This is a genomic window from Kitasatospora sp. GP82, assembly GCF_029892105.1.
Classification (GTDB): domain Bacteria; phylum Actinomycetota; class Actinomycetes; order Streptomycetales; family Streptomycetaceae; genus Kitasatospora.
In genome coordinates this window covers 168,658-226,328 of the sequence record NZ_JARZAJ010000003.1, presented here as the reverse complement: position 1 = coordinate 226,328, position 57,671 = coordinate 168,658, and the positions used below count along the sequence as shown (strand labels likewise).

Genomic DNA, 57,671 nt, shown 5'->3' with positions numbered 1-57,671 from the left:
CCCTGCCCGGCCCCCTCGCGCACCTTTGCGGCCTTCAGGATGCCGTGCGTGGGATCCGCTGCTCCCAGTCCCGTTCGAAGACCGCCGACCCGCCCTCCCACGCACTCAGGTGGCTGCGGGCCGTGAAGTGGGTCGCGTCGCAGGTGATCTCCGAGCGGGTGCGGACGGTGACGTCCCACCCCAGCTCGGGGCGCTCCAGGCGGATCGTCCAGTCGGAGCGGGTCTGGGCGCTCAGCGGGTCGTCGTCGAGGATCCGGTACGCCTCCACGGCCTGTTCGTCGCAGACCAGGCCGTCGGGGTAGGTGCGGGAGCCGCCGTACTCGGGGTCCACCTCAAGGCGCCACTCCCCGGTGGCGACATCGCGGATCACCTGCCGTTCGGGCCGCGCGGTGAGCGGTTCGGTGATCCGGACGTCCAGGCCGGCCGACTGCTCGGGCGGCTCGAAGGTGATCGCCGGGCTGCCCGCGTCGGCGGCCAGATGCCGTACCGGCAGCACCAGCACGCTGTGCCCGGGGTCCAGCTCGAAGCCGCCCACCCACGGCTGCGGCCACACCCACGGCCAGTAGGCCGAGGAGAGCGCGAGCCGGATCCGGTGCCCGGGCGGGAACGCGTGTGCGATGCCGACGAGATCGAACCCGACGTCCTCGACCTCCCCGGGCGTCCACTCCACCACCCGGTCGCGGCCCTGCCGCGCCGTGAGGTTGAGCACCCCGCGCGTGACGAGGGTGGACGACCCGTCGGGCGCCACATCGCAGAGCCGGGCGACGACCTGCCCGCGCCGGCCGTCGCACCGCAGCCGCAGCAGCACTCCCGCCCGCCCGAGGATCTCGACCGGTTCGGGCAACGGGTGAGAGTCGAAGCAGACCGAGCGCCCGTCCTCCTCGCGCTGGTCGGGCGGCAGGTCGGAGGCGTTGCCGAAGGGAAGGAACCGTCCGGCGTCGATGCCGGTGTGCTGCGGTGAGCGGACATGGACGAAGCGGTCGTCGGACGGCGTCCCGGCGGTCCGCAGCGCCTCGTCCAGCCCGTAGTGGACCTCCCGTACGTCCGGTGAGGGCCAGGACTCGTCGCCGACCCATCGCCCGGGCCGGTTGGCGTAGACCGTGGCGGGCGGCACCGACTCGTTCATCCAGCTGCGCAGCGCCGGTTCGCCCATCACCCCGGTGTCGATGTCCTTCAGCCAGTGGTCCCACCAGCGCAGCGTCTCCTGCAGGAAGCCGATGGCCGGTCCCGGCGGCAGGCCCCGGTCGGGGTACTGGTGCGACCAGGGGCCGATCAGGCCCCGTACCGGCGCCTCCAGGTGCTCGACCAGCCGCAGCACGGCGTCCCGGTAAGGGTCGGCCCAGCCGCCGACGGCCAGTACCGGAGCCGTGATCGCGCGGTAGTCCTCGCAGACGCTGCCGTGCCGCCAGTAGCCGTCCCGGCTCTGGTGGGTCAGCCAGGGGTGGATGAGCGGCTCGACGGCCGCCAGTCGCTCCAGCCACATCCGCCGCCAGTCGTCCCCGACGTACTTCGGGTCGGGCGGGCGGGCGGCGAGGGCCAGTATGGTGGCCGACCGGGCGTGCATGTCCACGGCAAGCAGCGAGCCGCCGATGTAGTGGACGTCGTTGTCGTAGCGGTCGTCCGTCGAGCAGACCGTGACCACGGCCTTCAGCGCCTCGGGGGCGAGCACCGCGACCTGCAGGGCGTTGCAGCCGCCCCAGGAGATCCCGAACATCCCCACCCGGCCGCTGCACCACGGCTGCGCCGCCAGCCACCGGACGACCGCGACGCCGTCGGTCAGCTCCTGCGTGGAGTACTCGTCTCCGGGAACTCCGCCCGAGTTGCCATGGCCCCGGATGTCCACCCGGACGCTGGCGTAGCCGTGCCCGGCGTACCAGGGGTGGCGCTGGGCGTCGCGCGGCGCGGTCCAGTCGGTGAGCCGGTAGGGCAGGTACTCCAGCAGTGCGGGCACCGGTTCCTCGGTCACGGGCCGCCAGACTCGCGCGTACAGCGCCACGCCGTCCGCGAGCGGGATGCGCAGGTCCTCGCGGATGGTCCGGTACGGGTACGAGGAGGGGTGCTGCATGGCTGCTCCCGGGCGATCGGTGGATCAGTGGACCCCGTGCACGGTGCGACGAATCCAGGGTAGGGCGGTGTGCAGCACGGGGCCGCCCAGGGCGCAGCGCCCCCGGACCCCGGCGCCGAAGAGGGGCAGCGGGCCCGGGGGACGCCCGGAGAACGACCGGTCGAGGCCGGTCGCCTCCGGTTGGTGGATATCGGCACTGTCGAGCAAGGGCTCGCCTCTCCGCGCTGTCCTGGACCGCCCTGGACCACCCCGGGCCGCCCTGGGCCGGCACCGAATGCCGGGGCGGCACCAGATCAGACAATAAGGACTTTCTGTCCTATTTCGCGACTGGTGGTGATCTTCAGGGCGGCCCGGGCGGGCGGGGGCGGGCCGTGGGCTCAGCTCGCCCTGGCCAGCCAGGCGGTCGCGTTCAGGGCGAGTGCGGCGTTGGTCCCGGCCGGGTCGGTCCAGCCGTTGTAGAGCCTCTTGCCGCTCTCGCCGGTGCCGTCGTCGATGGCCGAGCTGTCGCCCCAGACGGCTATCCGGCCGCTGCCGAAGATGCTGGTGACGAAGAACGCTCCGGAGTTGCCACTGGAGCCGGTGGTGTAGACCAGGCCCTTGACGGCGGGATTGTCGGCCGGCTTCAGGGTGAAGGTGGTGCCGTTGCGCAGGATGGATCCGGTGACGGTGCCGAAGGAGCCGTGCAGCACCGGGTCGGTGGCGTCGCTGATGGCGCGGGGGTTGTCGGTGACGATGTTCTTGAGGTCCACTGAGAAGCCGAAGGGGTCGTTGTTGTCGACTCCGTTGCTGATCAGCAGGTCGTTGATGATGGCGGGGGAGTCCCAGCCGTCGTTGTTCCGGTCGCTGCCCGTGTGGTCGGAGACGAGGAAGAGTCCGCCGCCGTTCTGCACGAACTTCATGATCGCCGACTTCTCCGCCGGGCTGAATCTGATGTTCGGCTCCGGGATCACGAAGGTGTCGAAGTTCGCCAGGTCCAGTGCCGCGCCCGTGCCGTAGCTGATGGTGGAACCTGCCGGGAGGGTCTTCAGGCTGTATGCGCCGGTCTTCTGGAGCGCGACTCCCCAGGAGGAGATGGCGCCGGTCCAGCTCTTCTCGGTGGTCGGGTTGGCGTTCTGCTTCAGCGGGTCGGGCTGGCTGGTGCTGATGATCCAGTCCGCGTTGCCCGCGGTCTCGGCCTTGCTGTTGTCGAACAGCACCCGGTGCGGGCTGGTGGCGGTCGCGGCCCTGGCCGGGCTCGCCGGAGCGGCCAGGCCGGTGAGGGCGGCCGCCAGGACGGCCGCGGCGGCCAGGGCCGCCTTGCTGCGAGGGATCCGAGTACGGGTCATCTTCACTTCCTCCCAGAGGAATTGATGCTTCGTCGGGTGGGGGTATCCGCGCGTAGAGCCGAGTATCCGCGCGTAGAAGAAGACGTGAAAGGGTTCGGGGGTTACAGAAATCCGTACGGCGAGTGACTGTTCGCGGACCGGAATCCCCGGAGGGCCGCAGGGGTGGGGGGAATTCGAGCAGCGGGTGTGCAGGGGGTGTGCGGGGAGCTCGTAGTTGCACATGGGTTGCAAATGCGAGCGATTAGGAGGAAAGATGTCCCAGCTCGACTGCGCTGTAACTCGGAGAGGACCCCTTCATGTCTGCGCAAAGCCGTCTCCGTGACCGGCTCACCCGGGACGAATGGCTCCGCCTCGCCGGTATGGGGGGTTTTGTCCTTGCACTGCACGTCGTCGGATGGTTCACCCTGCTCGCGATCATCGCGCCCAAGCACTACGACGTCGGAGGCCAGGTCTTCGGCGCCGGCATGGGCCTGACCGCCTACACCCTCGGCATGCGGCACGCCTTCGACGCCGACCACATCGCCGCCATCGACAACACCACCCGCAAGTTGATGGGTCAGGGCAAGCGGCCCCTCTCGGTCGGCTTCTGGTTCTCGCTCGGGCACTCCTCGATCGTCTTCGGCCTCTGCGCCCTGCTCGCCTTCGGCATCCGCTCGCTGGCCGGCCAGGTCGAGTCGGACGACTCCGCCCTGCACAGGACCACCGGCCTGATCGGCACCACCGTCTCCGGTGTCTTCCTGCTGCTGATCGGCCTGATCAACCTCGGTGCCTTCAACGGCATCCTCAAGGTCTTCCGCAAGATGCGCCAAGGCGAGTTCGACGAGGCCGAGTTGGAGCGTCAGCTCGACAAGCGCGGCTTCCTCAACCGGATCCTCGGCCGCGTCACCAAGGCCGTCACCAAGCCCTGGCACATGTACCCGGTCGGCCTGCTCTTCGGCCTCGGCTTCGACACCGCGACCGAGGTCTCGCTGCTGGTCCTGGCCGGTGGCGCGGCGGCCTTCTCGCTGCCCTGGTACGCGCTGCTGGTGCTGCCCGTCCTCTTCGCGGCCGGGATGAGCCTGCTCGACACCATCGACGGCTCCTTCATGAACTTCGCGTACGAGTGGGCCTTCTCCAAGCCCGTCCGCAAGATCTACTACAACCTGACCGTCACCGGCCTGTCGGTGCTGGTCGCCCTGGTGATCGGCCTCGTCGAACTGGTCGGTCTGCTCGCCGAGAAGCTCGACATCACCTCGGGGCCGATCGGCTGGATCGCCGCGCTCGACCTCAACATGGTCGGCTACGCCATCGTCGGCCTGTTCGTGGTGACCTGGGTGGGGGCGCTCGCGTTCTGGAAGTTCGGCAAGGTCGAGGAGAAGTGGTCGGCGGGCATTCGCGAGCCCGTCCCAGCCGAACGCGACTGAGCTGCGCGTCAGCGCACAAGGGGCGCGGGGCCCTGCTTGATCGACTGCGTGCAGTTGATCAGGGCAGAGCCCCGCACCCCTCTGGCGTTTACGCGCAGCCGAGCGTCGGGGTGGCCCAGTCGGCGTGGTCGTAGTCGATGCCGTCGCCGCCGTCGGTGACCACCAGGCGCAGCTCGTAACCACCGGTCAGGTCGGCGTCCAGGTGTACGGCCGGGTCCTTGCCGGTGCGTAGGCCGCTGTCGGCGACGAGGGTGGTGTCGCGGTAGATCCGGAAGTCCACCGAGCCGTTGCCGTTGGTCTCGTCGTCCACGCCCACGTCCACGCCGAGGTGTTGGCAGCCGCCGCCCAGGTAGTAGTCGACCTCGCTCTGGGCGTGGGTGCCCAGGCCCTTGGCGTAGGCTGCGCCCCGGATGCTGATGGTCCGTCCGTCGCCGGCCTGCTGCTCGCCGTTGCTGCGGTCGCGTTCGACCGGGCCCCAGCCGTTGACGGCGGAGGACCAGGGCAGGTCGCTGAGCCTGTTCATGCCGCTCGGCGGCGGGACGGGGCTGCCCGGGGTGACCCGCAGCATCACCGTGCCGTGCGGCGGGACGGTCGCGGTGAGCGATCCCGTGGTGCTGCTGGTGGTCTTCGACCACAGGTCCTTGACCGCGTACGAGGCCGCACCGCCGATGCCCAGGTCCTGCACGGTGGTGGAGACTGCGGCCGTACTCGCGCTCTCGTTGGTCAGTGTGACGGCCCGTCCGCCGTCCGCCAACGGTTTGCTCATCACCACCTGCCCGCCCGAGCCGGCCACCACCGTGCCCTGGCGGCCGAGCGGGTCCTGATCGACCGCGATGACGTCCGCGTTGGTCAGGATGTCCAGGGTGCCCTGCCCGGCCTTGCGCAGATCGGTGCCGATCAGCAGCGGGGCGGCCATCTCCGCCCAGAGGCTGAAGTGGGTGCGGTACTCGGTCTCCGTCATCCCGCCGTTGCCGACCTCCAGCATGTCGGGGTCGTTCCAGGCGCCGGTACGGGCGTAGGGGGCCAGCTGCTGGTTCTGGTGGGCGATGGTGATCATGCTGGACCAGCTGTCGCTGATGTCGCCCGTGCTGCGCCAGGAGTTGCCGACCGGCTGCGCCCAGGTCCACGGCCGGGTGGACCCCCATTCGCAGATGCTGAACAGGAGCGGCCGGCCGGTGGCCCTGAGCGCGTCGCGCATCGCGGTGTAGCGGCTCCGGGCGTCCACGCCCTGGTTGTTGCAGTTGTCGTACTTGAGATAGTCGACGCCCCAGGAGGCCCACAGCCGGGCGTCCTGCTGCTCATGGCCGAGGCCGCCGGGGAAGCCCTGGACGTCGCAGGTCCTGGTACCGGCGCTGGAGTAGAGGCCGAACTTGAGGCCCTTACTGTGGACGTAGTCGGCAACTGCCTTGATGCCATTGGGGAATCGGACCGGATCGGGGACGAGGTTGCCGGCCGCGTCGCGGTCGGGCAGCGCCCAGCAGTCGTCCAGGTTGACGTACTGGTAGCCCGCCGCCTTGAGGCCCTTCGCCACGAAGAGGTCGGCGATGCCCTTGACCATGGCCTCGTTGAAGTCGGCGCCGCAGTGGGTGGAGTTCCAGTTGTTGAAACCCATCTGCGGGGTGAGCGCCAGCCCGTTGTCCAGGGCCGACGCGGGTGGTGCGGAGGCCAGTTGGACGGCGGCGAGAGTGGTGGCGCCGGTGGCCAGCAGGGCGAGAGAGGTGAGCACGGCGGCCGAGCGGCGGCGCCAGGAAGTTCTGCGGGACAGCACGGGGCGGCTCCTGCAGGGCGAGGGGCGAAGGCTGGATGAAGGCAACTAAACCGAACGAGTTTCAACGGAACACGACATATGACAGCGGTGTTTCAGGTCCGCGTCAAGGTTCCTGACACTTGTTCGGATCGTTCTGGCCGAGTCGGTGGCGCAGCGCGGTCCGTGTTGGAAAATGTTGATGATCCATCGGATCGGGATGCGATCCGCATCCACGACATCCAGGGCCGCACCCGTGTCTCGCCCAGCCTCGGCAGGACCGTCACGGCTGTCCCCGGCATCGTCACCGGCGTGCGCGCATACGGCTCCAAGGGCTTCTGGATCCAGGACCCCGACCCCGACGCCGACCCGGTCACCAGCGAGGGCATCTTCGTCTACACCGGCAGCGCCGCCCTGACGGTGAAGACCGGCGACTCGGTCCTGGTCACCGGTATGTGATGTCAAGCACATCCATGGCCAGAGATTGTCGGTGTTTGTCATGCATGGTCACGATGCAGGATGTGGACCGTGCACGATTCCATCTTTGTTTGATCTCATTGAATGTTGACTAACCGTCAAGCCGTCACAAAACTCCGCGTTCACAACCGTAAATTCTTCATAAGGCTCAGGTGTGCAGTGGTCAATGTGAGATCGGGGTGGGGGTGGTCCGCGCGCAGATGGCTGGCGGTGGTCCTCGCCGCCGGAACGTTGGCCGGAGCGGGAACGGTGCCGAGCATGGCGCAGACCCCGATGGCCGGTGCGGCGACAGGCGGTAGCGGCTCCATGTCCGAGCCTCCGGGGGATTCGCCGGAGAGTGCGGCAGTCGCGGAGGCGAAGCGGACGGGTAAGCCGGTCGCGGTCGAGGCCATGCGGACGGAGACGGGCGACGTGTTCGCACAGCCGGACGGGAAGCTGGTCGCCACGGAGTACCTGCAGCCGCAGCGAACCCGCAGGAACGGTGCCTGGGTGGACATTGATCCGATGCTGCACACCCTGCCGAGCGGCGCGGTGGCGCCGGGAGCGACAGCGTCCGAGATCGAGTTCTCCGGAGGCGGGAGCGGGCAGCCCCTCGTGCGGATGGCGCGGGCCGGCCGGGAGTTGAAGCTCTCGTGGCCCAAGGCACTGCCCAAGCCGGTGCTGGACGGATCCACGGCCGAGTACCGGTCGATTCTGCCGGACGTGGATCTCAGGCTGACGGCGACCAGGACCGGCTTCAGCCAGGTCGTCGTCGTGCGCACGGCCGAGGCCGCCAAGGCCCCGGAGCTCGACCAGTTGCGCCTGGGCCTCCAAGGGGACGGGCTGACGATCAGGGCTGAGGCGAACGGTTCGCTGTCGGCGGTCGACAAGGGCGCCGGCGGCACGGTCTTCGAGGCTCTGAAGCCGTTGATGTGGGACTCCTCCAAACCGGCTGCGGCGCCGGTGGCGGCGTCGCGTTCGGCCGCGCGTCCCGCTGCCGCTCCGGTGTCGGGTGAGGGCTCACGGGTGGCGCCGGTGGGGGTGGAGGTCACGCCCTCGCAGGAGACGCTGGTGCTGACGCCTAACCAGGCGATGCTGGATGACCCTTCAACGGTCTTCCCGGTGATGATCGACCCGTCCTGGGACGCTCCACGCCCCGCGGAGTGGGCAGGTGTGTCGCAGTACTACGACTCCCAGGCGTACTGGCACTTCTCCTACAACAGCGACTATGTCGGGGAGTTCGGGGTCGGTTACTGCGGCGACACGTCCCGGTGCGCGCCGCGGGATCGCCAGCGGGTTCTCTACCGCATGCCGACGGCTCAGTTCGCGGGCAAGCGCATCCTGTCGGCAAGCTTCAACGTGACCGAGACACACTCCTACTCGTGCGACGCGCGTCCGGTGCAGCTGTGGTGGACCAGCGGATTCGACCAGGGTACGAACTGGAACTCGACCCAGGAGTCCGGGTTCTGGCAGCAGCATCTTCAGACGGTCGACACTGCCAGGGGCTATGACGGCTGCGCCGGCGATTGGCTCGAATTCGGTGCCGGCGGTGTGAAGAGCATCGTCCAGACGGTCGCGGACAACGGCTGGGACTACCTGAACCTGGGTCTGCGGGCCGAGGACGAGTCCGACCTGTACGGGTGGAAGAGGTTCAGTGCCGACGCCTACCTGAAGGTCCAGTACAACCTGCCGCCGCGTCAGACGTCGATGAGCGATCTGTCGATGCAGCCCGGTTCGGTGTGCCAGGCCACGACGGTACGGGTCAACAAGATCCCGCAGGTGACGGCGAAGGCGTCCGATCCGGACGGTGACCCGGTCGCGGTCCAGTTCAGTGCCGCGTGGGACAGCGGGGACGGGGGCGGCTGGAAGCGTCGCTGGTGGTCGACCGACAACAACGCCGGTGAAGCCCCGACCGACTTCAAGGCCTCGGGCTCGCTGTTCAGCTACACCCTGCCTTCCTCACTGCCCCTGAACACCAGGATCGCCTGGGACATGCGCGTGTGGGACGGTGCCCAGTGGGGTCCGACCTCCTCTGCCGGGGACGGCGCCAGCGGCTGCTACGTCCTGGTCGACACCACCGCACCTGACGGCCCCACCGTCAACGCCTCCGACTACCCCGTCACCAGCAGCCCGAGCGGCGACCTGGCCTGGGTCGACGGCGTCGGACGCTACGCGCCTTCACCATCAGCTCAGCCTCCAAAGACACCGTCAAGTACCAGTGGGGCCTGGACGCGGGCCCCTCCGCCGCCAACGAGATAGCCACCACCGGGGGCGCGGCGCGCACCATCAGCGTCCTGCCGGACAAACCCGGCGTGCACTGGATCTCCCTGCGCTCGATCGACGGCGCCGGCAACTCGTCCGAGGACGAGACCTACTACTTTGCCGTCCGCACCGGCCAGCCCCAACGGGCGGGCTGGGCCATGGACGGCAAGGCCGGGTCCACGACGCTGGCCGGGAGTGCAGGCGGCTTCGAGGCCACCCTCGGTACCGGTGTCAAGAGCTCCACTGCCGGCCACAAGGGCAATGCACTGCAGTTCGACGGCACCGCCAACAGCTACGCCCACGCCCAGTCCGGCGTGCTGGACACCAGCGGCAGCTACACCGTCTCGGCGTGGGTCAACCCCGCCGACGCGAGCAGCACCCGGACCGCCGTCAGCCAGGGCGGCCAGTACATCGGCGCGTTCAGCCTCGGTATCCGCAGCGGCCAGTGGGCCCTTCAGACCACCACCGAGGACGGCGCAGGCTACGCCTGGCAGGTTGCCGCCTCCGCAGCTCCTGTTGCTGTGAACCAGTGGACCCACCTGGCAGGCGTCTACGACGCGAAGGCCAAGACCCTCACCCTCTATGTGAACGGCACACCCACCACTCCCGTCGCGGCCCCTGCGGCGTGGTCGGCACGCAGCACCTTCGACCTCGGCCGCTCCAGCTACCGCGGTGGCTACACCGCTCCCTGGTCCGGACTCATCGACGAGGTCAAGCTCTGGGACCGGGCCCTGACCGCCACCGAGGCAGCCATCGTCGCGGGCGGCGCCATGCCCGCCACTGGCACCGGAGCCAAGGCCGTATGGGAACTGGACGAGACGGGCACCACCGTCACCGGCGCCCCTGAGACCTCCGCGCTCACCATCTTCGGCGGCGCCGATACCAGCACCACCGGCGTCACCGGCCAGGCCCTCCACTTCGACGGCACCACCGGCTACGCCCGTACCTCCCGGCCGCAGGTGGAGGGCACCAAGAGCTTCTCTGTCTCCACCTGGGTCAAGCTCCCCAAGATCGCCGACGGCGACACCAAGGCCCGGATGGCCATCACCCAGATCGGAGAACACAACAACGAGTTCTCCCTCTACTACTCCGCCTACTACAAGAAGTGGATCTTCGGTCGCTACAGGGAGGACACTGGCGTCGACACCCTGGTACGCACCACGCAGCCGGACTGCACCCCAGGTAGCACCGTCAACGGAGCCCCGTGCTTCGGACCCAACGACGGCCAGTGGATCCACCTGGTGGGCGTCTCCGACGCCACCGCCAAAAAGCTGCGCCTCTACATCAACGGGTACCTGGTCGGCGAGTCCGATTACACCCAGACGACCCCGTGGGCCAAGCCCGGACCGCTCCAACTGGGCGCCGTCAACCGCGAAGGCGCCAATGGCGAGTTCTTCGGCGGTGACATCGACGACGTCCGAATCTTCGACCGCGTCCTGACTGCCACCGAGGCCAAGGACATGGTCCGTCAGCGCCCCCAGCTCGCGGGCCGTTGGAAGCTGAACACCGCCACCTCCAAGGTCTCCCCGGACGAGAGTCCCTTTGCCGCGGGTGCAACCCTCGGCGGAACCGCAACGATCAACGCCGCAGGAGGCGTCTTCGGCGGCGCTCTCAACCTCGACGGCATCAGTGGCTACGCGGAAGCACGGGATGTTCCGCTCCGCACGAGCGAGAGCTTCACGCTCGCCGGCTGGGTGCTGCCTGCCGCCACGCCGACGCGGGACATGACCGTGCTCTCCCTCGCGGGGGCGAATGGCAACAGCGCCGTTGTGGTGCGCTGGAACGCTGTGGCCAACCGCTGGCAGGTGGAACTCAGCGATGCCGACAGCACCAAGCCGACCAGGACCTCGGCGTTCCACACCCAGCCGTCGCCCTCTTCTGGATGGACCCACCTCGCGATCGTCTACGACGCCTTCGCCTACCGGGTCTCGCTGTACGTCAACGGTGTGCTGGAGAACAACGTCTGCGCGGATGGCGCCGCCTCCTGCACTGATCGGGTGTCCACCGCGACCGCTGTCCGCCCGTTCGAGTCCTTTGCGGCCAAGCCGCACGCCTACTCGGGGCTCCAGTTCGGCCGCAGGACGTCCGGAGCGGCTTGGGGCGAGTTCTTCTCCGGGCAGCTGGACGATGTCTGGGCCCACCAGGGCGTACTGAGTGGAGCTCAGATCACAAGCCTTGCCTACAAGGGAGCGGAAACCCCTACTCAGCCTGGCCCCTGAGCAGCACGGCTGGGCCGGTCGCGCTGTGGTCGGCCCACCCGACTTATTCCTCCAACGCCTCATCACCTCGAGGGGCCAAAACCTCGGCACCTCGTGTTCCATTCCCAGACAAGGAAGACACGTGAGTACAAGTAGTTCCCGGAAACGACGGCCAAGGACCAGAGTTGCCTCCGTCATGGCGGCGGCACTGGTCGGCTCGCTTCTTCCCACGATCCCTGCTGCAATCAGCGCGGCAGCGGCGGCGTCCTACAGCAAGCCGCGGGTGCCGTCGTCGGAGAAGCCGGTCAAGGGCTCAGCAGCCAAGGCCAAAGAGCTCAAGGCCGACACTACTGTCAGCGACCCGAAGAAGGCGAGGACGTCCTGGCCGCAGCCGGGAAGCGCGATCGTCGCACTTCCCGGGAGCAGTGCCGAGTCGGCGGCGGGGAAGGGCCTGCCGATAGCCCTGGCCGCACCTGAGGCCACGAAGGCAGCAACAACGCGGAATGCCCTCGGCGCGCGGGATGCCGAAGCACCGGTGCGGGAGGCGAGAGTCACCGTCCTGGACCAGGAAAAGGCCCGCAAGGCCGGGGTGAACGGCGTCCTGTTCACCCTGGCTGGTACTGAATCGGCCGGTTCGGCGAAGGTCAGCGTCGACTACAGCACCTTCGCCCAGGCCGGCGGCGGCGCATTCGGCTCGCGGCTGCGTCTGGTGCAACTGCCCGACTGTGCGCTGACCACCCCGGACAGGCCGGAGTGCCGTACCCAGACCCCGCTGGCAGGCACCAACAACACCGAGACGCAGACCGTGACCGCCGATGCGGTCACGGTCGGGGCCACCGCGCCCGCGTCGCTACGGGCACCTTCCGTGAGGTCGGCTGCCGCGGGAGTGACACTGCTGGCCGCCGCCGCGACGACGGCGGGGCCATCAGGTGACTACAAGGTGACGCCGCTGTCCGCAGCCTCGACCTGGTCGACCGCTCTCAACACCGGCTCTTTCACCTGGTCGTACGACATGCCGATGCCGGCCATGCCTGGCGGGCTTTCACCCAAGCTCGGGCTGTCGTACAACTCTGCCGGAGTCGACGGGCGGACAGCCAACAGCAACAACCAGGCGTCCTGGGTCGGTGACGGCTTCGACCTCAGCCCCGGCTTCATCGAGCGCTCGTACAAGCCGTGTGCCGATGAGGGGGTGAAGACCAACGGTACCGAGCCGGGGGATCTTTGCTGGGCGTACGACAACGCCACGATCAGCTTCGCCGGGCACTCGGGCGAGCTGATCCCGGTCGGTGCGAACGAGTGGCGGATCAAGGGCGACGACAACACCAAGGTCACCCGCGGCCGTGATGTGAACCGGGGCAACGGAGACGACGACGGCGAGTACTTCCGCGCCGTCACCCCGGACGGAACCCGCTACTACTTCGGCTACAACCGGCTCTCCAACTGGACCGCCGGCAAGCCCGAGACCAAGTCGGTCTACACCGTCCCGGTCTACGGCAACAACGCCGGAGAGCCCTGCAACAAGGCCGACTTCGCCTCCTCCTGGTGCCAGCAGGGCTGGCGGTGGAATCTCGACCTGGTGATCGACGCCAAGGGCAACGACATCACCTACTGGTACCACCCCGAGACCAACAACTACGGCCGCAACCTCAAGGCATCCGACCACACCCAGTACGTGCGCGGCGGCTACCTGGAGCGCATCGACTACGGCCAGCAGCAGTCCGACATCTACTCCACAACCGTCAAACCGATGGCCCAGGTCACCTTCAAGACAGCCGAACGCTGCCTGGAGACGACCGCAGGTCGCTGCGACGGCTCGAAGATCGACGCCAACCGCCAGTACTGGTACGACACGCCGTGGGACCAGACCTGCAAGGACAACACCGACTGCGACACCGTACTGGCCCCATCCTTCTTCACCCGTACCCGCCTGACCGGCATCGCCGTCGGCACACTCCAGGCTGACGGGACCTACCAGACCACCGATACCTGGAACCTCACCCACAGGTGGGGCACCGCAGACTTCGACTACCAACTCCTGCTCGACTCCGTCGAACACGTCGGAGGCGACAAGCAGACCATCACGCTGCCGAAGACGACCTTCGCCTACACCCAGCTCGTCAACCGTCTCGACAAGGTCGGTGACGGACGCGCGGCGTTCATCAAGCAGCGGCTCAGCACCGTCACCGACGAACTCGGTGGCCAGGTCGATGTCAACTACAGCGCCGCACCCTGCACCTGGAGCAGCCTGCCCATCCCGCAGGACAACAGGACCCTCTGCTTTCCGCAGATGTACCAGCCCTCACTCAAGGAGCCGGTAACCACCGAGTGGTTCAACAAGTACGTCGTCAACACGGTCATCACCACCGACCGCACCGGCGGCGCACCCGACATGCTCACCCGCTACACGTACCTCGGTGACCCGGCGTGGCACTACGACGACGACCAGGGCATCACCAAGGAGAAGCTCAAGACCTGGTCCCAGTGGCGCGGCTACGCCCAGACCCGCGTGCAGACCGGCGGCACCAGCGCCATGTCCACCCAGGCGGACCACTTCTTCCTGCGCGGCATGGACGGAGACCGGACCGATCCTGCGGACAAGACCAGGAAGCGCAGCGTCACCACCAGCGACGGTGAGGGCAACAGCATCGTCGACGACGCTGCCTGGGCCGGGTACGAGTACCGGACCGAGCAGTTCGACAAGCCCGCCGGCAAGGTCCTCGCCAAGACGGTGAGGACTCCGTGGAAGAAGGAGACCGCCAAGCGGGAGATGGACTGGGGCACCAGCACCGCCAACCTCACCGGTACCAGCAGCCTCCGCTCACTCACCTCCCTGGATGACGGCGCCGGCGTCAAGTGGCGCGAGACCCGCACCAACAACACCTACGACAACTACGGCCGTTCCGTTCAGGTCGAGAGCCTCGGCGACGGCACGGACACGGCCGACGACAAGTGCACAGCCATTACATACGCGGACAACACCACCGCGTGGATCCTCACCGGCGCCATCCATGCCGAGACCGTCGCCGTGAAGTGCTCCGTGACCGTCAACAGGGACACTCGGACCGATGGCACCTCAGCTGTGCTGTCCGATGTGCGCACCCGCTATGACGGTCAGGCGTACGGTGCGGCACCGACCAAGGGCCTGCCGACCCTCACCCACACCCTGAAGGCGCGCACAGGTACGAGCGCCACCTATCTCGACAACACGGCCACCTACGACAAGTACGGCCGCGCGGTCAGTGCGACGGGCCTGGCCTCCACCACGGTGTTCGACACCACCGACGCCACTGCACCGGTGACCACGGCCTCCCCGAACGCCCGTACCAGCTCGACGGTATACACCCCGGCTGTCGGCCGACCTGTCACCTCGGTCGTCACCGGGCCGCCCGCCACTGCGGGCAATCCGAGCACGTCCCAGAGCACGACCACCGAGTTCGACCTCGCGCGCGGTCTGCCTGTCGCCACGATCGACACCAACAACCGGCGCACCGATGTGCTCTACGACCCTCTCGGGCGCACTCTCAAGATCTGGCTCCCCGACCGCTCCAAGGCGAACGGCGACAACCCCAACAGCGAGTTCCAGTACCTCCTCGCCAGCGGCAAGATCACTGCGGTGACCACCAAGAGTCTGAACGCCGACGGCTCCCAGGACACCTCGTACACGCTCTACGACGGCCTCGGCCGAGCCCGCCAGACCCAGGCGCCGGGGGACAGCGGCGGGCGCATCCTCACCGATGTCTTCTACGACGCACGCGGCCAGGCTGCTCTCACCTACGCCCCCTACTACTCCACCGGTGCACCCACCACGACCCTGCTGAAGGTCGAGGACGCCACCGGCGTCGAAACCCAGACCGCCACCACCTATGACGGCCTCGGCCGAGCCAACGGAACCACGGTGCTCGCGGGCAACGGTGTCGGCAAACCGCTGGCCAGCACCCTCACCACCTATGGCGGCGACCGCGTCACTGTCACCCCGCCCGACGGCGGCACCCCGACCACCACCATCATCGACGCGGCCGGCCGTACCACCGAACTGCGTCAGTACAAGGACAAGACGCTCACCGGCTACGACGCCACCACCTACGCCTATGACCCGGCCGGACACCTCACCAAGCTGACCGACCCCAGCGGCACCACCTGGACCTGGCTGTACGACCAGTTGGGCCGTCAGACCAAGGCCGTCGACCCCGACTCCGGAACCACCTCCAAGACCTACAACGACCGAAGCGAAGCGACCACCGTCACCGACGGGCGCGGCAAGACCGTCGCCACCGTGTACGACAACATCGGCCGGGTTCTCGAAACCCGGGACACCTCGGCCACCGGAACCCTGCTGACCTCGCGCGACTGGGACCCTGCCGGTAACAAGGGCCTGCTCAACTCCTCCACCCGCTACGTCACTCTCTCCGGTACCACCTACCAGTACAAGACCAGCTACTCCTTCTACGACCAACTCGGCAGGCCCGAGCGCACCACTGTCACCGTCCCGTCCGTTCCGGGGCAGGAGGCCCTCGCCGGGGACTACATCAGCGCCACCAGCTACCGCTTCGACGGCCTGCCCACAGGAATGAGCCTCACACCGGCGGGTGGACTCGCCACGGAGGCAGTCGTGTTCACCTACGACAACCTCCATCGCGTGACTGCCGCGACAGGCAGTGGCCAGATCCCCTACCTGACCGACCAGAAGTACAGCCTGACCGGCAAGCCCCTGCAGGCCACGTTCTCCAACGGCACTGCAGGCAAGGACATCTACGTCACCAACGACTATGAGTGGGGCACTCAGCGCCTCGCCTCCAGCCGCACCGACCAGTACGGCATCTCCACCCCGGCTCGTGCCGCCGTCTACACCTACGACCAGGTCGGCAACGTCACCTCACTGACCGACACATCCGGCACCGGCACCGACCGGCAGTGCTACCAGTACGACTACCTCACCCGTCTCGCCGAGGCGTTCACCCCCAAGGGCTTGTCCTGCCCCACCGCCCCTGACGGTGCGTCGCTTGGTGGACCCGCCCCTTACTGGAGCAGCTACACCTACAACACCAACGGCACCCGGGCCACCGAGACCCAGCACGACCCCATCGGCAACGCTGCCCTGGACGCCAGGACCACCTACACCTACCCAGTCGCCACGGCCGCGCGCCCGCACTCCCTGGCCAGCACCAGCAAGGTCACCGGAGCACTCGGAACGCCGGTCGTCCAGTCGTACTCCTACGACACCTCCGGCAACACCACGGCCCGTCACCTCCAGCCCACCGCCGCCCAGTCCAGCGACCAAGTCCTGACCTGGAACTCCGAGGGGCGCCTGGCAAAGGTCGCGGACACCGTCAAGACGACCACCGGCACGAGCATCACGACTACCAGCAAGACCACCGACAACCTCTACGACGCAGACGGCAACCGCCTCATCACCCACGCCCTCGACACCGCCAACCCGGCGACCGAGAGTTGGACGCTCTACCTCGGCAACACCGAAGTCAAGCTCCTCAAGGGCGCCGGCAAGGCATCGGCCACCCGCTACATCCCCCTCGGACTTGCCACCGCAGTCCGCACCGACGACAACAAGGTCACCTTCCAGGTCGCCGACCACCACGGCACCGCCGAACTCGACATCGACGCCACGACCGGCACCCTCAACCAACGCCGCACCACCCCGTTCGGCGACACCCGCGGCAAGGCACCGTCCACCTGGTCCGGAAACCGGGGCTTCCTCGGTGGCACCAGCGAACCCACCGGCCTTACCCACCTGGGAGCCCGCGACTACGATCCCACCACCGGACGCTTCATCAGCGTCGACCCCATCCTGGCGGCGACAGACCCGCAATCCCTCACCGGATACACCTACAGCAACAACAACCCTCTCACCCTCAGCGACCCGAGTGGCCAGCGCCCTGACGGCGCCTGCGGAGGATTTGCCGATTCCTGCCGGACGCCGGACGGCGAAATCATGAGAGAAAGCTGGATCCCGCACGGAGACGGAGACTGGGAGGTTGTCATCCAGAAATCCGACGATGCGGTTCTCCCCGGCGGGGTGGTAATCCCCAAGTCAACGTACTCAGAGCAGCTTCTCAAGAAGACTGATGACAATCTCCGGCTCCTCCAGAAGAACCATACGGTCTTTGGGTACGATCCTCGCGAGGATTACCATCAGTATATTGCGGCCTCACTCAACGCGTGCTGGGCGATAAGCTCATGCAGTAATTCCGAGGCGTACAAGATCCTTGCGGATCAGCTGTTCGACTACAACTTCGAGAACTATGCCTTCGCAGGTGTCGGCGACGGCTCGTTCCAGAACTCCGTCGTCGGCCGTGCAATGGCGAAGGAAGGCAAGCTCAAGCCAAGGAACAACTCTGTCCAGTCCAAGGCAGGCGGAGCCTGCAACAGCTTTCCGGCGGGCACGCGCGTGCTGCTTTCGGATGGAAGCAGCAAGAGGATCGAAGAGCTCAAGGTGGGCGACGAGGTCGTCGCGGCTGATCCAAGCAGCGGCGAATCCGGGGCGCGCGCGGTCGACGCCACGATCGTCACGCCGGACGACGCCGCATTCACCACTCTCACGCTTTCGGACGGGCTTGGCCAGATAACTTCCACAGATCACCACCCGTTCTGGTCGCCGAGCGAGGACAGGTGGGTCGACGCCAGCGACCTCGAACCGGGCATGACCCTGCTTGATGCAGGTGGCGGGGTGGTGCGGGTTTCAGCTGCCCAGCACTTCGGCAAGGTCCAGGCGGCGTACAACCTGACCATCCGCGGCCTCCACACGTACTATGTGCTGGCGGGCAACACGCCGGTGCTCGTTCACAACACTGGGCCTGGGTGTGGCCTAGGCGGTTTCAAGGTTGGCGTGACCCCGGATGAAATCACTGGGATCAACCGTGGATTTGGCGGAGAAACGCTCTTGAGTGGCTCCCCCGAGAATACGATGATTAACGCAAGTAGGTACGACAGCTTCTGGGACAAGTCTGCGGTTGTTATCCGCGATATTGCGGGAAGCCACATGTTCAACAATGGGAACAAGCGAACCGCACAGGCGGTCGTGGAGCAGTTGATGGAGCGCAACGGGGTTACGAGTGGTCCGACCTCGGAAGACTTGCGGAGCGTCATCGACAGGGTCGGGAAGGGTCAGCTACACGACATCGGTGACATCTCGTCAGCCTTGAGGGGCTACTAGCAGGAGTGTAAGCAATGAATATCGAGCAGCTTATGGAAAAGCTCGGCCGCTCTGGCGTCACCGTAATCCTCAAGGTGGATGATGAGAGGATGACAGAAAGCGGTGAGCCATGGACGGTAGTCATGTCGGGAAGAGGTCTTGGGGAGCAGGGATTTATCCGGGCTGAATCCTCAAGTCTTGATGATTGCCTGGAGCAGGCGCTCGACCGGCTGCGGGCCCGTCCGGGCGACTGGGAATGGCTGGCAGAGATTTCCTGATTAATGCCGAGAGGCCCCACCGGAAGTTGGTTCGGTGGGGCCTCTCGGCGTCTTGGCGGCAACGCTGACGGCAACGCCAGCGGACGGGTTCTGCACTTGGCGGGCCGTTAGGGCTCTTGGGTGCTCGGAGCGCATCGCCGAGGGTGTCGATGGCTTGGCGCTGGAGGCGGAGTCGGACGTGGGCGTACACGGTGGCGGTCACGCCGATATGGGCGTGGCCGAGGAGTTCTTTGATGACGACGAGTTCAATTCCCTGTTCGAGAAGGAGGGTCGCCGCCGAGTGACGGAGGTCGTGGAAGCGGATGCGGCGGAGCGTGGCCCGGAGCAGGGCGGTGAAGTGCCGGGTGAGCGTGGCTCCTTCGATTGGGGCACCGTTGGGTCGGGTGAAGACGTAGCCCCTGTCTTGCCAGCTTTCGCCTGCCGTCTCGCGTTCCCGGCGCTGCTGGTCGCGGTGCCGTGCGAGTGAGCGCAGGCAAGGGGTCGGCAGGGCGATGCGGCGCTCGGAGCTCTGGGTCTTCGTCGGGAGGGCGACCAGGCCGCCGGTGTTGGTGCGCTGGAGGGTGCGGCGGATGCTGGCGGTGCCGCCGGTCAGGTCGAGGTTTTCCCAACGCAGGCCGAGGAGTTCGCCCTTGCGGAACCCGGTGTGCAGGGCGAGCTCGAACAGCGCGTGCAGTCGGCAACCGCTGGTGGCGGCGAGGAACTGGCGGGCCTTGTTGGCGATGGGGAATTCGAATCGGCGGGGACGGGGTGTGCCCATGCGGACGTTGCGCGGGATCTCCTCCTCGCGGACGGCGTGCTCCAGGGCGGACTTCAGGGCGGAGTGAACGTAGGCGAGTGTCAGTGCGGAGGGTCGCGCCGAAGCACTTCACGATCGCGCAGTGGCGAGGCCGATCGGCCGGCCTCCGGGGCGTTCGGGTGGCGATCGGCGTAGAGGCCGCGTGCGCAGCACTGGCAGCGGGTGTGGAGCTGGTCGAGCCAGGTGCGGACGTTCTTGGCGGTGAGCTTGGCGAGCTTCTTCCGTCCCAGGCCAGGTATCAAGTAAAGCTGGACGCAGGCGGTGCAGCGGATGTGGGTGCTCTCACAAGGCGACGGTCGCCAGGCAATACGTCAGGTAGGAGCCGACGGCGCCTGGGGTCGAGGGGCGGGAACGCCGCGTCATGGGGCTGGCCCGGGAAGCCGGGATCGGTCGGCATCCGATCCGCGTCTCTGGGTAGGCGCTGATCGGGAATGTTGGGGGATCGCATCAGGAAGGGCGATTCAGGGCCAATGTTCCTGGTGGGGCTGCGTGTTCTGGCGTGGGTCGGTCGGCAGCCTTGCGTCACCGCACTCGGGGCCTGACGACCGCCCGCAGCAAATCAGACAATGAAGAGCCGGAGCTTGACGCCGATGGAGTCGGCGAGGTGGGTCAGGTCGTCGGGGTCACCGGTGACCACGGCGGCTTGGTGCTGGACGGCGGTGGCGACGACGATCGCGTCGACCACGTCCGAGGTTCCGGCGGCGCCGCAGGCGATGCCGGCGGCGCGGCCGGTGCGCTGGTCGTCGGCCAGGATGTTGCAGCCCTTGAGCACACGGGAGAGCTGGTGCTGCGGTCCGCCGCGCCACGCTTGGGCAAGTACGACGACAGGCACGACGGGGCGGATGTGCGCGGCGGTCAGCTCGTCGTGCAGGGCGAGGAAGTCAGGGTCGCGGCGCTCGGCGGCCAGCAGGGCGCCGGTGTCATAGACGATCGTGCGCACTACCCGACCGCCGACCACGGCTCGTCGTCCAGCAGCCCGGCTTCCATGAGGAACTGGCGGGCGCGCTGCCTCGACTCCGCCGGCAGTCTGCCGTGCTCGCTCTCGTACTCTGCCACCAGCTCACGCGCGGCGGCGCGGCCCTGGGCGTGCAGGGCAGCGATCTGAGCCTTCTCGACAGCGGCCTCGGCCAGCCAGGCGGACACGGGCTTGCCTTCTTCGGCCGCAGCCGCCTTGATCGTCTCCTCGACCTCCGGCGGCACCGAGATCGACAGTTTCCGTGCAGTCATGCATCCACGGTAGCGGATGGTAGGAAGGCATTCCTACCGCATTCGCGCGGAGTTTCACCATGCACCCGTCCGGCCAGTGGGTCTAGGCCGCCTACCTGCGAAAACGTAGCCAGGAACTGGTGGATCGGCTCTTTTGCGGGAGGCGTGGATCGATGCGCATAGCGTTCACCTCGTGCTCCAGGGCCCCGTTGCCACACGACTGAACGACGGTCCTGCGCCGGGTGCGCGCCTCGGTCTCCGCTGGGGCGCGCACCCTCTGGTCGGGTCGAGGCCGGGAGGGCTGTTCCGAGCTCGGCCCACGAAGTAGAGGCCGCTGTCCTCCGGTGGTGCTCGGTGCGGCCTGACGCGCGAGGTCGGCCGCACCGAACGTACCGACGGCAGGTCAGCGGCCGAGGGCGGTGAGGACGGTATCCGCCATCACGCGCTCGCCGGTTGCGTTGGGGTGGAAGGGGACGGCGGGGGAGCCGGGGAGGGCGCCTTCGATCCAGCGGTCGTCGGAGCAGGCGTCATGGCCCTTGGTGGGGGTGAAGGTGTCGACGTAGGTGGCGTCGTTGGCGGCGGCGGTGGTGGCGAGCATGGTGTTGAGCTGCCCGAGGATGCCGTGCAGGTAGGCGACGTCGCCGGTGGTGACGGGCTGGCGGCCGAGGCAGTTGCGCGCGTTCTCGGGGAGGACGGAGGGGTAACCCACCAGCAGGACCTTGGCGTTGGGGGCCTTGGCGTGGATCTTCTGCAGGGCGTCGGCGAGTTGCGGGGCGGCGGCGTTGATCCGGCCGACCAGGGTGTCGTCGCCGTACTGCCAGGACCAGGTGGCCAAGTCCCAGTGTCCGTGGGCGTAGTGGTCGTGGCACGGGGTGCCGAACGGGTTGACGACGGCGCCGGCGATGCAGGTCGCGATGACGTCGCCGATGCCGGCGTCGGAGGTGCCGAGTTCGTTGCCGCCCATCCCGAGGGTGACCAGGTCGGTGTCGGCGTTGACGGCGTCGAGCTGCGGGTCGTTGACCCGGATGAAGAGGTCGTACTGGGGCGAGGTAATCGCCTTGATCTTGGCGGCCGCGCAGGTCACGTCCGTGTAGCTGCTGCTGCCGAGTGTGGCGGCGACCAGGTGTCCGTAGTTGTGGTCGGATCGCAGGCAGAGCCCGGCCGACTGGCCGGGCACACCGGCTCCGGCCGCGTAGGAGTCGCCCAGGGCGACGTAGTTGCCGGTTATGCCGCTGCCGGCGGAATCCGCATGGGCGGCGGGGGCGCTGAAAGCGGTGAGAGCGGCGGCTGCGAGCAGGCCGCTGACCAGGGTGGATGTGCGCTTCAGGGCATGGCGGAGCACGGGTTCCTCCTGGGGGAGAGAAACAGCGGATGGGTGGGGGTGGCCTGGGCCGCGGCCGTTTCGAGCTACTGCAAAGTAAGTTACTGACGCGTTAACTGGTTGTCCAGATATTTCGAGCGCAAATCCTGAGCATGCGTCAGATATCCCTGGAATTACGCTCCGGGACGGAGCGAATTGTTAATTCGGATACGTGGTGGAGCGAAAGGTTCGGAGTACTTGTTACCGGCCGGTTGACCAGTGGCGGTCCAGGGCGCAGGATCGGACCACCTCGCCCCACCCGCCTGCTCAGCCCCGCCGACCTCCGGAGGATCGCCGTATGGCACTGGACGCCGACGTCATCGTCATCGGAGCCGGTCTGGCCGGCCTGGTGGCCACGGCCGAACTCGCCGACGCCGGACGGAAGGTGATCCTGCTCGACCAGGAGCCGAGAGCCTCGTTCGGCGGTCAGGCGCACTGGTCCTTCGGCGGACTCTTCCTGGTGGACTCGCCCGAGCAGCGCCGGATGCGGATCCGCGACTCGCACCAACTGGCCTGGCAGGACTGGCTCGGTACGGCCGGCTTCGACCGTGCCGAGGACCACTGGCCACGTCGCTGGGCCGAGGCGTACGTCGACTTCGCGGCGGGCGAGAAGCGCAACTGGCTGCGCGCGCAGGGGATCCGGTTCTTCCCGGTGGTCGGCTGGGCCGAGCGCGGCGGGCTGCTGGCCAGCGGTCCCGGCAACTCGGTGCCCCGCTTCCACATCACCTGGGGGACGGGCCCGGGCGTCGTGGAGCCGTTCGCCGGACGGGTGTTGGCGGCGGCGGCCCGGGGCCGGGTGGATCTGCGCTTCCGCCACCGGGTCACCGGCCTCTCGGCGACCGCCGGGGTGACCGACACCGTCAGCGGTGAGCTGCTGGTGCCGAGCAACGTCGCTCGCGGGGAGGGGAGTTCACGCGAGGTTGCGGGCTCCTTCGAACTGCGTGCGCAGGCGGTGATCGTCGCCTCCGGCGGTATCGGCGGCAACCACGATCTCGTGCGCAAGGCCTGGCCCGCCCGGCTCGGCACGCCGCCGCGGCGGATGCTCTCGGGCGTGCCGGCACATGTGGACGGCCTGATGCTGGAGGTCGCGGGCGCGGCCGGAGGCCACCTGATCAACGGCGACCGGATGTGGCACTACACCGAGGGCATAGCGAACTGGAACCCGATCTGGCGGGACCACGCCATCCGCATCCTGCCGGGACCGTCCTCGCTCTGGCTGGACGCCCGCGGACGGCGGCTGCCCGTACCGCTGTTCCCGGGCTTCGACACACTCGGCACCCTGGAACACATCATGACGACGGGCCATGACCACACCTGGTTCGTACTGACCCAGAAGATCATCGAGAAGGAGTTCGCCCTCTCCGGCTCCGAGCAGAACCCCGACCTGACGGGCAAGAGCATCAGGGACGTGCTGGGCCGGGCGCGGTCGGGTGCCCCGGGACCGGTCGAGGCGTTCAAGCGGAACGGCGCGGACTTCGTGGTCGCCGACACCCTGCCCGGGCTGGTCCGGGGCATGAACGCGCTGGTCGACACCGCCGGGGCCGGCGAACCGCTCATCGACGAGGCCGAGTTGCGCCGCGAGATCGAGGCCCGTGACCGCGAGATGGCCAACCCGTTCAGCAAGGACCTCCAGGTGACGGCCATCCACGGCGCCCGCCGCTACCTCGGCGACAGGCTGATCCGCACCGCGGCGCCGCACCGTCTGCTCGACCCGAAGGCGGGTCCGCTGATCGCCGTCCGGCTCAACATCCTCACCCGCAAGTCGCTCGGCGGCCTCGAAACCGACCTCTCCGCCCGGGTGCTGCGCGCGGACGGCTCGGTGCTGGACGGCGTGTACGCGGCCGGGGAGGCGTCGGGGTTCGGCGGCGGCGGGGTGCACGGCTACCGCTCGCTGGAGGGGACGTTCCTCGGTGGCTGCCTGTTCTCGGGCCGCATCGCCGGCCGCGCGGCGGCACGGGCCACGGCATAGGGACGGGCCAGTACCGGGCCGATACCAGGACTCCGCAAGGCGAGCTGCAAGAGGCGCCGAAGGAAGCGGGACCACGCTCAGGGGCGCCACCCGACGGAAGGGTTCGGGTGGCGCCCCCGGCGTGGTGGACGGGCTCAGCGCTTGGCGTAGACGCCGTCCATGAAGTCGGCGATCATCTGGTCGGTCACGCCCTTGCCCATCATGTGGCCATTGGCGAGGTCGGCCTCACTGATCATGCCGACCAGCTTCTCCCCGTCGATCACCAGGATCCGGCGGATCTGGTGCTGCTTCATCTTCTTGAGCACCGTGTCCATGCTGTCCTCGGACCGGACGCAGTGCGGGTGCCCGGCCAGCTCCATGGCCTTCATCGACGCCGGGTCCTTGCGCTTGGCGATACATCGGATGACGATGTCGCGGTCGGTGATGATGCCCTTGAGCTTCTGGTCGCTGCCGCAGATCGGCAGTGCTCCGACGCCAAGCTTCGCCATCATCTCGGCGGCCTCCTGCAGCGTCTGGTCCTCGTTGATGCACTGGGCCTTGGCGTGCATGACGTCACGTGCTGTGATCACGGTCAATCCTCCTTGGTCGCTCCGCTCTGGCGGCAGCGCCGTTCGCAGCCGCTCTGGGCGGGCGGAGTGACGATGTGGTCACCATAAGCAGCGGTGGGGCAGGCCGCTCGGCGAACGGAGGAAGGGTGGCGGCAGGGGCTCAGGCCGGTTCGTCGGTGAGGCCGAGGCGCAGGTGGTCCACGTGGTAGACCGCCTGGTCGAGGAGTTCGGCCACGTGGTGGTCGTGCAGTGAGTACACGACCGAGCGCCCGCGCCGTTCGCCGATGACCAGTCCGAGGTTGCGCAGCAGGCGCAGCTGGTGGGAGCAGGCGGACTGCTCCATGCCCACGGCCTCGGCCAGCTCGGTCGCGGCCCGGGGGCCTTCGCGCAGCTGAGCGAGTATCAGCAGCCTGGACGGGGTGGCCAGGGCCTGGAGCGTGTTGGCGACCTTGGCCGCGTTCGAGGCGTCCAGGCGCATGCGCGGTACGGCGTTCGCGGCGGCTCCATGTCCCATGGCTGCATCCTACGGGGCACGCTCGCGCGGTTCGGGAGGCGGCGGCCGACAGGTTCGACCTGAATGAATGAAAAGCTGTTCATGTATTCCTGTATGGTGGATGGCTGTCCGCCCCGCCATGCCCTGAGGGCCCAGAGGATTCCGAGGACCCCGCCATGTCCACCACCCTCACCACCCCGGTCGGCCCGGCTGCGCGGCCGACCGCGCCACCGGTCCGCCGCACCCGCAGCCTCGCCCTCCCGGAGGCCCGCTGGGCGGCCGCCGCCACGTTCGCCTTCCTGCTGGCACTGCTCACCCAGGTGCTCGGCGCGCCGGGTTGGGCGTACGGGGCGCTGTACGCCGTCGCCTACGCGACCGGAGGCTGGGAACCCGCCTGGGCGGGACTCCGGGCGCTGCGCGAGCGGACGCTGGACGTCGATCTGCTGATGATCGTCGCGGCGCTGGGCGCGGCGGCCATCGGCCAGGTGCTGGACGGCGCGCTGCTGATCGTCATCTTCGCCACCTCCGGGGCCCTGGAGGCGCTGGCCACCGCCCGTACCGCCGACTCCGTTCGCGGCCTGCTCGACCTCGCGCCGGCCACCGCCTGCCGTGTCACGGCGGACGGGAGCGAGGAGACCGTCCCGGCCGCCGTGCTGGCGGTCGGCGACACCGTGCTGGTCCGCCCCGGTGAGCGGGTCGGCGCGGACGGACGCGTACTCGACGGCCTCAGCGAGGTCGACCAGTCCACCATCACGGGCGAGCCGCTGCCGGTGGCCAAGGCGGCCGGGGACGAGGTCTTCGCCGGAACGCTGAACGGTGCCGGAGCCCTGCGGATCGCCGTCGAGCGGGACTCCTCCGACACGGTGATCGCCCGGATCGTCGCCATGGTCGAGGAGGCCAGCAGCACCAAGGCGCCCACCCAGCTCTTCATCGAGAAGGTCGAACAGCGCTATGCGATCGGTCTTGTCGTCGCCACCCTGGCGCTGTTCGCGCTGCCGCTGGCCTTCGGCGGCCCGCTGACCCAGACCCTGCTGCGGGCCATGACCTTCATGATCGTGGCCTCGCCGTGCGCGGTGGTGCTGGCCACCATGCCGCCGCTGCTCTCCGCCATCGCCACCGCCGGGCGGCACGGCGTCCTGGTGAAGTCGGCCGTGGTCATGGAGCGGCTGGGGCAGGTCACCGCCGTCGCCGTGGACAAGACCGGCACCCTCACCGCGGGCACCCCGCAGCTCGTGGACATCAGGACCGCCACGACCGGTGACCTCCTGGCCGGCGGCTCCACCTCCGGCGGCGTCATCGGCGAACTGCTCGCCGTGGCCGCCGCGGCCGAGGTGCGCAGCGAGCACCCGCTGGGCCGGGCCGTGGTCGCCGCCGCGCACGAGCGGGCACTGCCGCTGCCCGCGTCGACCGGCTTCGCGTCCACACCGGGGACGGGCGTCCGCGCGGTGGTGGACGGCCGGGTGGTCGAGGTCGGCAATCCGGCCCGGTTCTCGCTGCCGCCGGAGACGGCGGCCGTGGTGGCCGAGCTGGAGTCGGCCGGGCGGACGGCCGTGGTGGTGCTGCGCGACGGGCTGCCGCTGGGTGTGCTCGGCCTCGCCGACCGTCCGCGCGAGCTGGCCGCCGAGGCCGTCCGACGGCTGGGTGCCCTGACGGCGCGGCTGCCGGTGCTGCTCACCGGTGACAATCCGCGTGCCGCCGCCGCGCTTGCGGCCGACCTCGGTCTCCCGCAGGTCAGGGCCGGGCTGCTGCCGCAGCAGAAGGTGGCGGCCGTAAGGGAGTTGGAGGCGCAGGGGGAGCGGGTCCTGATGCTCGGAGACGGGGTCAACGACGCACCGTCGCTGGCCGCCGCACACTGCGGCGTGGCGATGGGCCGGGCCGGGTCCGACCTGGCGCTGGAGACCGCGGATGCGGTGGTGGTCAGGGACGAACTCCTCGCCGTACCGGCCGTGGTGGCCCTGTCGCGGCGCGCGCGGCGGCTGGTGGTGCAGAATCTGGTGATCGCGGGGGTGTTCATCGCCACCCTGGTGACCTGGGACCTGGCCGGCGCACTGCCGCTGCCGCTCGGCGTCGCCGGGCACGAGGGCTCCACCGTGATCGTCGGTCTCAACGGCCTGCGGCTGCTGCGCGACTCGGCGTGGCGGCGGGCCCTGTCGGAAGGAAACTGATGGCTCGTCGTCGCAGCAAGGAGACCGCAGGACCGGCGGCGTCAGGTGCCGGTTCCGGCTGCACGGTCACGGTCTGCCGAGGCTGCTGCTGCGGCACGACGGCCAAGCACCCGGAGGTGGACCACGGCGCCCAGCTGGAACGGCTGCGCCAGGGCGTCGGCGACGCGGGCCGGGTGAGGGCGGTGCAGTGCCTGGACGCCTGCGACCACTCCAACGTGGTCGTGGTCAGCCCCTCGGCACAGGGCCGGCTCGCGGGCGGGCGCCCGGTCTGGCTGGGATGGGTGCTGGCCGACGACATGCTCGACGAGATATCCGAGTGGGTACGGGCCGGCGGCCCCGGCATCGCCGAGCCGCCCGGCACCCTGGACCTCCAGGAGTTCGCCGTCTCGCGCCGCGTCCGTGAGGGCCTGCCCGGCTGACGGCGCAGCCCCGCGCCCCTGAAAGCAGTGCACGGGTTCGCGGCTTGGGGTGAGGCCGCGCCACCCGGCCTGCAATGCTTGGACCCATGGCAGACCAGGGCGAGAGCGGTGGGACGGCGGGGACCGGCGCGGCGGCGCCGAGCGGCTGCGGTAGGGCGGAGCTGAACGGCAGACCGGTGAGCGAGGCGGAGCTCAGGGCTCTGGCGCTCACCGGCTACGGCCACTTCACCACCATGTGCGTGGAGGACGGCCGGGTGCGCGGCCTCCAGCTGCACCTGGACCGGCTGGTCCGCGACTGCCGCACGGTCTTCGGGACCGAGTTGGACGTCGAACGGGTACGGGCGTACGCGCGCCGGGTGGTGCCGACGGCCGGGGCGATGGTGGTCCGGGTGACCGTCTTCGACCCGGCGCTGGACATCGGGACGATCGGCTCGCCCGCCGAGCCGCAGCTGCTGGTGACCACCCGCCCCGCGAGCGGTACCTCGCCCCTGCGGCCCGTACCGCCGCTGCGGGTGCGCTCGGTGGCGTACCGGCGCGAGCTGCCCGCTGTGAAGAGCGTCGGCCTGTTCGGCGCGCTCTGGCAGCGGCGGGAGGCGCAGCGGGCGGGTTTCGACGACGCGCTGTTCGTGGACGGGGAGCGGGGGATCTCCGAGGGCGGCACCTGGAACATCGGCTTCGTCCGGGGCCGGGAGGTGGTCTGGCCGAACGCCGAACATCTGCCGGGCACCACAATGGAGTTGCTGCGCGGCCTGTACCCGGGCCGGACGGAGCGGGTCACCGTGGCGGAGGCCGCCGGCTTCGAGGCGGCGTTCGCGACCAACGCGGCCATCGGCGTACGGGCGGTCGGCGGACTGGACTCGCTGGCCTTCCCGCCCGGACATCCCGTGATCGAGGAACTCCGTTCACGTTACGTCGCACTGACTGGTGATCAGCTCTGAGCGAAAACGGTCGTTTTCGCTCAGCCGTGGGCGAAGTGACGGTTCGGCACAGCCGGGTTCGGCGAGGATCGCCGGTATGGAGACGGTGGAGATTCTTCCGGAGCTGTACCTGCTGGGTTTCGAGGTCGGGCATGCGTATCTGTGGCGCGACCCGGACGGCCTGACGCTGATCGACACGGGGGTGGTCGGCTCCGGCGCGCTGATCGCGGAGGCGATCCGCTCGCTGGGTCACGGGACGGACGAGCTGCGGCGCATCGTACTGACGCACTGTCATCAGGACCACGTCGGTTCGACGGCCGAGATCACCGCCTGGGGCAGCGGGGGCGGTGTCGAGGTAATGGCGCACCGGCTCGACGCGCCCGTGATCCGGGGCGAACGGCCGATGCCGCCGCCGGTCTTCGACGACGCCCCGGTGTGGGAGCGTGAGCTCTGGGAGGGGATGACCCGGCCGCCGGCGGCGCCGCCCGCGCGGGTGGACGTCGAGGTCGAGGACGGCGACGTCCTGGACTTCGGCGGCGGGGCGCAGGTCGTGGCGGTCCCCGGTCACACCGACGGGAGCATCGCACTCCATCTGCCGGGGCCCGGGGTGCTGTTCACGGGGGACGCGGTGGCCGGCGTCGGCGGGCAGCCCATCCTCGGAGTCTTCAACCTGGACCGGGCCCGGGCGATCGAGTCCTTCCGCCGCCTGGCCGAACTCGACGCGGCGGTGGCGGTCTTCGGCCACGGTGAGCCGATCACGAGCGGTACCGCCGCAGCGATGCGGGCTGCGGCGGCGACCGCCCGCTGACCTCGGCCCCTGTCCGACGGGATCGGCCGGACGGGATCGGCCGGACGGCATCGGACGCGATCGGCCTGACAGGAGCCGGCGGTCAGGAGGTGTTCTCGGCCTGGGCCATCCAGGAGTACTTCTCCAAGTCGGCGGTGAGGCCGATCAGGATGTCCTGGCTGACCGGGTCGGGGGCGGCGGTGGCGGCGATGCGCTCGCGCATCCGGGTGATCACCGCACCGAGGGCCGCGACCAGGGTGCCGACCGTGGCGGAGTCGGTGACGGCTCCCTCGGGCGCGGCGGCGATACCGCTGCTCGCGGAGACCGTCCTGGCCCGGCCGTCCGGCGAGAAGCCGACCGCGGCGGCCCGCTCGGCCACGGTGTCGGCGTGCCGGCGTGCCAGGCCGACCACCTCGTCCAGCTGGAGGTGGACGGACCGGAAGCGCGGCCCGACCACGTTCCAGTGCAACTGCTTCGCCATCAGCGACAGGTCGATCAGATCGACCAGTGCGCCCTGGAGTGCCTCCCCGACCACCTTGCGGTCGGCATCCGGCAGGGGGCTCTTGATTCCGTACATCGGCTCTGCTCCTTACGGTGCGGCTTCGGCTCGGGTTCGCCGGTCAGCCTCTCACAGAGTCACCCAAAACAGTCATATCGCCCGATGCTCCGGGGTGTGTTCCTGACGGCACGGCAGATGGCAGTCCGTCAGCCCACACCATGGTGGGCCGATCAGCGGTTCTTTGCGAACACTTGGTCGAAACTTGCGGTCCGGCACACCGACACGACGACGGCCGTTCACCGGATGTCCGTGTGCACGCAATCGGCCACTGCGAATCTCCACGCCATGGATATCCCACGTATGGGCGTGCCCGAGAAGCTGGCCGGGCGCATGAGCATGGCCGAGCAGCACGAGTACCTGCGCAGCAGGTTCTCCCGTCGCAAGGCGCTTCGGGCCGGCGCCATCACGGTCGGCGCGATCGCCGTCGGTGGTGCCCTGGGCAGCGGCACCGCCTCCGCCGCCCCGGCGGCCCCGGGTCTGCTCACGGCCGGTACCGCGGACGGAATCAACGGCTCGCTGGTCGCCCCGATCGGCCGTCACCTCGCCTTCGGTGCCGAGCCGGACACCCAGCTTCGGATCTCCTGGCAGGTCCCGGCCCCGGTCAAGCGGCCGTTCCTGCGGTTCGGCAAGCACCCGTGGTCGCTCAGCCACAAGATCCAGGCCGAGGTCCGTGCCCTGCACACCCCGGCGCTCACCCCGACCGGCACCCCGGTCGACCAGTACTACCTGCATGTCTCGCTGGACGACCTCGACCCCGACACCACCTACTACTACGGTGTCGGCCACGACGGCTTCGACCCCGCCTCGCAGCAGGCCGTCTCCACCCTCAGCACCTTCCGCACCGCCCCCGCCCGCGACTGGCGCTGGGGTACGCCGTACGCGCCGTTCACCTTCACCGCCTTCGGCGACCAGGGCGTGAGCGCGCACGCGGCCGGGAACGACCACATCATCCTGGCCCAGAAGCCGTCCTTCCACCTGCATGCGGGCGACATCTGCTACGCCGACCCGATGGGCCAGGGCCAGGACACCGACAAGTCCGCCTACAACGCCAAGACCTGGGACGCCTTCCTGGCCCAGACCGAGACCGTCGCCTCGAAGATCCCGTGGATGGTCTCCTACGGCAACCACGACATGGAGGCCTGGTACTCGCACAACGGGTACGGCGGCGAGGACGCCCGCTTCTTCCTCCCGGACAACGGCCCTGACCCGCGCAAGGCCCCCGGCGTCTACGCCTTCAAGTACGGCAACGTCGGTGTCGTCTCGCTGGACGCCAATGACGTCTCGTACGAGATCCCGGTCAACCTCGGCCTCACGGCCGGCAAGCAGACCAAGTGGCTGGACCGGCAGCTGCGCGAGCTGCGCGACGACGAGAGCGTCGACTTCATCGTCGTCTTCTTCCACCACTGCGCCTTCTCCACCACCCACCAGCACGCCTCCGAGGGCGGTGTCCGCGAGGCCTGGGTGCCGCTGTTCGAGAAGTACCGTGTGGACCTGGTGATCAACGGTCACAACCACGTCTACGAGCGCACCGACGCGATCCTCGGCAACAAGGTCTCCAAGGCCGTGCCGAGCGGCGAGACCATCGAGACCGCCAAGGACGGCATCGTCTACGTCACCGCCGGTGCCGCCGGTCGCAGTCTCTACAGCTTCGACTACCCCGACACGTACGAGGGCCACGAGCACCGCGTCGACTCGGTCGACACCTTCCACTTCGCCAAGGGCGGCGTGAAGGTCACCGAGACCGTCGAGTGGTCCCGGGTCCGCTACACCGGCTACTCCTTCATCAAGGTGGACGTCACCCCGGCCCACCCCGGCCGCAAGTCCTCGATGAAGGTCACCGCCCTGGCGGAGGACGGCACCCAGATCGACCACTACACCATCCTGCGCACGGCCGGTGAGAGCTGGGACGACGGAGACGACGACGGCGACAACGGCGACTGGCCCTGGCTGCGCCGCTGACGTACGACCACGGCAAGGGCCCGCGCTCCGATCGAGCGCGAGCCCTTGCCCATGCGCAGCCTCCCGACTGCCGGAGGGTCTCAGCCGCGCAGGGCGGCCAGCTGCTCGGCGAGGGTGTCGCTGTGCTGGAAGGTCAGGCCCGCGAGCCCCACGTGCTTCCAGCGCACCACGCCGGCCTCGTCCAGGATGAACACCGACCGCCGCAGCCCGAGCCCGGGCACCGCGATCCCGTACGCCCTGATCACCGCCCGCCCGGGATCCGCCAGCAGCGGGAAGCCGAGGCTGTGCTTGCGGGCGAACCCCTCATGGCTGTCCAGATCCTGCGGGCTGACACCCCAGACCTCCGCGCCCAGCCCCTTGAAGCGCTCCAACTCCGAGGTGTACGAGCAGAGTTGCTTGGTGCACACCGGAGTGTCGTCCCCCGGGTAGAACACCAGCACCAAGGGTCGCCCCTCGGCCTCGGCCAACCGGTACTCCCGCCGCTCCACCACCCCGTCGGTGAGCAGCACACCGGGCAGAACGAACGCGGGAGCCTGGCTCCCGACCTCGGGCGACTTGGTCATCGAGCTCACTCCTGGGGAAGGGGGTCGTTGCGGTAGTACGGTGGCACACCGGCGGTGCTTCTGCCGGCAGAAGCGCGCGCCCCGCCGGTCGACCACCGGGGGTGGCGCCGGGGCGGGCGGGTCACATCGTAAGCTCGCTGGTCATGACCGTCGCTCGTTCCGCCCTGTTGTTCATTCTCGCCGCGATCCTCGAAATCGGGGGTGCGTGGATGGTGTGGCAGGGGGTGCGCGAGCACCGGGGCCTGGCCTGGGTGGGCGCGGGTGTGGTCACCCTCGGTGCGTACGGGTTTGTGGCGACGTTGCAGGCCGACAGTCACTTCGGGCGGGTCCTGGCCGCGTACGGCGGGGTGTTCGTGGCCGGTTCGCTGCTCTGGGGCGCGGTGATGGACGGCTACCGGCCGGACCGGGTGGATGTGATCGGAGCTCTGATCTGCCTGGCCGGTGTCGCCGTCATCATGTACGGACCGAGGGGGAGCTGAACCGCCTCGGATCGACCGGCGACAGGGCCCGCGGCGTCCGCGCTCCCTGTCGCCGGTCGGTCCTACTGCCGGTAGGTGGCGAGGAAGCGGCCGATGCGGCTGATGGCGGTCTCCAGGTCGTCGGCCCGGGGCAGGGTGACGAAGCGGAAGTGGTCGGGCCGGGGCCAGTTGAAGCCGGTGCCCTGGACGATGTGGATCTTCTCGCGGAGGAGGAGGTCCAGGACGAACTGCTCGTCGTCCACGATCTTGTGCACCGCCGGGTCCAGCTTGGCAAAGGCGTACAGGGCGCCCTTGGGCTTGACGCAGCTGACACCGGGCAGTTCGTTGAGCGCTCGCCAGGCGACGTCGCGCTGCTCGGTGAGACGGCCGTTGGGCAGGGTGAGGTCGTGGATGGACTGGTGGCCGCCGAGGGCCGCCTGGACGGCGAACTGGGCCGGGACGTTGGGGCACAGCCGCATCCCGGCGAGCATGGTGAGCCCCTCCAGGTAGTCCCTGGCGTGCTGCTTGGGGCCGGAGACCACTAGCCAGCCGCTGCGGAAACCCGCCACCCGGTACGCCTTGGAGAGGCCGTTGAAGGTGAGCGTGAGCACATCGTCGGAGAGCGCGGCCAGGCAGTGGTGCTCGGTGCCGTCGTAGAGGATCTTGTCGTAGATCTCGTCGGCGAAGACCATGAGCCCGTGCCGGCGGGCGAGTTCGAGGATGCCCTCCAGGAGCTCCTTCGAGTAGACCGCGCCGGTCGGGTTGTTGGGGTTGATGACGACGATGGCCTTGGTGCGGTGGGTGATCTTGGCGGCGATGTCGTCGAGGTCGGGGTACCAGTCCGCCTCCTCGTCGCACAGATAGTGCACCGCCTTGCCCCCGGCGAACCGTACGACCGCCGTCCACAGCGGGTAGTCGGGCATCGGGACGAGCACCTCGTCACCGTCGTCCACCAGCGCTTGCACGCTCATCTGGATCAGCTCGGAGGCGCCGTTGCCGAGGTAGACGTCGTCCACCGTGACGCCCGGGACGCCGCGCTGCTGGTAGTACTGCACCACGGCCCGGCGGGCGGGCAGGATGCCGCGCGAGTCGCTGTAGCCGTGCGCGTTGGGGAGGTTGCGGATGATGTCCTGGAGGATCTCCTCCGGGGCCTCGAAGCCGAACGGGGCCGGGTTGCCGGTGTTCAGGCGCAGCACGCTGTGCCCGGCCTCCTCCAGGGCGTTCGCCTGGTCGACCACCGGGCCGCGGATCTCGTAGCACACGTCCTTCAGCTTGCTGGACTGCCGAAACTCCATCAGCGGTCTCCCGATCCGTCCGTCACCGCACCGTCAGTCTGGTCGCTTTGTTCTACCAAGTATCCACTTGGAAAGTCCAACCTTTTGGCTATGCTGATCCACATGTCACGCCGAAGCTACGACCAGTACTGCGCCGTCGCCCGCGCCCTGGACGCCGTGGGCGAGCGCTGGAGTCTCCTGATCGTCCGTGAACTCCTCGACGGCCCACGCCGCTACACCGACCTGCACGCGGACCTGCCCGGCGTCTCCACCGACATCCTGGCAACCCGTCTCAAGCAGCTGGAGAGCGAGGGCCTGGCCGTCCGCCGCAAGCTGGAACGGCCGGCCAGCGCGACGGTGTACCAACTGACGGAACGCGGCCTGGCCCTCCGTCAGGTCATCGGCGCCCTCGGCGCCTGGGGCCTGGACGCCCTCGGTGAACCCCGCCCCACCGACGCCGTCCGCGAGCACTGGATGACGGGGGAGAACACCTAGCCGTCGGCGGCCGGGCGTTCGGCGATGAGGGCGGTGCCGACCCGGCGGAAGCCGAGGCGGGCGTAGATGCGGGCGACGTTCTCGTCCCCGGCCGAGAGGAAGACGGTCCGCACGCCGTTGGCGCGGGCGTCGGCCACCAGCGCGGCGGTGACCGCATGGGCCAGGCCCCGGCGGCGGGCGGTGGGGAGCGTGCCGACGCCGACGATCTCGCTGACCTCGCCGACCGGTTGGTGCTGGCCCGCGCAGAGTGCGGTGCCGTCCGCGATCGCGACGGCGACGCTGGTCAGCCCACTGCGGATGCGGGCGGCGATGCGCTCGACGGAGCCGTCCCCGGTGGTCGCGAGGATGGCTTCGGCGAGCTCGGCCGGGCCGGCGGCGCCCAGCTCGGTACCGGGTTCGGTGAACGCCAGGTAGGGCACCGCCAGCGCGCCCGCCAGGGCCGGATCCTCGGGGCCGAGGATCCGTACGGTGACCCCGGAGCCGGACACGGCCTGCGGGGTCGAAGCGGCCGGGTCGAGTGCCATCAGCGGGTGCTCGTGCACGGCGAGTCCGGACGCCTCGACGGCGGCGCGCAGTGAGGGTGCGGTCTCGGCGACCCACTCGAAGGCCTCCGGCGCGCCCAACTCCCGCTGCCGGGCCCGGACTCGCGCCACGTCGGTCACGTCCACCGGACCGGCGGCGGCGCCCAGCGCCGGACGGGCGTAGAAGGGCCAGCCCGCGCCCTCGCGGACGAAGAGCGAGAGCGGGCCGAAGTCCTCGACTCGGGCGCCGCTTCTCGGCACGGCGTCGTAGTACCGCTCGAGGAGGTCCAGTACGGGGGCGGACGGGGGCTGCTGATGGTCGGATGAGCTCACGCGCTGCATCAAAGCAGTCGCCTCCGGCACTGTCACGGAGTTTTGCCGAAGGTGGACCCCCGGGGAGTCTCTGCGCCCGCCGAACTCGCCGACGTACCGAACTCGCCGACGTACCGATCCGGGCTGCGAACGGCGAAGGCCGGGGGCTGCACTCCCGGCCGGCGGATGCTGCGCGTACGATCGCTGTCGCCATGAACAACACCACCACGTCTGCCACTTCCGCTGCTTCCACCGAGCCCGCTGTCGGTGGCGCCCACCGCAGCTTTGCCGGATATGTCGCCGTCGGGGACTCCTTCACCGAGGGCATGTGCGACGAGCTGCTCCCCGACGGCCAGTTCCGGGGGTGGGCCGACCGGGTCGCCGCCGCGCTGGCCGCCGAACGGCCGGGGGAGGAGTTCCGCTACGCCAACCTCGCCGTACGCGGCAAGCTCATCGGCCAGATCTGCGCCGAGCAGGTCGACCGGGCCGCCGCCATGCGGGCCGACCTGGTCACCCTGGCGGGCGGGCTCAACGACGTGCTGCGGCCCGGTTGCGACATCGCCGAGGTCGAGCGGCTGCTGGGCCGTGCCGCCACCGGACTGCTCGACGGCAACGCGGACGGCAACGCGGACGGCAAGGCGGACGGCGGTCCCGGCGCCGGCTGCGGCGACGGCCCGACCGTGGTGATGTTCACCAGCACCGATCCCACCCGCCGCCTGGCCGGGAGCGCCCGACTGCTCCCGGCCATCCTGGAGATGAAGTCCTTCGTCGAAGGACTCGCCAGGAGGTATCCGAACGTACTGGTGGTGGACCTCTTCTCGGCGCCGTGCTTCGACGACCGCCGCATGTGGGCCGAGGACCGGCTGCACCTCTCCCCGGAGGGCCACCGCCGGGTCGCCGCCGCCGTCCTGGAAGCTCTCGGACGCCCGGCCGGTTTCGACTGGCGCGCGCCGCTTCCTCCGGCCGAGCCGCGCAGCCGCGGGGAACGGCTCGGCTCCGACCTGCGCTGGCTGCGCATCCACCTCGGCCCGTGGATCGGCCGCCGTCTCACGGGCAGGTCCTCCGGCGACAACCGCCCGCCCAAGCGAGCCGAACTCCTGCCGTACGAGGGCTGAGGGCGACCGGCCGGCCCTTCGGGAGGCGCGGTGGAAGCCCGGCCAGGGACTCCGGTGGCCGGGCTGTGAGTGCTTCTGGTGTCGGCGCCTACTGCTGGTCGGTGGGCGGCTGGTTGCCGATCTGTTCGTCCAGCTTCTTCTGAACGGTGTCGGTCTGGCTCTGGTACTTGTTCCCCGTCCTTGCATCGAAGGCGTCGCCGGCCTTCTCGACTCCTTGTCGGGCGGTGTCCTCGTGCCCCTTGATCATGGACTTGAGCTTGTCGAGCATGGACATGGGTGGTCCTCCTCACGGGATGCCTGACGCTCCCAGCATCTCTGATGCGGCCGATGTCCACACCCGGAGCGGCCCGCCGTCGGACCGGAGCTAGTTGGCCCAGGGCGGGGTGAGCGCCGAGCCGTCGGCCAGGGTGGCCCGCAGGCCGGTGCGGGCGGTCACCCAGGCGTGGGCGGGCTGGTCGCCCGGGTTGTCGACCTTCAGCCGGGTGCCTGCCGGGGCGATCGCGGTGTCGCCGGGGGCGAGGGGAGTCCGGTGGCCGTCGAGGGTGACGACCGGTGACCCGGACAGCACGTGCAGGATCTCCTCGTGGCTGATGGTGTGCTCGACTCCCGGGGTTCCGGGGGCGATCTCCAGCCGCCAGGCGCAGAGATCGGAGCTGCCGGAGGCCGGGGTGGCGTAGGAGAGGAAGCGGGCGCCGTGGATCTCGTGAACGGTGGCCTGGCCGGTGCGGATGACGGGCATGGTGGGCCCTTTCTGGATAAATGGAACCAATGGGCAAGCTGCTTGACTATATGGTCAAGCAGCTTGCCCATATAGTCAAGAAGATTGTCCATTTGCGGGATTGGGCTGGCAGAATCCCAGGCATGACCGAAGCCGAGTCCGCCATCCAGGAGACCGTCGCCCTGAGCCTCCCGCCGCTGCTCCTCGGGCTGGCCGCCGATCTGGTCCGGGCGATCGACGCAGGCGTGCGCGAACGTGGCTTCGACGACGTGCGCCCGGCGCACGGCTTCGCCTTCGCGCGGCTCGTCCCGGACGGTGCCAGTGTCGGCGAGCTGGCCGAGCACCTGGGCGTGACCAAGCAGGCGGCGAGCCAGCTGGTCGAGGAACTCGTCCGCAAGGGCTACGTCGAGCGGCAGCCGCATCCCGCCGACGCGCGCGCCCGGCTGATCGTGCTCACCGAACGCGGCTGGGCCTGCACCCGCGCGGCCGACGAGGCGGCGGCCGAGGCCGTCCGGCCCTGGACGGCGACCCTGGGCGAGCAGGGGCTGCGCGGACTCCGGGACGACCTGGCCAGGCTTGCCCCCACGGGCCGGCTGCGACCGATCTGGTGACGGATCGTCGAACGGTCCCGTGGGTGTCGCCGGCCCGGGACGCGGCAGACGTCCAGGGCGATATGAGGATCAGTCGGTCAGGGTGATGCGAATGGCGATGCTGCCCGCCTCGCCCCGGCGCAGTCGGCTGCCGAGCAGCAGTAGGCGCCCGATCAGGCCGTACTTGCGCTTGAGCAGCGGCCGGTAGCGGCGGGCCGTGGCCAGGTCGCAGATCTCGGCGGTGGCGGGCACCTGGGGGCCGGCCGGGTTGCCACGGACGTCGCAGGGGCCCACCAGGACGTCCGCGCGGTTGCGGATCCGCTTGACCTTCCAGCTGTCGGCGGCCGTCCAGACCCCCAGTGCCCCGCCGTCGGGGACCACCCAGACCGGGGTGGGGACGCCGGTGCCGTCCTTCTTGAACGTGGTGACCAGCAGGTACTTTCCGGCGGCGAGCTGCTTCAGCAGCGTCTCATCCATGTCCGGAGTCTAGGCGTCCGGAGTCTAGGCTCGGCCATGGGGAGCACCTCCGAGACTCGGCGCGCGTCGCCTCGCCGCACGGGCGGGCCGGGAAGCCCGGGCGGGACGGGCCGAGGCGGGCGCCCCCAACAGCCGGTGGGAGCGCCCGCCCCGAACTCGCCGAAGACGTAAGGGCGTTACTCCGTGCGCAGGCCGTCCGCGCGCATCATCCGCCACAGTGAAGGCAGGCTGGCCGCGGTGACCAGCAGCACCACCCCGCCACCGACCGGGCAGAATCCGGCGATCGAGGCCCAGTCGAGGCTCTGCGGCTGTCCGGTCATCGCCAGCAGGGCCGAGCCGAGGCCGACCCCTGCGAGCGCGGCCAGGACCAGGCCAGGGCCGACGGTCGCCTTCGGGTCTGCGGGCTCAGGCCACCCGGATCGGGCCGCGCCGGACCTGGGGAGCCTGCTGGAGTGCGGCGGCGGGCGAGACCGAGGCCCGCCAGAGCCGGGCGGCGGACCAGAGGGAGGCGACCAGCAGCAGACCGTTGCGCAGCACGATGACCGCGGTGCCCTTCCAGCCGCCGTGGATCAGCGAGTCGAAGAAGAGCGGGTAGTCGATGGTGGTGACGGCCGTGGCGAGCAGCAGCAGCAGGGCGACCGGCCGCTGGCAGGAGCCCCGTACCGTCAGGCAGACCGCCGAGAGTCCGATCAGCCAGATCAGATACTGCGGGCTGATCACCCGGCTGGTCACGGTGAACAGCAGCACGGCCGTCAGCGCCGCGTCGTAGGGGGTGGCGGCGTTCCAGCGGCGGGCGCGGAAGCGCCAGAGCAGCAGCCAGCCGAAGGCGAGCGCGGTCAGCAGCAGGGAGGCGCGGGCGATCGCGTGCACATGAGGGCCGAGGAACTCCAGCGAGCCGTAGTGCTGGTCCACATCGCCCGGCCAGCCGAGCTCCCTGGCCACCTGGAGCACGCTGCCGCCCAGCGACTCGATCTCCACGCCGCGCCCCTGCTGGCCCTTCAGGAAGTCGAAGGCCCCGTGGAAGAGGGTGGCCAGCACCAGCAGCAGCGCGGTGGCCGAGGCGCACATCGCCGACCACGCCTGCCTGGTGCCGCGTCCGCGCGGTGCGCCGAGCACCACCAGGGCGGGCCAGACCTTGACCATCGCGCCGATCCCGGCGAGCGCCCCGCCCGCCCTGGGGCGGCTCGGAAGCAGCAGCAGCGCGGCCATCGCCAGGGCGGTGACCGGGAGGTCGTAGCGGCCGTAGGGCAGGCCGAGCATCAGCGGCAGGGCCATCGCCCACATCCATGCCCCGGCGGTGGAACGGCCCCGGTGTACACCGCCGTTGCGCCGCAGCGAGACCCGGACCAGGGCGGCCTGGGTGATCGCGTCGGTGAGCAGCATCAGCAGGGCGAAGGCCTGAAGATACGTCAGGAAGGGCAGCAGGCCGGGGGCGAGCATCGCGAGTGCGGCTCCGGGCGGGTACTGCCAGGTGACGTCCCCGATCGGGAAGGTGCCGCTCTGGAGGACCTGGAACCAGCCGAAGTAGGTCCGGTGCACCTCGATGGCCTGCTCGGCCTTGCCGGAGCGGAGCATCCCGATCATGATCATGCGGCTGGCGATCCAGTAGCCGGCCAGGGCGAGTGCCTCACGCGGCCAGGTGGCCGGTCTGGTCCAGCGGAACGGACCTGTCTGGGGCATGCCCCACTGAGTGACCGGTGTCGGGGCCTGAGCCACCATCGCCTCCACGAGAAGGTAACCGTGTGATCTATCTCATATCAGACAAATTAGGTCGGATAATCACCGCTTGGCTGCGTGTCACCGACCGTCAGCACAACGCGCCACGCCACCCCGAGGACACGCCCGCACCCCCCTCCGGGCGGGGCACCTGCCAGAATGCAGGGCGGACCTGAGCCCAGTCGCCGAACCTTCGTCACCGAACACCGGTCGCCGAACGCTTGTTGACTGAACGCTCACTGTTGAACCAGGAGAAGGTGGCCGGCTTCGTGACCATGCCAGTCGAACGCAAGATCGCCGAAGAGCTGGGCGTCCGCGAGGGGCAGGTGAAGGCGGCCGTCGACCTGCTCGACGGCGGCGCCACCGTTCCCTTCGTCGCCCGCTACCGCAAGGAGGCCACCGGTTCGCTCGACGACGCCCAGCTGCGCACCCTGGAAGAGCGGCTGCGCTACCTGCGCGAGTTGGAGGAGCGCCGGAGCGCCGTGCTGGAGTCCATCGACTCCCAGGGCAAGCTGGACGACACCCTGCGAGCCCAGATCCTCGGCGCCGACTCCAAGGCACGGCTGGAGGACATCTACCTCCCCTACAAGCCCAAGCGGCGCACCAAGGCGCAGATCGCCCGCGAGGCCGGCCTCGAACCGCTCGCCGACACCCTGCTCGCCGACCCCACCCAGGACCCTGCCGCGCTGGCCGGCGGGTACCTGAACGAGTCGGTCGCCGACCAGGCCGCCGCGCTGGAGGGCGCCCGGGCCATCCTGGTCGAACGCTTCGGCGAGGACGCCGACCTGGTCGGGTCCCTGCGCGAGCGGATGTGGACCCGCGGCCGCCTGGTCGCGACCGTCCGCGAGGGCAAGGAGCAGGACGGCGCCAAGTTCGCCGACTACTTCGACTTCGCCGAGCCCTACACCAAGCTCCCCTCGCACCGCATCCTCGCCATGCTGCGCGGCGAGAAGGAGGAGATCCTCAACCTCGACCTCTCGCCGCTGGACGGCTCGGAGGGCGACCTGCCCGGCGAGAGCGACTACGAGCAGCGGATCGCCGCCCGATTCGGCATCGCCGACCGGGGCCGCCCCGCCGACAAGTGGCTCACCGACACCGTCCGCTGGGCCTGGCGCACCCGGATCCTGGTCCGGCTCGGCATCGACCTGCGCACCCGGCTGCGCCAGGAGGCCGAGGACGAGGCCGTCCGCGTCTTCGCCGCCAACCTGCGCGACCTGCTGCTCGCCGCCCCCGCCGGGACCCGCGCCACCATGGGCCTCGACCCCGGCTTCCGTACCGGCGTCAAGGTCGCCGTCGTGGACGCCACCGGCAAGGTCGTCGCGCACAGCACCATCTACCCCCACCAGCCCGCCAACAAGTGGGACGCGGCTCTGGCCACCCTCGCCGAGCTGGCCGGGAAGCACTCGGTGGACCTGGTCGCGATCGGCAACGGCACCGCCTCCCGCGAGACCGACAAGCTCGCCGAGGACCTGATCAAGCGTCACCCGGAGCTGAAGCTCACCAAGGCGATCGTGTCCGAGGCGGGCGCCTCGGTGTACTCCGCCTCCGCGTTCGCCTCCCAGGAGCTGCCCGAACTCGACGTCTCCATCCGGGGCGCGGTCTCCATCGCCCGCCGCCTCCAGGACCCGCTGGCCGAACTGGTCAAGATCGACCCCAAGTCGATCGGCGTCGGCCAGTACCAGCACGACCTCAGCGAGGTGAAGCTCTCCCGCTCGCTGGACGCCGTGGTCGAGGACTGCGTCAACGCCGTCGGCGTCGACGTCAACACCGCCTCCACGCCGCTGCTCACCCGGGTCTCCGGCGTCACCGCCACCCTCGCCGACAACATCGTGGCCCACCGTGACGCCAACGGTCCCTTCCGGACCAGGAAGGCGCTCAAGGACGTCGCCCGGCTCGGGCCGAAGGCCTTCGAGCAGTGCGCGGGCTTCCTGCGCATCCCCGGCGGAGAGGATCCGCTGGACGCCTCCAGCGTGCACCCCGAGGCATACCCCGTGGTCCGCCGCATCCTGGCCGGCACCGGCGGTGAACTGCGTGCGCTGATCGGCAACAGCGAGGCGCTGCGGGCGCTGCGCCCGGCCGACTTCGCCGACGAGACCTTCGGCGTGCCGACCGTCACCGACATCCTCGCCGAGCTGGACAAGCCGGGCCGCGACCCCCGCCCGGCCTTCCGCACCGCCGTCTTCAAGGAGGGCGTCGACAAGATCGGCGACCTGGAGGTGGGGATGGTGCTGGAGGGCGTCGTCACCAACGTCGCCGCGTTCGGCGCGTTCGTGGACGTGGGCGTGCACCAGGACGGCCTGGTCCATGTGTCGGCGCTGTCCAGGAACTTCGTCAAGGACCCGCGCGAGGTGGTCAAGCCCGGCGACATCGTGCGCGTCCGGGTCACCTCGGTGGATGTGGCTCGCAAGCGGATCGGCCTGACGCTCCGTCTGGACGACGAGGTCACCAAGCCCGGCGGCGGGAGCGACGGACGCCGGGACCGGGGTGGCGAGCGCGGCGGCGACCGGGGCCCGCGTCCGCCGCGTCAGGACCGGCGCGGCGGCGGCGATCGTCGAGGCAGCGGCCCGGCGCCGGTCGGCAACAGCGCCATGGCCGACGCGCTCCGCCGCGCGGGCCTGGCCGGCGGTGACTCCGGCAGGCGCTGACGCCCTTCCAGCCCCGGCCCGGTGACGGCTGACTGCCCGTCACCGGGCCACCGGGCAGGCCTGCTCGGAGCTGGGGCGGTCGGAGCCGGGCCGGTCGGAAGCTGCCGGGGCTCGCGCGTCAGCCGGCCTTGGAGCGGGACTCGACGGCGAGGGCGACCAGTTCGCCCCACCACGCATCGCGGCCGCGTACCAGCAGGTGCTGGGCCTCGGCGGCGGGGACGGCCCGGACCTCCACGACCTGTTCGCCGTCGGCGGGGTTGGTCGGCTCGGTGTCCACCACGACTTCGGCCCACCCCCACAGCCAGGCCTTCTCCGGGTGGGGCTGCCACGGCCGGTACGGGACCGGACTGTCCGTCACACAGCGGTGCGCGCCGATCCACGCCGGTGGTCCGGCCAGCCGGGCGCCCGCCTCCTCGCGCAACTCCCGCACCAGGCAGGACTCGATGCTCTCCGCCTCCTCCCGGGTGCCGCCCGGGAGGAACCAGTGGCCGCGGATGTCGCGGCAGAGCACCACCTTGCCGTCCGAGAACCCCACCAGGTGGATGTTGGTGATCAGTTCGTCCGGCGGCAGTTCCGCCGAGAACTGGGCGTCGATTCCGCCCCAGGCCCAGCGCTGAGGTGCATGCAGGCTCGGGAACCGCGCTGCCAGGTCGGCGAGTTCCGCTGTTCTGTCCGTGGTGTCCGTCATCCGGAGATCGTAGTCCCCCGGAGGGGAGGGCGGTGCCGTTCGGACCGGTCCGGGGCTGCTGCGGTGATGGAGCGTCAGGGGCTGATGGCGAGGACGAGGTAGGCGGCGAGCAGGGGGTCGTGGATAACAACGGTGGTATCCACGTCTTCACCCAGAAGCCGAACGACCGTGACCTGCTGGAGACCGTCGACCACGACAACGACAACGCCTGGGCCGAGGAGGGCCTCACCAACCAGACCGGCCTGTAACACGCCGGCGCACGCCAAGCACCAACCCCAGCCCCCGGACGCTACCCGACAGCGCCGGGGGCAGTGGTGTCGGCGTGAGCGCCTCTCAGGGGCCTGCGGTCCCCTCGGTCAGGAGCCGCCTCCGCACCCGCCTCCGCAGCCCGAGTGCCCACCCCCTCCGCAGCCCGAGTGCCCACCCCCGCCGCACCCGGAGTGACCGCCGCCGTGGCTGTGTCCGCCCCCGCCGCCGCACGAGAAGCCGAGCTCGCCGCCACCGCTGTCACCGGACGTGTAGGAACTGTGGGAGGACCGCCGACGGGACGCTGCCGACCTGCTCCTGGCCGCCGTCCTGACGACTGTCCTGCTCCTGGTGTCCGAGCCTTCCTTGGCCGTCAGAAGATCGTGCCCGTTCGGCAGCGCGGACAGCCCGCGCAGTGCGACGGCGCCGAGCCGCGCGGCCCCCGCTTCGTCGACACCCGCGTCGCTGTGGGGCCGCCAGGGACTCTCCTTGAGGGCCAGGGCGAGATACTGCTTGGCCGCCGGTGTCGCGGTGGCGCCGCCGGGCCACATACGGCGTTTGATGATGAATCCCGACCCGGTCAGGACCGCGAACGCGGTGATCGGCCATACGACCTGCTGTTCCTGCCAGAGGACCCATCCAACGGCGAGCCCGCCGAGGACGAGGGCCGCCACCAGTGCACTCTCCACCCGATAGACGGCCTGGATCAACGCATAGCGCAGGCTCGAATCCAGGGCCAGCCCGTGCCGGACGAGTCCGGTGCGGACATCGCGGGCGGCCTTGCCCGCCGATGCTTCCCGGATCAGTTCCAGCAGATCGCGCTGCCAGGTCGTGCCCGCGGCCAGCAGGATCGACATCTCGACGGGGTCGCGTGCCTTCTTGGTTGTGATCGTGACCTTGCCGGACCGGGCGGCTATCAGCCGCCCGGTCTCGTGCATGCCCACGATCGCGACCTCGACCACCCGGCGTTCGGAACCGGTGAGGCACGCCACGTCGTACAGAGCCGGCGCCGAAGTCTTCGGGGCACCCAGATCGGCCGCGCCGAGCATCCGCCGGCGGGCGGCCCGCGCGCGGAGCAGGGTTGTGCCCACGAGCAGACAGGCGATGACGAGTGCAACGATCCACACGGAGGCCCCCCGGGTCTCGGCCGCCAGGACCGTTTCGTCCCGGGCTCTCTGATGTTCAGTCAGATCATTCTCGGGCCGGTCCGGACCCCGTTGCAATACGTCGGCCCGCCCACTGCCGGCCCTGTCGGGACTACCAGGCGGCTTCCCGGTAGTCCTTGAGGAAGACCCCGGCCAGTGGTGCGCCCGCCTCGCCGCGCACGATCGGGTCGTACACGCGGGCGGCGCCGTCCACGACGTCGAGCGGGGTGCGGAAGCCGTGGGCGGCCATCCGGGACTTCTTCGGGGCCGGGTTCTCGTCGGTGATCCAGCCGGTGTCCACGGCGCACATGTGGACGCCCTGTCCGGCGAGTTCGGCCGCGCTGGTGCGGGTGAGCATATTGAGGGCGGCCTTGGCCATGTTGGTGTGCGGGTGGCTTGCGGTCTTGTTGCGGACGGCGAAGCGGCCCTCGACGGCCGTCACGTTGACGACGTAGCGCCTGGCATGCGGCGAGGCGAGCAGCAGGGGGAGCAGCCGGTCGCAGAGCAGCGCCGGGGCAAGGGAGTTGACCAGCTGGGTCTCCAGCAGCTCGGCCGGATCGAGCTCGCCGAGCCGGGCCGACCAGGAGTTGGTGGGCGCGGCGTCCGGCAGCAGTCCGGCTTCGTCGGCCACCCGGGCCATCTCCCCGGCCGGGCCGGCGTCCCGCGACGTGGTGGCTTCGAGCTCGGCGGCCGGCCAGGCGGCGGTCAGCGCGGGCATCAGGCGGAAACCGGGAGCGTGCAGCACGGCTGCGCCGGAGGGGGGTCGAGCGTCCTGCTCGCCCGCTATCAGCAGGGCATACGCCTCGGGCGGGCGGCGCAGGGTCTGGGCCGCGTTGTTGACCAGAATGTCGAGCGGTCTGCCCTCGGCGCGCAACTGATCGCAGAGGCCGATGACCTGACGGGGGTCGCGCAGATCTATGCCGACCACGGTGAGCCGGTTCAGCCACTTCTCGCTGCCCGGAGCGGCCCGGAAGCGGCGTACGGTGTCCTGCGGGAAACGGCTGGTGACGATCAGCTCCACGCCGTCCCTGAGCATCATCAGCGCCAGCCGGAAGCCGATCTTCACGCGTCCGCCGGTGAGCAGCGCGCGGCGTCCGTGCAGGTCGGTGGAGAGGTCGCGTCGGGAGGCGTTGTCGGCGGCGCAGCCCGGGCAGAGCAGGTGGTAGAAGGCGTCCACCTGACGGTATGTCGACTTGCAGACATAGCAGCGGCGCGGACGGTGCAGCTCGCCGAGCGGGGCTTGGGGAATTCCGGCTGCCGACGGAGCCGACGGAGCCGACGGAGCCGACGGAGCCGACGGAGCCGACGGAGCCGACGGAGCCGGTGACGGGGGCGGGGCGAGCGGTGCGTCCTCGCGGCGGTCCGGTGCGCCGGTGACGGTTGCGCGGAGCAGGGCGGCGTCGGCGGCAGCCCGGTTCCCACGCTCGACCTGTCGCCTTCGGTGCCGGCCCTCGCGGACGAAGGACTCGGCGAGTCTCTCGGCGTGCAGCCGGGTCGGGTGGTCGGCGGGCAGCCGTCGCAGTCGGCCGACCGTCCGCGCGTACGCGGCGAGTTCCTCGTCCGACATCTCGGGCACCTGGGGCATGCCCGATGGCGCGTCCTGCTGCAACTGGTCACCCCCGTCGTGGCGTTGGCCCCGGCCGGAGTCGGACCAGGCGGGTGTGCCGGGAGTCGGCAGGGTGACTGCCTGGGTGACTGCCTGTGTGCTGCGGGACCTGAGAGGCCACCCGGGACCGGATTCGAACCGGTGTGTTCCACGATGCCATCGTGGCGCGTCTGCCTCTGCGCTACGCCGGGTGACGCTGTGCATGGTAGCGGTAGGGCCGGTGGGCGGGCGAGGCCGGGGGCGGGCTGCCCCGGGCAACCGGCCTGGGCGGCAGGCATATGCGCATGCATCAAAGCGCCCCGAGATGCTAGCTTCGGTGCCGCGGTGACATCGAACGGGCGAACGGGCGAACGAGTGAGCGGGGGCATGCGGTGGACTTCGGAGCGATAGTCGGAATCGCGGTGGTGGCACTGGGAATGGTGCTCACCCCTGGGCCGAACATGATCTATCTGGTATCGCGCTCGGTGACCCAGGGGCGCCGGGCCGGGATGATCTCGCTGGCCGGCGTCGGGCTGGGTTTCCTGGTCTATCTGGTCGCGGCGACGGCCGGGATCGCGACGGTGTTCGCACTTGTGCCGGAGATCTATCTGGCGATCAAGATGGCCGGTGCCGGTTACCTGCTCTGGCTGGCCTGGAAGGCCGTCCGCCCGGGCGGCAGCTCCGCGTTCACGCCCCGAGAGCTCGACGTCGACCCGCCCGGGAAGCTCTTTCTGATGGGCCTGCTCACCTGTCTGCTCAACCCGAAGATCGCGATCCTGTACGTCTCGCTGCTGCCGCAGTTCGTGAGCCCGCAGCACGGCCATGTCGCCCTTCAGAGCCTGCTGCTGGGGCTGACCCAGATCGCGGTCGGGCTGGCCGGGAACGCCTTCTTCGTGATCACGGCGGGCTCGGTCTCCGCCTTCTTCGTCCGCCGCCCGCTCTGGCAGCGGATCCACCGCTACGCCATGGGCACCGCGCTGGCGGGTTTCGCCCTGAAGATCGCCGCCGACCGTTCGCAGGCGGCGCTGGCGGCGCCCTGACGGGTCGGCGGGGATCCGCCGGACAGGGCCTGTCCGGCGGATCCCCGGATGGTCCTGTGAGCCGAGGCAGTGCATGGCTGCCGTTCGGGGGAGATCCGCAGGACAGACCCTGGTTGACGGGCCGCCGGCCCGAGGTGTCGGCCGCCGCAGGCGTCAGCCGGTGTACTTGGCGAAGATCTTCGAGAACTCGTACGGCGTCTGCGGGATGTTGGTGCACTTGAAGAGCGCACCCGTGCAGGCGGCGGCGTCCCGGGTCATCTCCCAGAAGGCCAGCTCGCCGAGGTGGTGCTGCTGGGCGAAGCTCACCAACTGCTGGGCGGCGGCCTGGTTGTAGATGTTGTGGTCGTCGTTCTCGCCGAGCATCGGGGTGACAGCGGTCATCGCCCAGAGCTGGGCGTCGGTCCTGGCCGGGTAGAGCGCCTTGATCTGGTCGTGGGTGGACTGCGCGGCCTGGACGGCGGCGTCACCGTAGTCGGTGCTCGGCCGGTTGTAGTCCATCGCCATCACATTGACCAGGTCGAGGTCGACCCCGGCGTCGCGGGCGGAGCGGACGACGGCGACCCCGTCGGCGGTCAGGCCCTCGGGCAGCACGGGGAGGGTCAGCGAGACCTTCAGGCCGGGGTGGGCCTGCTGGAGCCTGGCGAGCGCGGCCGAACGCCGGTCGTTGGCGGCCGTGTCGACCACCGCCGTGCCCTCGATGTCGAAGTCCACGTACTTCAGGTTGTACGCCTTCACCACGGCGTCGTACTCGGCGAAGAGCGAGTCCACCGTCGAGCATGCCTGGGCGAGTTCGGCGCCGGAGGCACCGCCGAACGAGACCTTGACGTCACCGCCGGTCGCGCGGATGGCGTCGATCTGGTCCTTGGCCCAGCCGGAGCGCGGGTCGTAGGCGTTGAACCAGGACGCCTTGCAGCCGTTGGGCGCGGTGATGAACGCCATGGTGAAGGACTTGAGGTTGCCGGCAGCGGCCATGTCCTTGAGTGACGGGGTCGGCCAGGCCCCCATGTCCACGTAAGGGGCCACCGGCACCGCGACGTTCGGGGGCGGCGGCGTCTGCGTCTGGCTGGAGCTCGGGGACGGCGTCGGCGAGCCGCCGGTGGGCGGCGGGGTGGTCGGGGGAGTGGTGCCGGGGCCGCCGAGCACCAGGTCGTCCGCGAGGTAGGAGCCCTGGCCGTACCAGCCGTGCAGATAGACCGTGACGCTGGTGGTGTTCGCCCCGGTGGTGAAGCTGGTGCTGAGCTGCTGCCAGGAGTTGCCGCCGGGTGTCCAGACGGCCGGGTCGGTGACGCCGGAACCGGTGGCGCCGAGGTAGACGTACTGCCCCTGGACCCAGGCGCTCAGCGAGTACGCGGTGTTCGGCTGAACGCTGACGGTCTGACTGCACTGGGCGGTGTCACTGGCACTCGCGGCACCCTGGAGCGCGTACGAGCCGCTGTGGGCACCGGTGTTGACGACCGAACCGGTCCCCGCCGAACAGCTCCACGGTCCGAGCGAACCGCTCTCGAATCCCGGGTTGGCGAGCAGATTGCCGTCCGCCGCACTGGCGTTGACGGCCAGGGTGGTGAGAGCACCGGCCGCGAGCGCGGCGGCGCAGCCGATCGGGAGCAGCTTCGCCCGACGCGGGCGCCGACTGGGCGCGGCAGACGGGTGGTTGAGCGCGCGTGGCATGTGGGGCTGCCTTTCGGGACGTGCCGGGAGCACCGGGCGCGGGGCGGGGGCGCCGGTGGCTGGCTGTGGGGTGGTCCTGAAGACGGCGGGTGGGGCCCGCCATGACTTCAAAATGGACTAGACCAACTGTGCTCGTCAAGCGATCGCGTCAGATTTCGGATTGCTCCCGCGGCCTTCCGGCGGGTGCCCGCCCTCCGGGGGGCTGTGGGCGAGGTGCGGCGAAGGCCGTGCGGTGGTGCTGCGGCAGGCGCGGCTGATCGACCGGGTATTGCGGCGCCCGTGCCAGGTTCGGGCAACTTGACAGACTCACCCGCTCTCTCACGGGGGTCACCTGTAGGTGCGGTGCGGCCGCTCCGGGTGTTACCACACGGCCGTGACCTGCATGCCTTTACGAATTCGACGGCTGCGGGCCTCCCCTGCGCGGCCGATGGGCGGTGTTCGCTGCTCCGGGAATGGGTTGACCGGGTCATGGCCCCCAACTAGCGTCCTCCTCGTAATCGAAATACCGGAAACGCCGATGGAAAGCATCGTGAGGGGCCGGCCGAGTTCGGCTCGCAGGTCCGTACCAGGTTATTCGAATTGTTCTCCGACCTGACTCGCGAAGAATTCACCGAAATGGCGTACGCCGGAAATCCGCTACCAGAAGAGAGCTGGACCATGACCATCACCGAGATCGCCGAGGTCGCCGTCAACCCCGCCTACGTCACGCGGCTGGCGGCCCAGGAACTGCTGGCGAAGGGCAACACCCCGGGCGAGTACGTCGACGTCCGGAAGGTCGCCGAGATCGACCGGATCGTGGCCGGCAACAAGGACTCGATCACCGGCGCGCTCGGCGCCGCGAAGAAGCAGTACTCCGCGGAGCACTACGCACGGACGACCGGGCTCGTACCCGCCGAGCTCGTCACCGCGCTGCGTGCGGAGGCCCGGAAGCTGGCCGACCTGAACACCCGCCGGATCGACATCACCGTCCCGGTCACCGGAAACACGCCGCGACGCCTCGGCAGCCTGCCGAACTCGCTGTTCCAGGAGCACAGCGAGCTCTTCACGGCCCTGTACAACTCCGCCGAGTTCCGCGCGCTGCTCACCTCCGTGGTCGGGACGCCGATCCTGGACGCCACCTTCGAGGACGAGAAGATCACCGGCACCCACCAGAACCGCGCCGGTGACACCCACGGGTGGCACTGGGGTGACCACGAGTTCGCGTGGATCTTCATCGCCGAGGCGCCCTCGATCGAGCACGGTGGAATGCTCCAGTCGGTTCCGCACACCCCGTGGGACAAGGAGAACCCCGCCGTCCACGAGAAGCTGGCCGAGGGTGCGATCCGCACCTACTACCACGGCGCGGGCGAGTCGTACATCTTCAAGACCGACACCAGCCTGCACCGCACCGTGCCGATCCAGACCGAGGGTGTCGAGCGCATCATCATCAACCTGACGTTCGCAAGCCTCAAGGACTGGCTCGAGGAGAAGTCCTACGAGACCACCAACGCCGTCTACACCGACTGACGAGGCCTGCCATGACGAAAATCCTGTTCGCAAAAGAAAGCGACTGCGAAGAGAATCCCGGCGGGCACGACCTCAGGGCGACACTGGTTCCGCAGGATGTCCGAGCCTATATCGCAAACGGGTTCGACGTAGTCATCCAGCGCGGTCTCGGCGAAGGTATCGGTTATATCGACACCCAATACGAGATGGAGGGTGCGACGGTAGAGCCGTACCCGTCCTGCTATGCCGGAAAAGACTTGGTGGTGAAGCTGAAGGGGCCGTCCGCGTCCGAGATCGCACAGCTTTCACCCGGGACCACGATGTTCTCCATGGGGCACCTCTACTGCTTTCCGGAGCGGAAGCGGTTGTTGGAGCAGAAGAACGTCCGACTCATCGCCATGGAGTCCGTGACGCTGCCTCAGGAGCCGTCGGAGCAGTACCTGGCCGGAATTCGTGCCGGCGGGCGGGTGGACCACAGGGCTCTCGGGCCGAGCCCGCTCGTCCGTATCGAGGACTCCGCCGACCAGGACTACGTCAACGGCCTGCTGAGGGCCTTGATGCGGTACGGGCGCAGCCCGCTGCACGTCGAGTACGCCAAGGCCGGCGCCGTGCAGCACAGCAGCGGTGACGGCTCGTCGGACGTCCGCGTCACCCGGTTCGGAAGCGTCCTGCGCGCCACCGACGGTGCGCTGGTCGATCTCGGTGCCGACTCGGCGACGGGACACGACGGCGACGGCATCCTGCTGGCGGAGGAACTGGGAAAGCCCACCAGGGCGATCGGGCAGATCCGCGAGGTGGGCATCGGCGGGGCGAAGTACGGCCTGGACCTGTACCGGAAGCTGCACGGGCGCCGTGAGCCCAAGGCCGTCGTGCTGGGCTACGGGAACTGTTCCATGGGTGCCTTCGAGCACCTGAGGAACGAGTCGGTGGAGTTCACCCTGCTGGGCCGTCCGCAGACCGCCCCGGCCGAGCTCCCGCAGTGGCTGCGCTCCGCCCGGCTCATCATCAACGGCGCGGAGACCCCCGGTCAGACCGACTACATCATCACCAACGCCAACGCCGAGCAGGACATCGAACCCGGGTCCGTCGTCATCGACCTCATCGGTGGCTCGCCCTACCGGCGCTCGCCGGTGGAACCGTTCCAGTGGACGACGTTCCTCCCCGAGATCCACTTCGAGTCGGACGGCCGCTACTTCGCCGGCCTGTGGGGCTGGGACATGTACTACTCGATGCACGACACCGCCAAGGAGTACAGCAGGCGGATCAAGAACGTCCTGGCCCAGAGCGGGCGTTACGCCAAGTCGCTCGACGACTTCGTCGCCGACTACGCCTATGCGCAGCAGTTGGGGGCGTGATGGGCACCGGAATCGCCCTGTGCCGGCACCCCCTGACCCAGTTCGCGTACACGAGCATCGCCGAGAGCCTCGACATGTGGCTGCTGTGCCACGAGACCAAGAGCCAGGTACGGAGCACCTCCGGCGGCGTCAGCCCGGAGCGGATCTCGGTGTACGAGAACTACGACGTCAACAACCTCGTCGAGTACGACGCGGCACGGATCGTCGAGTCCACGGACTGCAGGGGGATCATCGCCCTCTCCGAGGTGGACATGCTGCGGGCCGCGCAACTGCGCAGCAGGTACGGGATACCGGGGCTGAAGTCCGAGACGGCGCTGCTCTTCCGTGACAAGGTCCTGATGAAGGAGCGGCTGCGAGCGGCGGGAATCCGCGTCCCGCGGTTCACGACGGTCGACACCGGCCTCGATGTGCGCAGCGCCGCCGCCGAGTTCGGGTTCCCGTTCGTCGTCAAGCCGAGGATGGGCGGCGGCTCGGTGGGCGCGCAGGTCGTCCGCGACGAGTCCGGCCTGCAGGAACTGCTGCGGGCCGGCCTGCGGGCCAACTTCTACACCCCCGCGCACCTGGAGGCGGAGGAGTTCGTAGCGGGCGATCTCTACCATGTGGACGGTCTCGTCCTGGACGGACGGGTGCATCTGCACACCGTCAGCAGGTACGGATCCGACATCCTGGAGTTCTCGACTCCCGTGTCGACCAGGATGATCGGTCAGGAGTCCGCACAGGCCCGCAGGATGAGCGAGTTCACCACTGCCGTGCTGCGGGAGCTGGGGCTGCTCGTCGAGGGTGTCCACAGCTACTTCCACTGCGAGGTGTTCGACTCGCCGGACGGCCTGGTGCTGTGCGAGGTGGCCGCTCGGCCCGGCGGGCTCGGGATCGTCGACCAGGTGGACGCGTACTTCGGCGTCAACACCTTCGAGCTGCTGCTGGCGGCCACGTTCGGCGGCCCTGTCCCGGCGCCCGCCGTCACCGAGCCCGGCCGTGACCTGGTGGGGTGGATCGGCGTCCCCACGGCGTGCGACCCCGGCGTTGTGAAGTCGATCATCCCCGAGGCCAGCTGGGTCGGCGAACGGATGCTGCGCAGATCGGCGCAGGCGGGGCAGCAGATCTCCTCGGTCGACCTCGACGGCTTCGTACTGGTCCGAAGCGGCTCGGAGTCGGAGCTCGACGCGATGATGAGCGACGCCGTCTCCCGTTTCGCGACGGCGGTGGCCCGATGACACAGGAAACGGTACTGGTTCTCACCCCGTTCGACCTGAGCGCCATCCCACTGGTGCAGTGGCTGTCGGACCGCTTCCGGGTCGTACTGATCGCCTCCAGGAACGCGACGAACCAGCTGAACTACCCGAGTTTCCTGGAGAGCGTCGGCAGCGTCGAGGAGTGGCGGTGGGTCGAGAACCTCTACGACGACTACGCCACCGTCGAACAGGCGCAGGCCTGGCACGAGAGGTTCGGCATCCGGCACGTCGTGTGCCTGGACGAGAAGGGCCTCATCTTCGCCGCCCAACTCCGCGAGCTGCTCGGCGTCGAGACCGGTCAGCGACTGGACTCGGCTCTGGCCTACCGGATCAAGCCCCGGATGTACCAGGCGGTCATGGGCAGCGTCCCGGTGCCGGAGTTCGTGGTGGCCGCATCGTCCTTCGAGGTGATGACCGCCATCCGCGACCTGGAACTGCCCCTGGTCGTCAAGCCGGTGGACGGTGCCGGATCGACCAACACCTTCGTCCTGCGGGACCGGGCCGACGCCGACCGCTGGCTGAGGGAGCATCAGGTGACCTTCGCGGCACCGGTGCTGGTGCAGAGGTTCGTCGACGGCGACATGTTCCATGTCGACGGCCTCACCAAGGCGAACGAGGTGTACGGCGTCACGGTCTCCAAATACGGTGGAAGCACTCTGGGTTACCAGGACTCCCGGGCGCTGACGTCGACCATGGTCGAGGCGGGCTCGGAGGTCTTCGAGCTGCTGACGGACAGCGTCGAGCGCGTCGTCAGGGCGCTGCCGGACACGGGAGGAAGTGCGTTCCACGCCGAGTTCTTCGTGACGGACGACGGCCGGGTGTACTTCTGCGAGGTGGCGAGCCGCGGCGGCGGAGCCGGCGTCGGCCCCTGCTACGAGCTGGCAACCGGTGTGGATCTCTTCGAGGCGCACGCACTCCTGCAGTGCGGTCTGGAGGAGGAGGTGCTGGCACGGCTCGGGGAGCTCGACGGCGCCAGGCGGTTCGGGTGGTACCTGGAGACCGCCCCGAAGGGCAAGCTGCTCGCCCTGCCCGCCCGGTGCGACCTGGCCGGAGTCGTCCGCTACGACGTGCTCGGAAGGATGGGCCAGTCCTACGACGGCCCCAAGTCGAGCGTGGACGCCATCCAGCGGTTCATCGTCGAGACCCCCGACGAGCGCACTGCCACGAAGACCTTCGACGAGATCGGTGAGTGGTGCTCGATGAACCGCCTGGTCGCCGAGAACGGCCCGGTCGGCTGAGAGGCGAGCCGAATCCGCCGCACCCCGCCGGCGGATCCGAGGTCGGACAGCGGCACCGCTCCCGCTGCGGGGATCACAGCGGATATCCGGGAGCGGTGCCCACCGTTCGGAACTGAACCGAATCGCATCCGAGCACAAGGAAGGCATGCGGTATGACGCAGACTCTTCAGAGGCAGACCGTCGAGCGACGACGACGAGCAGCGGTGCCCTACTACAGCGCCGCCATCGCGATCCGAACGGCCGACGCGGGTTCGGCGGCCGCGATCGTCCTGCTGGTCCTGAGCACCGCGAACTCCGCTCACCCGGACACCGCCGAGTACGCGGCGGTCCTGGCGGCCTGCAGCACGATTCCCCATATGCTGGGCCCCCTGTCGGCGCGGGTGATGTCCCTGGTTCCCTCCCCCAAGGCCGCGCTCTGCGGCGCCTTCGCGCTCTATGCCGTCCTCTTCTTCGCCGCGGGTGTCCTCATCCGGCAGGGAAGCCTGCTGCCCGCGGCCGTCGCCCTCGTGGTGTCGGGGTTCCTCGGACCGCTCTTCACCGGTGGTCTGAGCAGTCACCTCGGCTCACTCGTCTCCGAGAAGCAGTCCGTCCAGCGCCGGGCCCAGTCCGCCGACTCGCTGACCTACGCGATCAGCAACAGCGCGGGGAACTCGCTGGTCGGAGCCATCGCCGCGGCGGTCTCACCACTGGCGACCGTCTTCGTCCTGTGCGCTCTGGCCGCCGTGGCGGCCGTATCCGTCGCCTTCCTGCCGCTGGAGCGCGCGGCAAGCGCCGCGAGGCAGCGGGCGTCCATCAAGAACGTGCTGCTCGCGATGGGAAGGATCAAACCCCTCCGGGACATCACCATCATCACCTACGGCAACGCCGTGGGACTGGGAAGTCTCATCGTGCTGGCGACGACCTTCGCGCGCAGTGCGGGTCTGTCCGCCTCCGTCGGACCGATCCTCATCGCCGTCATGGGGCTGGGCTCCCTCGCCACGGCCGTCTACTTCATCTTCCGCCCCCTGGCGTTCGATGTGATGGCGACGGCCAAGTGGTGTGCGGTCGTCAGCGGAATATTCATCATCGTGCCTGCGGTGTCCGACGTGTGGCTGACGGGTCTCGCCTTCCTGGTGGTGGGCGGCTGTCAGTCGGTCCTGAACACCGCCGCCTTCGCCGTGCGGCGGGAGGCATCCCCCGAGGAGCTTCGGGCGTCCGTGTTCGTGACGATGGCGGGCCTCAAGATCGCCCTGGCCTCGCTCGGACTCGCCCTGGCCGGCCTGGTCCCCGTGGACAAGGTCCAGTACGGGTTCGTCCTCGCGGGGTTGGCCAGCCTGGTGGCCGGGGTGATCCCGCAGAAGGCGAAGCCGGCTGCTCCGCCTCGCTGGATCCCGATCCGACAGCAGGGAAGGACCCGATGACCGCGAACGGGTCACGCGTGATCAGGGTGAACGGCGGCGAACCCCAGAACGGGCTGGTGCCGACGAACACCATCGAGGGTTACGGCAACCGCATCGTCGACCTGCTGTTCACCGGTCTGTACGACTACGGAGTCGACGGCGGGCTCCGCCCCGCCATGGTCGATACGCTCCGCACGGAGGACAACAGGAACTACACGATCACCATCCGGAAGGATTGGACCTTCACGGACGGAACGCCGGTCACGGCGAGCAGCTATGTCGACGCCTGGAACTTCGGGGCGCTGTCCACCAACGGCCAGTTGCAGCGGAGCTTCTTCTCACCGATCGAGGGCTACGACGCCGTGGCGGCCGAGACCCCCCGGGCGCGGACCATGTCCGGCCTGAAGGTCGAGGACGACCACACCTTCACCGTCAGGCTCAAGCAGGCGAACATCGACTTCATGCTCAGCCTGGGCTTCACCCCGTTCAAGCCGCTGCCGCGGGTCTTCTTCGAGGCCGGCGTCCGGAAGTTCGGCGAGCACCCGGTCGGCAACGGCCCCTACCGGCTGGCCGGCGAAGCGGCCTGGCAGCACGACGTGCAGCTCGACCTGGTGCCCAACGCCGACTACAGGGGCCCCGACAGGCCGCGGAACGACGGGATCTCGGTCGTCTTCTACCGCAGCCTCGAAGACGCCTACCGGGACTTGCTGGCCGGCCGTCTCGACGTCCTCGACAGCGTCCCGGACAGTGAACTGACCTCCTACCACCGCGACCTGGGCAACCGGGCGATCGACCAGCCGATCGCCCTCAACAAGGCCCTCGCCATCCCGTACGACCTGCCGAACTTCGGCGGTGCGGAGGGCAGGCTGCGCCGCGCGGCGATCTCCAGGGCCATCGACCGGCCGTACATCACCGAGCAGGTGTTCCATTCGACCAAGCGGCCCGCGGTGGACTTCACGGCGCGGACCCTGCCGGGGTTCGACGCGGACCTGCCGGGGAACGACGTGCTCCGGTTCGACGCCGCCGTGGCGAAGTCCCTGTGGGCCGAGGCCGAAGCGATCGCGCCGTGGCGCGGTCCGTTCGAGATCACCTACAACGAGGACGGCGGCCACGACCTGTGGATCGACGCCTTGGCCGAGCAGGTCGGCGGCACTCTGGGGATCGAGGTGACCACCACGACCTTCCCCACTTTCAAGCAGGTTCGCGACGGCATCGCGAACAGGACGATCACATCGGCATTCCGCACCGGCTGGAGGGGCGACTACCCTTCGCTGATCGGATTCCTGGAGCCCCTCTTCGCCAAGGGCGCAGGTGCCAACGAAGTCGGCTACCACAGCACGCAGTTCGAGGCGAGGCTGGCTGAAGCCAAGCAGGCCGTGGACGTAGAAACGTCGCACCGGCTGACCAAGGCGGCCCAGGCCGTCCTGCTGCGGGACCTGCCGGTGATCCCACTGTGGGACTACATCAACGCCGGCGGCCGGGGCAGGGGGGTGTCGGTGCAGTTCAAGTGGAATGGCCTGCCCGACTACCCGAACATCACCAAGAGTTGACACACCGATCCCCAAAGAAGCCGAACCACGACCACCTCTTCGGGGGAAAGCCATGGCCCACAAATCCGCTCTCATCCTCGCCGACCTCGCGCTCATCCTCGTGGTCGGAGCACTCCTGAA

Annotated in this window: 46 protein-coding genes, 1 tRNA gene and 2 pseudogenes (1 of these 49 running past the window's edge); 26 read left to right on the top strand and 23 right to left on the bottom strand. The window is 69.4% G+C overall.

Annotation, left to right across the window (positions count from 1 at the left end; all coding sequences use genetic code 11):
• Positions 1-34: 34 nt before the first annotated feature.
• Positions 35-2,065: a CocE/NonD family hydrolase gene (locus P3T39_RS04375; RefSeq protein WP_280695969.1), complete on the bottom strand. Its 2,031-nt coding sequence runs from the start codon at positions 2,063-2,065 to the stop codon at positions 35-37.
• Positions 2,066-2,442: 377 nt separating this feature from the next.
• Positions 2,443-3,390 carry a hydrolase gene (locus tag P3T39_RS04370; RefSeq protein ID WP_348534305.1) on the bottom strand — a complete coding sequence of 316 codons (948 nt, stop codon included), beginning with the start codon at positions 3,388-3,390 and terminating at the stop codon, positions 2,443-2,445.
• A gap of 296 nt (positions 3,391-3,686) precedes the next feature.
• On the opposite strand from P3T39_RS04370, the gene P3T39_RS04365 reads away from it, so the two are divergent.
• Entirely contained in the window at positions 3,687-4,793 is a 1,107-nt protein-coding gene (locus P3T39_RS04365; RefSeq protein ID WP_280695968.1) for a HoxN/HupN/NixA family nickel/cobalt transporter, read from the top strand.
• A gap of 88 nt (positions 4,794-4,881) precedes the next feature.
• On the opposite strand, the gene P3T39_RS04360 is transcribed toward P3T39_RS04365, so the two are convergent.
• Positions 4,882-6,561, bottom strand: coding sequence for an NPCBM/NEW2 domain-containing protein (locus P3T39_RS04360; protein WP_280695966.1), 1,680 nt, complete (start codon positions 6,559-6,561; stop codon positions 4,882-4,884).
• Between the two features lie 195 nt (positions 6,562-6,756).
• Here P3T39_RS04360 and P3T39_RS04355 point away from each other — a divergent pair.
• From P3T39_RS04355 to P3T39_RS04335, 5 genes and pseudogenes are all read left to right on the top strand, one after another.
• Positions 6,757-6,990 (top strand): annotated as a pseudogene (locus P3T39_RS04355) (endonuclease/exonuclease/phosphatase); the annotation flags it as partial.
• Between the two features lie 282 nt (positions 6,991-7,272).
• Positions 7,273-9,252, top strand: coding sequence for a hypothetical protein (locus tag P3T39_RS04350; protein WP_280695965.1), 1,980 nt, complete (start codon positions 7,273-7,275; stop codon positions 9,250-9,252).
• Positions 9,253-9,305: 53 nt separating this feature from the next.
• Positions 9,306-11,474 (top strand): LamG domain-containing protein, encoded by a 2,169-nt coding sequence (locus P3T39_RS04345; RefSeq protein WP_280695963.1) that lies wholly within the window; start codon positions 9,306-9,308, stop codon positions 11,472-11,474.
• 175 nt (positions 11,475-11,649) lie between these two features.
• The gene (locus P3T39_RS04340; protein ID WP_280695962.1) at positions 11,650-18,621 is read left to right on the top strand and encodes a polymorphic toxin-type HINT domain-containing protein; all 6,972 of its coding nucleotides are present in this window, start codon (positions 11,650-11,652) and stop codon (positions 18,619-18,621) included.
• Between the two features lie 14 nt (positions 18,622-18,635).
• Positions 18,636-18,878 carry a hypothetical protein gene (locus P3T39_RS04335; RefSeq protein WP_280695960.1) on the top strand — a complete coding sequence of 81 codons (243 nt, stop codon included), beginning with the start codon at positions 18,636-18,638 and terminating at the stop codon, positions 18,876-18,878.
• On the opposite strand, the gene P3T39_RS04330 is transcribed toward P3T39_RS04335, so the two are convergent.
• The 4 genes from P3T39_RS04330 to P3T39_RS04315 all read right to left on the bottom strand — a co-directional run bounded on the left by P3T39_RS04330 (position 18,775) and on the right by P3T39_RS04315 (position 22,222).
• On the bottom strand, positions 18,775-19,635 hold the full coding sequence (locus tag P3T39_RS04330) for a site-specific integrase (protein WP_280695958.1): 861 nt from the start codon (positions 19,633-19,635) through the stop codon (positions 18,775-18,777). The genes P3T39_RS04335 and P3T39_RS04330 overlap by 104 nt on opposite strands.
• A 598-nt stretch (positions 19,636-20,233) precedes the next feature.
• The gene (locus P3T39_RS04325; RefSeq protein WP_280695957.1) at positions 20,234-20,614 is read right to left on the bottom strand and encodes a PIN domain-containing protein; all 381 of its coding nucleotides are present in this window, start codon (positions 20,612-20,614) and stop codon (positions 20,234-20,236) included.
• Complete coding sequence (locus P3T39_RS04320) at positions 20,614-20,901, bottom strand: hypothetical protein (protein ID WP_280695956.1); 288 nt, start codon at positions 20,899-20,901, stop codon at positions 20,614-20,616. Before P3T39_RS04320 ends, P3T39_RS04325 begins: the two co-directional genes overlap by 1 nt.
• 382 nt (positions 20,902-21,283) lie before the next feature.
• Positions 21,284-22,222, bottom strand: a complete 939-nt coding sequence (locus tag P3T39_RS04315; RefSeq protein WP_280695955.1) for an SGNH/GDSL hydrolase family protein — start codon at positions 22,220-22,222, stop codon at positions 21,284-21,286.
• 316 nt (positions 22,223-22,538) lie between these two features.
• On the opposite strand from P3T39_RS04315, the gene P3T39_RS04310 reads away from it, so the two are divergent.
• Positions 22,539-24,209 (top strand): FAD-binding dehydrogenase, encoded by a 1,671-nt coding sequence (locus tag P3T39_RS04310; protein WP_280695954.1) that lies wholly within the window; start codon positions 22,539-22,541, stop codon positions 24,207-24,209.
• Positions 24,210-24,343: 134 nt separating this feature from the next.
• On the opposite strand, the gene P3T39_RS04305 is transcribed toward P3T39_RS04310, so the two are convergent.
• Positions 24,344-24,778, bottom strand: a complete 435-nt coding sequence (locus P3T39_RS04305; RefSeq protein WP_280695952.1) for a CBS domain-containing protein — start codon at positions 24,776-24,778, stop codon at positions 24,344-24,346.
• 139 nt (positions 24,779-24,917) lie between these two features.
• Complete coding sequence (locus tag P3T39_RS04300; protein WP_280695951.1) at positions 24,918-25,271, bottom strand: metalloregulator ArsR/SmtB family transcription factor; 354 nt, start codon at positions 25,269-25,271, stop codon at positions 24,918-24,920.
• A 155-nt stretch (positions 25,272-25,426) separates the two neighbouring features.
• On the opposite strand from P3T39_RS04300, the gene P3T39_RS04295 reads away from it, so the two are divergent.
• The 4 genes from P3T39_RS04295 to P3T39_RS04280 all read left to right on the top strand — a co-directional run bounded on the left by P3T39_RS04295 (position 25,427) and on the right by P3T39_RS04280 (position 29,559).
• The gene (locus P3T39_RS04295) at positions 25,427-27,415 is read left to right on the top strand and encodes a heavy metal translocating P-type ATPase (protein ID WP_280695950.1); all 1,989 of its coding nucleotides are present in this window, start codon (positions 25,427-25,429) and stop codon (positions 27,413-27,415) included.
• The gene (locus P3T39_RS04290) at positions 27,415-27,834 is read left to right on the top strand and encodes a (2Fe-2S) ferredoxin domain-containing protein (protein WP_280695949.1); all 420 of its coding nucleotides are present in this window, start codon (positions 27,415-27,417) and stop codon (positions 27,832-27,834) included. Before P3T39_RS04295 ends, P3T39_RS04290 begins: the two co-directional genes overlap by 1 nt.
• Positions 27,835-27,920: 86 nt before the next feature.
• Entirely contained in the window at positions 27,921-28,772 is an 852-nt protein-coding gene (locus P3T39_RS04285; protein WP_280695948.1) for an aminotransferase class IV, read from the top strand.
• Between the two features lie 76 nt (positions 28,773-28,848).
• Positions 28,849-29,559 carry an MBL fold metallo-hydrolase gene (locus tag P3T39_RS04280; protein WP_280695947.1) on the top strand — a complete coding sequence of 237 codons (711 nt, stop codon included), beginning with the start codon at positions 28,849-28,851 and terminating at the stop codon, positions 29,557-29,559.
• An 82-nt stretch (positions 29,560-29,641) separates the two neighbouring features.
• On the opposite strand, the gene P3T39_RS04275 is transcribed toward P3T39_RS04280, so the two are convergent.
• On the bottom strand, positions 29,642-30,115 hold the full coding sequence (locus tag P3T39_RS04275; protein ID WP_280695946.1) for a DNA starvation/stationary phase protection protein: 474 nt from the start codon (positions 30,113-30,115) through the stop codon (positions 29,642-29,644).
• A 267-nt stretch (positions 30,116-30,382) separates the two neighbouring features.
• Between P3T39_RS04275 and P3T39_RS04270 the strand changes: the two genes are divergently transcribed.
• Positions 30,383-32,056, top strand: a complete 1,674-nt coding sequence (locus P3T39_RS04270; RefSeq protein ID WP_280695944.1) for a metallophosphoesterase family protein — start codon at positions 30,383-30,385, stop codon at positions 32,054-32,056.
• Between the two features lie 80 nt (positions 32,057-32,136).
• On the opposite strand, the gene P3T39_RS04265 is transcribed toward P3T39_RS04270, so the two are convergent.
• Positions 32,137-32,619, bottom strand: a complete 483-nt coding sequence (locus P3T39_RS04265; protein WP_280695943.1) for a peroxiredoxin — start codon at positions 32,617-32,619, stop codon at positions 32,137-32,139.
• Between the two features lie 143 nt (positions 32,620-32,762).
• Between P3T39_RS04265 and P3T39_RS04260 the strand changes: the two genes are divergently transcribed.
• Positions 32,763-33,098 carry a YnfA family protein gene (locus P3T39_RS04260; protein WP_280695942.1) on the top strand — a complete coding sequence of 112 codons (336 nt, stop codon included), beginning with the start codon at positions 32,763-32,765 and terminating at the stop codon, positions 33,096-33,098.
• A gap of 62 nt (positions 33,099-33,160) precedes the next feature.
• Here P3T39_RS04260 and P3T39_RS04255 read toward each other — a convergent pair whose 3' ends face one another.
• The gene (locus P3T39_RS04255) at positions 33,161-34,372 is read right to left on the bottom strand and encodes a pyridoxal phosphate-dependent aminotransferase (RefSeq protein ID WP_280695941.1); all 1,212 of its coding nucleotides are present in this window, start codon (positions 34,370-34,372) and stop codon (positions 33,161-33,163) included.
• Between the two features lie 102 nt (positions 34,373-34,474).
• On the opposite strand from P3T39_RS04255, the pseudogene P3T39_RS04250 reads away from it, so the two are divergent.
• Positions 34,475-34,825 (top strand): annotated as a pseudogene (locus P3T39_RS04250) (helix-turn-helix domain-containing protein); the annotation flags it as partial.
• 17 nt (positions 34,826-34,842) lie between these two features.
• Here P3T39_RS04250 and P3T39_RS04245 read toward each other — a convergent pair.
• On the bottom strand, positions 34,843-35,700 hold the full coding sequence (locus P3T39_RS04245) for a GNAT family N-acetyltransferase (protein ID WP_280695938.1): 858 nt from the start codon (positions 35,698-35,700) through the stop codon (positions 34,843-34,845).
• A gap of 191 nt (positions 35,701-35,891) precedes the next feature.
• Here P3T39_RS04245 and P3T39_RS04240 point away from each other — a divergent pair, with 191 nt between their 5' ends.
• Positions 35,892-36,794 (top strand): SGNH/GDSL hydrolase family protein, encoded by a 903-nt coding sequence (locus P3T39_RS04240; protein WP_280695937.1) that lies wholly within the window; start codon positions 35,892-35,894, stop codon positions 36,792-36,794.
• A gap of 88 nt (positions 36,795-36,882) precedes the next feature.
• Here P3T39_RS04240 and P3T39_RS04235 read toward each other — a convergent pair whose 3' ends face one another.
• Together P3T39_RS04235 and P3T39_RS04230 are read right to left on the bottom strand one after the other, a co-directional pair.
• Positions 36,883-37,068 carry an antitoxin gene (locus P3T39_RS04235; RefSeq protein WP_280695936.1) on the bottom strand — a complete coding sequence of 62 codons (186 nt, stop codon included), beginning with the start codon at positions 37,066-37,068 and terminating at the stop codon, positions 36,883-36,885.
• A gap of 90 nt (positions 37,069-37,158) precedes the next feature.
• Entirely contained in the window at positions 37,159-37,533 is a 375-nt protein-coding gene (locus P3T39_RS04230; protein ID WP_280695935.1) for a cupin domain-containing protein, read from the bottom strand.
• 143 nt (positions 37,534-37,676) lie between these two features.
• Here P3T39_RS04230 and P3T39_RS04225 point away from each other — a divergent pair, with 143 nt between their 5' ends.
• Entirely contained in the window at positions 37,677-38,123 is a 447-nt protein-coding gene (locus P3T39_RS04225) for a MarR family transcriptional regulator (RefSeq protein WP_280696088.1), read from the top strand.
• 69 nt (positions 38,124-38,192) lie between these two features.
• Here the strand turns inward: P3T39_RS04225 and P3T39_RS04220 are convergent, their stop codons facing one another.
• From P3T39_RS04220 to P3T39_RS04210, 3 genes are all read right to left on the bottom strand, one after another.
• Positions 38,193-38,579, bottom strand: coding sequence for a PPOX class F420-dependent oxidoreductase (locus P3T39_RS04220; RefSeq protein WP_280695934.1), 387 nt, complete (start codon positions 38,577-38,579; stop codon positions 38,193-38,195).
• Between the two features lie 176 nt (positions 38,580-38,755).
• Complete coding sequence (locus P3T39_RS04215; RefSeq protein ID WP_280695933.1) at positions 38,756-38,899, bottom strand: hypothetical protein; 144 nt, start codon at positions 38,897-38,899, stop codon at positions 38,756-38,758.
• Positions 38,900-38,984: 85 nt separating this feature from the next.
• Positions 38,985-40,259 (bottom strand): glycosyltransferase family 87 protein, encoded by a 1,275-nt coding sequence (locus tag P3T39_RS04210; protein ID WP_280695932.1) that lies wholly within the window; start codon positions 40,257-40,259, stop codon positions 38,985-38,987.
• A gap of 311 nt (positions 40,260-40,570) precedes the next feature.
• On the opposite strand from P3T39_RS04210, the gene P3T39_RS04205 reads away from it, so the two are divergent.
• Positions 40,571-42,940, top strand: coding sequence for a Tex family protein (locus tag P3T39_RS04205; RefSeq protein WP_280696087.1), 2,370 nt, complete (start codon positions 40,571-40,573; stop codon positions 42,938-42,940).
• A gap of 118 nt (positions 42,941-43,058) precedes the next feature.
• Here P3T39_RS04205 and P3T39_RS04200 read toward each other — a convergent pair whose 3' ends face one another.
• Positions 43,059-43,628: an NUDIX hydrolase gene (locus tag P3T39_RS04200; protein ID WP_280695931.1), complete on the bottom strand. Its 570-nt coding sequence runs from the start codon at positions 43,626-43,628 to the stop codon at positions 43,059-43,061.
• A gap of 119 nt (positions 43,629-43,747) precedes the next feature.
• Here P3T39_RS04200 and P3T39_RS04195 point away from each other — a divergent pair, with 119 nt between their 5' ends.
• The gene (locus P3T39_RS04195) at positions 43,748-43,876 is read left to right on the top strand and encodes a hypothetical protein (RefSeq protein ID WP_280695930.1); all 129 of its coding nucleotides are present in this window, start codon (positions 43,748-43,750) and stop codon (positions 43,874-43,876) included.
• Between the two features lie 108 nt (positions 43,877-43,984).
• Here P3T39_RS04195 and P3T39_RS04190 read toward each other — a convergent pair whose 3' ends face one another.
• From P3T39_RS04190 to P3T39_RS04180, 3 genes are all read right to left on the bottom strand, one after another.
• Positions 43,985-45,001, bottom strand: coding sequence for a TIGR04222 domain-containing membrane protein (locus tag P3T39_RS04190; protein ID WP_280695928.1), 1,017 nt, complete (start codon positions 44,999-45,001; stop codon positions 43,985-43,987).
• Between the two features lie 130 nt (positions 45,002-45,131).
• Positions 45,132-46,604 (bottom strand): SDR family NAD(P)-dependent oxidoreductase, encoded by a 1,473-nt coding sequence (locus tag P3T39_RS04185; protein ID WP_280695927.1) that lies wholly within the window; start codon positions 46,602-46,604, stop codon positions 45,132-45,134.
• A gap of 139 nt (positions 46,605-46,743) precedes the next feature.
• Positions 46,744-46,817 (bottom strand) — tRNA-Ala (locus P3T39_RS04180).
• A gap of 224 nt (positions 46,818-47,041) precedes the next feature.
• On the opposite strand from P3T39_RS04180, the gene P3T39_RS04175 reads away from it, so the two are divergent.
• Positions 47,042-47,644 carry a LysE family translocator gene (locus tag P3T39_RS04175; protein ID WP_280696086.1) on the top strand — a complete coding sequence of 201 codons (603 nt, stop codon included), beginning with the start codon at positions 47,042-47,044 and terminating at the stop codon, positions 47,642-47,644.
• A gap of 153 nt (positions 47,645-47,797) precedes the next feature.
• On the opposite strand, the gene P3T39_RS04170 is transcribed toward P3T39_RS04175, so the two are convergent.
• Positions 47,798-49,312, bottom strand: a complete 1,515-nt coding sequence (locus tag P3T39_RS04170) for a carbohydrate binding domain-containing protein (protein WP_280695926.1) — start codon at positions 49,310-49,312, stop codon at positions 47,798-47,800.
• A 657-nt stretch (positions 49,313-49,969) separates the two neighbouring features.
• On the opposite strand from P3T39_RS04170, the gene P3T39_RS04165 reads away from it, so the two are divergent.
• The 7 genes from P3T39_RS04165 to P3T39_RS04135 all read left to right on the top strand — a co-directional run.
• Positions 49,970-50,818 carry an ArpA protein gene (locus P3T39_RS04165; protein ID WP_280695925.1) on the top strand — a complete coding sequence of 283 codons (849 nt, stop codon included), beginning with the start codon at positions 49,970-49,972 and terminating at the stop codon, positions 50,816-50,818.
• Positions 50,819-50,829: 11 nt separating this feature from the next.
• Positions 50,830-52,152, top strand: coding sequence for a hypothetical protein (locus tag P3T39_RS04160; RefSeq protein WP_280695924.1), 1,323 nt, complete (start codon positions 50,830-50,832; stop codon positions 52,150-52,152).
• The gene (locus P3T39_RS04155; RefSeq protein WP_280695922.1) at positions 52,152-53,366 is read left to right on the top strand and encodes an ATP-grasp domain-containing protein; all 1,215 of its coding nucleotides are present in this window, start codon (positions 52,152-52,154) and stop codon (positions 53,364-53,366) included. The genes P3T39_RS04160 and P3T39_RS04155 overlap by 1 nt, the downstream gene beginning before the upstream one ends.
• A complete protein-coding gene (locus tag P3T39_RS04150) occupies positions 53,363-54,622 on the top strand; it encodes an ATP-grasp domain-containing protein (protein WP_280695920.1) in 1,260 nt (419 codons plus the stop codon). Before P3T39_RS04155 ends, P3T39_RS04150 begins: the two co-directional genes overlap by 4 nt.
• Positions 54,623-54,774: 152 nt before the next feature.
• Positions 54,775-56,022 carry a hypothetical protein gene (locus tag P3T39_RS04145; protein WP_280695919.1) on the top strand — a complete coding sequence of 416 codons (1,248 nt, stop codon included), beginning with the start codon at positions 54,775-54,777 and terminating at the stop codon, positions 56,020-56,022.
• Positions 56,019-57,551 carry an ABC transporter substrate-binding protein gene (locus tag P3T39_RS04140; protein WP_280695918.1) on the top strand — a complete coding sequence of 511 codons (1,533 nt, stop codon included), beginning with the start codon at positions 56,019-56,021 and terminating at the stop codon, positions 57,549-57,551. The genes P3T39_RS04145 and P3T39_RS04140 overlap by 4 nt, the downstream gene beginning before the upstream one ends.
• A gap of 52 nt (positions 57,552-57,603) precedes the next feature.
• Positions 57,604-57,671: the 5' end (the start) of a cation:proton antiporter gene (locus P3T39_RS04135; protein ID WP_280695917.1), read on the top strand. It continues 1,288 nt past the right edge of the window; 68 of the gene's 1,356 nt are visible here — the first part of the coding sequence; the start codon lies at positions 57,604-57,606; its stop codon lies beyond the right edge, outside the window.

Coding starts and splice junctions, on each gene's coding strand:
- P3T39_RS04215 (WP_280695933.1), bottom strand. CDS start 38,899: ATGACCGGACAGCCGCAGAGCCTCGACTGGGCCTCGATCGCCGGATTC.
- P3T39_RS04280 (WP_280695947.1), top strand. CDS start 28,849: ATGGAGACGGTGGAGATTCTTCCGGAGCTGTACCTGCTGGGTTTCGAG.
- P3T39_RS04310 (WP_280695954.1), top strand. CDS start 22,539: ATGGCACTGGACGCCGACGTCATCGTCATCGGAGCCGGTCTGGCCGGC.
- P3T39_RS04370 (WP_348534305.1), bottom strand. CDS start 3,390: ATGACCCGTACTCGGATCCCTCGCAGCAAGGCGGCCCTGGCCGCCGCG.
- P3T39_RS04285 (WP_280695948.1), top strand. CDS start 27,921: ATGGCAGACCAGGGCGAGAGCGGTGGGACGGCGGGGACCGGCGCGGCG.
- P3T39_RS04260 (WP_280695942.1), top strand. CDS start 32,763: ATGACCGTCGCTCGTTCCGCCCTGTTGTTCATTCTCGCCGCGATCCTC.
- P3T39_RS04330 (WP_280695958.1), bottom strand. CDS start 19,635: ATGGGCACACCCCGTCCCCGCCGATTCGAATTCCCCATCGCCAACAAG.
- P3T39_RS04235 (WP_280695936.1), bottom strand. CDS start 37,068: ATGTCCATGCTCGACAAGCTCAAGTCCATGATCAAGGGGCACGAGGAC.
- P3T39_RS04265 (WP_280695943.1), bottom strand. CDS start 32,619: ATGACCAAGTCGCCCGAGGTCGGGAGCCAGGCTCCCGCGTTCGTTCTG.
- P3T39_RS04210 (WP_280695932.1), bottom strand. CDS start 40,259: ATGCCCCAGACAGGTCCGTTCCGCTGGACCAGACCGGCCACCTGGCCG.
- P3T39_RS04320 (WP_280695956.1), bottom strand. CDS start 20,901: ATGACTGCACGGAAACTGTCGATCTCGGTGCCGCCGGAGGTCGAGGAG.
- P3T39_RS04230 (WP_280695935.1), bottom strand. CDS start 37,533: ATGCCCGTCATCCGCACCGGCCAGGCCACCGTTCACGAGATCCACGGC.
- P3T39_RS04255 (WP_280695941.1), bottom strand. CDS start 34,372: ATGGAGTTTCGGCAGTCCAGCAAGCTGAAGGACGTGTGCTACGAGATC.
- P3T39_RS04150 (WP_280695920.1), top strand. CDS start 53,363: ATGACACAGGAAACGGTACTGGTTCTCACCCCGTTCGACCTGAGCGCC.
- P3T39_RS04240 (WP_280695937.1), top strand. CDS start 35,892: ATGAACAACACCACCACGTCTGCCACTTCCGCTGCTTCCACCGAGCCC.
- P3T39_RS04275 (WP_280695946.1), bottom strand. CDS start 30,115: ATGTACGGAATCAAGAGCCCCCTGCCGGATGCCGACCGCAAGGTGGTC.
- P3T39_RS04155 (WP_280695922.1), top strand. CDS start 52,152: ATGGGCACCGGAATCGCCCTGTGCCGGCACCCCCTGACCCAGTTCGCG.
- P3T39_RS04205 (WP_280696087.1), top strand. CDS start 40,571: ATGCCAGTCGAACGCAAGATCGCCGAAGAGCTGGGCGTCCGCGAGGGG.
- P3T39_RS04220 (WP_280695934.1), bottom strand. CDS start 38,579: ATGGATGAGACGCTGCTGAAGCAGCTCGCCGCCGGAAAGTACCTGCTG.
- P3T39_RS04160 (WP_280695924.1), top strand. CDS start 50,830: ATGACGAAAATCCTGTTCGCAAAAGAAAGCGACTGCGAAGAGAATCCC.
- P3T39_RS04365 (WP_280695968.1), top strand. CDS start 3,687: ATGTCTGCGCAAAGCCGTCTCCGTGACCGGCTCACCCGGGACGAATGG.
- P3T39_RS04340 (WP_280695962.1), top strand. CDS start 11,650: ATGGCGGCGGCACTGGTCGGCTCGCTTCTTCCCACGATCCCTGCTGCA.
- P3T39_RS04145 (WP_280695919.1), top strand. CDS start 54,775: ATGACGCAGACTCTTCAGAGGCAGACCGTCGAGCGACGACGACGAGCA.
- P3T39_RS04290 (WP_280695949.1), top strand. CDS start 27,415: ATGGCTCGTCGTCGCAGCAAGGAGACCGCAGGACCGGCGGCGTCAGGT.
- P3T39_RS04350 (WP_280695965.1), top strand. CDS start 7,273: ATGGCGCAGACCCCGATGGCCGGTGCGGCGACAGGCGGTAGCGGCTCC.
- P3T39_RS04185 (WP_280695927.1), bottom strand. CDS start 46,604: ATGCCCCAGGTGCCCGAGATGTCGGACGAGGAACTCGCCGCGTACGCG.
- P3T39_RS04335 (WP_280695960.1), top strand. CDS start 18,636: ATGAATATCGAGCAGCTTATGGAAAAGCTCGGCCGCTCTGGCGTCACC.
- P3T39_RS04300 (WP_280695951.1), bottom strand. CDS start 25,271: ATGGGACATGGAGCCGCCGCGAACGCCGTACCGCGCATGCGCCTGGAC.
- P3T39_RS04375 (WP_280695969.1), bottom strand. CDS start 2,065: ATGCAGCACCCCTCCTCGTACCCGTACCGGACCATCCGCGAGGACCTG.
- P3T39_RS04270 (WP_280695944.1), top strand. CDS start 30,383: ATGGATATCCCACGTATGGGCGTGCCCGAGAAGCTGGCCGGGCGCATG.
- P3T39_RS04175 (WP_280696086.1), top strand. CDS start 47,042: ATGGTGCTCACCCCTGGGCCGAACATGATCTATCTGGTATCGCGCTCG.
- P3T39_RS04295 (WP_280695950.1), top strand. CDS start 25,427: ATGTCCACCACCCTCACCACCCCGGTCGGCCCGGCTGCGCGGCCGACC.
- P3T39_RS04170 (WP_280695926.1), bottom strand. CDS start 49,312: ATGCCACGCGCGCTCAACCACCCGTCTGCCGCGCCCAGTCGGCGCCCG.
- P3T39_RS04200 (WP_280695931.1), bottom strand. CDS start 43,628: ATGACGGACACCACGGACAGAACAGCGGAACTCGCCGACCTGGCAGCG.
- P3T39_RS04165 (WP_280695925.1), top strand. CDS start 49,970: ATGACCATCACCGAGATCGCCGAGGTCGCCGTCAACCCCGCCTACGTC.
- P3T39_RS04140 (WP_280695918.1), top strand. CDS start 56,019: ATGACCGCGAACGGGTCACGCGTGATCAGGGTGAACGGCGGCGAACCC.